Raw genomic sequence first — 57,671 nt, 5'->3', positions numbered from 1 at the left:
AATTTCTTATGTCTAAATGGTCATTACGTCCTTCTCAGCAGAGTCGGATGACATCCGATAAAGGAGGCCATTTTATATGGACGATTTATTCAAAGAAGATGTTCCACCTCCGGGTTCGCAATCCAATCCCGAGCAGGAGGTGGATAACGATGATGTTTTACGCGACGACGAACCAGACAGGATTCCGTCATCAGGATTGGATACGTTATTGGACTTCAACGAAGAAGATAACCGGCTGTTAGAACAGCTGAAAAGAGAGAAGAAAGCCCTTTCCTCATACGATGGTTTTCTGGAATCGGAATTGTCTCACAAACGCATCCCGTATCATATCGTCCGCATCGACGACACGCCGTGGGACGTCGGGCAGGCTCATTATCTGGCGCTTTTGGGGGCGCGCCTGTCGTGTGATGTCATCGACATCTTCCGTGGCCGCCGGAAGCCGGCGCACGTTGAACGCATCCTAACGGAGGACTGCATGCGTCGGTTGAAGACGGCGTCAGGTCTTTTGATCAATCACATGAAGGAGGACATCAGACTTCACGCCAGGTTCGGTCTGCTGCCCATCAACGTGTTCATGGTCAGCGGATGGCTGGTTTCGCCGACGAAGTTCGAATGCACCGTGCTGCTCAGCATCGGCGACCTGCGGATGAGCTGCAATACAACCTTCGTGTTCAAGGGATCCGTATGGAGATGCACCGTGGCTGATTTCGGCTGACGTTTTTTAAAGCGGAATATTAAGGCAAAACCCTTGAGATTGGCTATTTACAGCTGATTTCAAGGGTTTCCAGTGCGCCTTGGAAGAACGGCAACTACTATAGAAATCATGTTGAGAGAATTTGTACCGGAACCGGCTTACAGCACCACGGATGAGGACACGGTCTACGCATTGCTGGCACGTCGTGCGGGGAAGACCCCGGATGACCTTATTGCGCAATGGCAGGATGACGATACCAGGCAATGGCATGATGTGACGGCGGCCCAGATGCTCGCCCGCGTGCGCGCTGTGGCGAAAGGACTTATCGGTCTTGGCGTCAAGCCGGGAAACATGGTGGTCATCTATTCCCCGACCTGTTATGAATGGGGTGTAGTGGATTTTGCCTGCGCCGCGATCGGTGCGGTGAGCGTCCCGATATATGAGACGGATTCGGCCAAGCAGGCAGCCTCCATTGTCGAGGAGGTTGAGCCGATCATCGCCTTCGCCGGGGATTCCTCGCACACGCAGACCCTTGAACAGATTCGCGACGAATATGAGGGATTGCGTTATGTGTTCAACTTCAAAGCCGATGGACTCGATGCAGTCGTGGATTTCGGGGAGGGCATCGACGACGACGCGCTCGATCGGGCCATTTCCCGGGTCAAGGCGGACGACATGCTCACCATCGTCTACACGTCGGGCTCCACAGGACGCCCGAAAGGCGCGATGCTGTCCCATCGTAATTTCACCCATATAGTGCTCAACGGCTATATCATCCTCGACGACATGCTTTACCAACCGAATCGGTTGATGCTATTTCTGCCGTTGGCGCACTGCTTCGCCCGTTACATCCAGTACGTGGCCATCGGCGGTCAAGGCGTGGTCGGCTATCTTCCCGGCGCCAAGCACCTGCTCGCCGATCTGCGCAGCTTCAAACCGACATATCTGCTTGGCGTGCCCCGTGTGTTCGAGAAGGTGTACAACGCCGCATCGCAGAAGGCCGGTGCCGGCATCCGTGGCAGAATCTTCGCCAAGGCGTTCGAGCATTTCGTCCAGTGGTCCAAGGATGAGCAGAATGGGGCCGGACATTCCCTGATCGCCCGCACCGAGCATTCGTTCTTCATGTCCACTGTCGGCAAGTCCATCCGTTCCGCGCTTGGACCGAATCTGAAATATCTGGCATGTGGAGGGGCTCCGTTGAATGTTGACCTTGCCCACTTCTTCAATGGCATGGACGGTATCACGTTCATCCAAGGATATGGTATGACGGAGACGGCGGCTCCGATGATCGTCAATTGGCAGAACGCGAACCGTGTCGGTTCCGTCGGCAAACCCGGACCTGGTATGGGCGTGCGTACCGACGATGATGGAGAGCTGCAGGTCATGGGCCCCAACGTCTTCCTCGGCTATTACAAGAACCCCGAGAAGACCGCCGAGGTCAAAATGCCCGACGGTTGGCTCAGAACAGGGGATTTGGGCGCCATCGACGACGACGGATTCGTATATATAACCGGCCGTAAGAAGGACATCATCATCACGGCCGGGGGCAAGAACGTCAGCCCGGCGCCGATGGAGGATATCATCGACACCTGCCCGATAGTGTCCCATGCGGTGGTCATCGGAGATGGAAAGCCATTCATCAGCGCGCTGATCGAGCTGGACCCTGATATGGTCCGTTCGTGGCTTTCCCAGCAGGGACTGGACCGCGATATGTCCATGGAACAGATTGCAGAGAACGACGCGGTCCGTGCATTCGTGCAGCAATATGTCGAAAAAGCGAACGCGAACGTCTCCCGTGCGGAATCCGTGCGCAAATTCGAAATCCTCAGTGAGGAATTCAACCAGCAGGACGGTACTCTGACCGCGAGCCTGAAGGTCGTTCGTCCCAAGGTGCTGCAGCGTTACGAGGACATCATCGAGAACGTCATCTACGCTCCGAAACAATCCGGCAGGCCATTGCCGAAGACGGTCCAGATTCTCGATCGCACCACGGAAACGGTCAAGCAGGCATCGGAAAGCGTGCGACAGGCTTCCGAATCGGTCAGTCCGAAGGTTCGGCAGGCATTTGATACCATGCAGGAGAGAATCAAGAAACAGTCCGATGAATCGGATGACAAGGCGAAATCATCCGCCGAACCTTCCGAAACCGAGGATTCGGATAATAGCGAGGAGCGTTAATTTTGGCAATCCGTGAGATTCGAGTCGTACCTGATCCGGTGCTGCGCACCCCATGCGACCCCATTAGGGAGATCACGCCCGCCGTGCGTCATCTGGTGCAGGACCTGTTGGACACCGTCGACGATCCGGGACGTGCTGGTCTGTCCGCCAACCAAATCGGTGTGAGTCTGCGCGCGTTCTCCTACAACATCGACGGCAAAATCGGCTATGTGCTCAATCCCGTGCTGGAGGAGACCAGCGGAGAGCAGTATGGCGATGAAGGCTGTTTGTCCGTTCCGGGATTGTGGTACAAGACACGCCGTGCGGATTACGCACGGGTGCGTGGCATCGATTTGGATGGCAACACCGTCGTTCTGGAAGGCCATGGCATCATGGGACGCATGCTGCAGCATGAAACCGATCATCTGGACGGCCATGTCTATCTCGATCGTCTGGAAAAAGAGGAGCGACGCGAGGCGATGCGTTACATGCGTAATCATCGCAAGTAACTAGGAAACCGATGGTGTCACGGGGTCACGTCCATGAAAGACGTGGCCCCGTGATATTTTTATTTTTGTGTGCCATTCCGGCGGGAGACGTTGTCGCGAGCGTCCCCAGCCACCCAATATTGTCAACCGGCGCACAACCAATTCGCGTCATGCTCGTGACGGCCTGTGTCGGTCGGCTGATGTCCTCAGGACGTCGGCTGCACGCAGGAACGCATGGCCAGGCAAGAACCGACAAGAAAGAGGTAGCGATACCATGGCTCAGATCACTATGAGCGACATGCTGAAGGCAGGTCTGCACTTCGGCCACCAGACCCGTCGTTGGAACCCGAAGATGAAGCAGTTCATCCTCACCCAGCGCAACGGCATCCACATCATCAACCTGTTCAAGTCGCTCGACATGATCGACAAGGCCTATGACTTCATCAAGGCCACTGTTGCCCACAACGGCACCGTGCTGTTCGTCGGCACCAAGAAGCAGGCCCAGGAAGCCGTCTCCACCCAGGCCACCCGCGTGAACATGCCGTACGTTTCCGAGCGCTGGCTCGGCGGCATGCTGACCAACTTCCAGACCGTGTCCAAGCGCGTCTCCCGTCTCAAGGAACTTGAGGAGATGGACTTCACCGACGTGCATGGTTCCGGCCTGACCAAGAAGGAGCTGCTGCTCCTCGAGCGTGAGAAGGACAAGCTGGCCAAGCAGCTGGGCGGTATCCGCAACATGAACCGTACCCCGTCCGCCATGTTCGTGGTCGATGTGAACAAGGAGGCCCTGGCCGTCGAGGAAGCCCACAAGCTGGGCATCCCGGTCGTCGCCATCGTCGACACCAACGCCGATCCGGAATCCGTTGAGTATCCGATCGCCGCTAATGATGACGCCATCCGTGGCATCGAGTTGCTGACCAGCCTCATGGCCGACGCAGTGGCGGAAGGCCTGCTGGAGCGTTCCGGCAAGGCCGCCAAGGCTGAAGGCGAATCCGAGCAGCCGATGGCCGCTTGGGAGAAGGAGCTCCTCACCGAGGGCGCTCCGGCCGCCGAAGCTCCGGCTGCGGCTGAAGGCGAAGCCAAGGCCGAGTGAAACCATGCTCTATGATGGGAGGCGTTGTACCTCCCGTCATAGAGGCATCACCAAATTTTCAGAGGAGACAAATCAATGGCAGCAATCACTGCAGCTCTGATCAAGCAGGTGCGCGAGGAAACCGGCGCCGGCATGATGGACGTCAAGAAGGCACTGACCGAAGCCGAAGGCGACGTGGCCCGCGCCAAGGAGATCATCCGTGCCAAGGGCATTCAGGCCGCTGGCAAGCGCGAAGGCCGCAAGGCCCAGGAAGGCACCATCGCTTCCACCGTCGTTGAGTCCGCCAACGGCCAGACCGGCTACGCGGTCGAGCTGAACTCCGAAACCGACTTCGTGGCCAAGACCCCGAAGTTCGTGGAATTCGCCGACAGCGTGCTCGATGACGCCGTCAAGGCCGGGGCATCCTCCGTGGATGACGTTCTGGCAGCGGCCTCCGGCGACTCCACCGTGAAGGAAGCCGTCGAGGAAGCCGCGGCTCTGTTCGGCGAACACGTCAAGGTCGGCCAGTTCGCCAAGGTCGAAGGCCCGCATGTCGAGGTCTACGCCCACAAGAAGTCCGCTGAGATGCCGCCGAGCATCGTGGCTATGATCGCCACTGATGAGGCCGGCGCCGCCGTGGCCCATGAGGCAGCTCTCCAGATTTCCGCGATGGGTGCCCAGTGGCTGACCCGCGAGGATGTCCCGGCCGATGTGCTGGAGTCCGAGCGTCGCGTGGCCACCGAGAAGACCACCGAGGAGCTTAAGAGCAAGGGCAAGCCGGAAGCCGTGATCGAGAAGATCGCCCCGAAGATCGTGGAAGGCCGTCTTGGAGCTTTCTACAAGGAGACCGTGCTGCTCGAGCAGGCCTACGTCAAGGATCCGTCCAAGACCGTCGGCGACCTGTTCAAGGAAGTCGGTGGCTCCGCGTTGGCCTTCGCTCGCGTGGAGGTCGGCAAGGGCGACGCCGAGTGAATCTGATATGAGACGGGCCCGCATTCCCCATGCGGGCCGGCATATCCTCAACGGCCGCAATCCAATCGGGTTGTGGCCGTTTTTCTTTTCCCTCCGGGCCATCGTGTTTTCGGTGTCTGCGTTTGCCGATAGTCTTAAGAGCGGTAATTTCATGGGTTTTCGGGTAAGAAAGGCATTTCATGACTGGCGAAAACACTGGTGACAATCCCCGCAGGGTGTTGCTCAAGCTTTCCGGCGAAGCGTTTGGAGGCGGAAAAGTCGGTATCGACACCGCCGTCATCCGCCGTATCGCGGGGGAGATCGTCCCCGCTGTCAAACAGGGCGTACAGGTCGCCATCGTCGTGGGCGGCGGCAACTTCTTCCGTGGCGCCGAATTGCAGCAGGCCGGCATTGACCGTTCCCGCGGCGATTACATGGGCATGCTCGGCACTGTGATGAACTGCCTCGCGTTGCAGGATTTCCTTGAGCAGGAGGGGCAAGCGACCCGCGTGCAGACCGCCATCACCATGGGTCAAGTGGCCGAGCCTTACATTCCGCTCAAGGCCATTCGCCATTTGGAAAAGGGCCGTGTCGTGATTTTCGGCGCCGGTGCCGGCATGCCGTACTTCTCCACCGACACGGTATCCATCCAGCGTTCCCTGGAGATCCACTGCGACGAGGTGCTGATGGGCAAGAACGGCGTGGACGGCGTATACACCGCTGATCCGCGCAAGGACGAAAGCGCCAAGCGTTTCGCCACGTTGAGCTACAACCGCGCGCTGGTGGACAATCTTGCCGTCATGGATGCCTCGGCGCTCTCCATGGCGAGGGACAATCGCCAGCGCATCCGCGTCTTCGGTCTGGAAGGCGCCGGAAACGTGACCCGCGCGCTGCTTGGTGACGAAATCGGCACCATGGTTTCCACCGCTGAATCCAAGCTTGCCGAGTGACGACATTCAACGTCGAATATCGATTGAAAAAACAAAATAAGGAGCAAAACAATGGCAACTATCGTTGATCAGGCCAAGGCCCAGATGGCAAAGTCCGTGGAATCCACCAAGGAGAACTTCTCAGGCATCCGCACCGGCCGTGCGAATCCGGCGTTGCTTAACGGCATCACCGTCGATTATTACGGTGCTCCGACTCCGTTGAAGGCCGTCGCCACCATCGGCGTCCCGGAACCGCGCACGCTGGCAGTCACCCCGTTCGACGCATCCCAGGCCAATGCCGTGGAGAAGGCGTTGCGAGACTCCGATCTTGGCGCCAGCCCGCGTCGTGACGGCAACGTCATCCGTCTGACCATGCCGGAGCTGACCGAGGAGCGCCGCAAGGAATACGTCAAGATCGCCAAGGGCAAGGCGGAGGACGGAAAGGTCGCGGTGCGCAACATCCGTCGCAAGGCCAAGGAATCGCTTGACAAGGCGATCAAGGACGGCGACATGGGCGAGGACGAGGGCGATCGTCTGCTCAAGGAGCTGGACAAGGTCACCAAGCAGACCACCGACGAACTTGACGCTCTGCTGGAAACCAAGCAGAAGGAGATCATGGAGGTTTGAGTCTCCATACCTCCATATCAACAATCGACGCACGGTAACCACAGGGGAGAACATGACGGGGCATCAGGAGCAACACGAAAAGGAAGCCGAGGCCATCGACGCCATCAACAAGAAGACAGGGCGAAACATGCCACAGGCCATTGGCACGGCTGTCGTCCTCATCGCCATCATTCTGGCGTGTCTGCTGATCAGCGTCGACCTGTTCGTCTATCTGGTCGTGTTGTTCATGATGCTCGCCCTGTGGGAGCTGCGCGTCGATTTCGCCACTGTGGGATTGCATATTCCCGTGGTGACGCTGTGGGTGTGTTCGGCCGCGACACTGCTGGCCACGTATTACAGCACCCATCATATTGTGGCGATGACGGTCTGCGTATTGGTATCGCTGCTGCTGGTCGCCATCGCGGCCAGCGCCAAGGTGACATTCGGCAGCCGTCTCTCCCTTGCGGTGGCGGACAAGCTGTCGCATACCGATGCCGGTGCTCGTCTTGAATCGTCATTCAACCACGAGCAGGGGGAGATCAGCCACAGCCGCCTGAGCCATGTGGCCGTCTCCATGTTCACGGTGCTGTACATCCCATTGCTGGCCTCCTGCCTGATCATGCCGTTGACCTTCAACGACCATCCTGTGGCGCATGCCATCATGCTGGTGTTCATGCCGGCTTTGAGCGATACCGGTGGACTGTTCGCCGGAGCCTGGCTCGGCAAGCACAAGCTCAGCCCGCGTATCTCCCCGAAGAAGTCCTGGGAGGGCCTCGCCGGTTCCATCCTGTTCGCCATGGCCGGTTTCTTCGTCTCGATGTTCTGCACGTATGAGCCTTCCGTATGCGCGTCCCGCTGGTGGGTGCCCGTCATCGCGGGCGTCATGATCGGCGTGGCGGGAACGTTCGGCGATCTGTGCGCATCCATGCTGAAGCGTGACATCGGCATCAAGGACATGGGGCACCTGCTCAAAGGCCATGGTGGCGTGATGGACCGCGTCGATTCCATCCTGCTGTGCGCGCCCTTCGTGTGCGTGCTGCTGTGGGCCACCGGAATGTGAGAAAGAGATGGCTGCAAACGTGAATAATTCCACGAACGAACAACCGGAAACCGGTATCACGCCCGGAGGAACATCGGGCGCATTCAGGGATGTGCTATCGAAGGATCACGCCCGGCGTGGCAAGCCGCCGCTGCATTTCGCCGACATGTCCGACGATGAGCGAATCGCCAAGGCCAAGGAAATCGGGTTGCCGAAATTCAGGGTCAAGCAATTGGCCAACCATTATTATGGCCATTTCGACATCGACGCGGAGGAGTTCTCCGACTTCCCCGCGGCCAGACGTGCCGACGCGGCCGAAACCTTCTTCCCGGAACTCATCCACGAAGTGACCCGTCAGGTGGCCGACGAGGGTGCGACCATCAAAACATTGTGGCGGCTGTTCGACGGATCATTGATTGAATCCGTGCTGATGCGTTATCCGACAAGAACCACGCTGTGCATATCCAGCCAAGTCGGCTGCGGCATGGGCTGCCCGTTCTGCGCCACCGGCCAGTTGGGACTGACCAGGAACATGTCCGCGGGTGAGATCGTGGAACAGGTACGGGTGGCCGCCAAAGCCATGCGCGACGGCGACGTGGCCGGTGGTCCGGGCCGCTTGAGCAATATCGTGTTCATGGGCATGGGCGAGCCGATGGGCAACTATAGGTCGGTATTGAGCGCCGTCCGGCAGATCAGCGCCATGCCTCCTGAAGGTTTCGGCATTTCCGCCCGCAATGTCACTGTCTCCACGGTTGGCGTGGTGCCGGGCATCAGGAAGCTTGCCGCGGAGGGCATTCCTGTGAGGCTCGCGGTATCGCTGCATGCTCCGAGCGACGAGCTGCGCGATGAATTGGTGCCGATGAACAAGCGCTTCAACACCACGCAGGTGCTGGACGCCGCGCACGATTACTATCTGGCCACCAAACGACGGGTCAGCATCGAATACGCTTTGATGCGCGGAATCAACGACCAGGCCGAGCATGCCAGACTGCTGGCCAAGCGCCTGAACCATTACGGGGATGACTGGGCGCATGTCAATCCGATTCCGCTCAATCCCATCGAGGGATCGAAATGGACCGCGTCCAAACCCGAGGACGAACGCAGATTCCTGCAGATCCTTCGCAACGCGGGCATCACTGCCACATTGCGGGACACCCGCGGGCAGGACATAGATGGGGCCTGCGGACAGCTGGCCGCCAAGGAACGCGACTGATTCCAATGTTTCTGTCCGATACTCGGACTCCATGCGCGTCGACGTGACATTTTGCGGTTACTCTTGCAATCGTTGCAAACTTTATGCGCGAAGGAGTAGAGCACCATGTCACTGGCGGTCCGAGTCATTCCATGTCTTGATGTAGATGCGGGACGAGTGGTCAAAGGCGTGCATTTCGAGAATCTTCGCGACGCTGGCGATCCTGTGGAACTTGCTGCGGAATACTACCGGCAGGGCGCTGACGAGCTGACGTTTCTTGATGTGACGGCCTCGAGCTCCCATAGGCATACCATGGTGGATGTGGTGAGCCGGACCGCTGAGCAGATTTTCATCCCGCTGACCGTCGGTGGCGGCGTGCGCACTCCCGAGGACGTCGATTCGCTACTTCGCTGCGGTGCGGACAAAGTCGGTGTCAACACCGCGGCTATCAACGATCCCACGCTGATTAGCCGAGTTTCCGAACGGTTTGGCAACCAAGTGCTTGTCCTTTCCGTCGATGCGCGACGTGAGCGTGGAGAGCGCCATACGCAGTCCGGTTTTGAAGTGACCACCATGGGAGGACGCAAATCCACTGGCATTGACGCCATCTGGTGGGTCAAACGCGCCCAGGAGCTCGGCGCAGGAGAGATCCTCCTCAATTCGATGGACGCCGACGGCACCCAGCAGGGATTCGATTTGGAAATGATCAAGGCCGTGCGCAAGGAAGTCAAGATTCCTATCATCGCTTCGGGTGGCGCCGGAAAGGCGGCGGATTTTCCACCGGCGATTGCGGCCGGCGCGGACGCGGTGCTTGCCGCATCGATTTTCCATTATGGAAAGGTCACCATCGGTGAGGTCAAGGAGGCCATCAAGGCCGCTGGCTACACCGTGCGCTGAACGGAATGACGCATCCACGGTCTGATATTGACCGGAACCGCCGCACGTAGAACATTTCCACTGAACGAATCGTAAGAAGCATCATCATGACCAACGAAAAAGCATACGACAACTCCATCACTCTCGATCCCCGCATCGCGCAACGGCTCAAGCGTGACGACAAGGGTCTGGTCGCCGCCGTCATCCAGCAGTTCGACACCAAGGAAGTGCTGATGGTCGGCTATATGAACGACGAAGCCGTCAGACGGACCCTCACCACCGGTCGTGTCACGTTCTGGTCGAGATCTAGGCAGGAGTACTGGCGCAAGGGCGATACGTCGGGTCATGCCCAATATGTGAAGTCCTTCGCACTGGATTGCGATGGGGATGCCATTCTGGTGGAAGTCGACCAAGTGGGAGCGGCGTGTCATACGGGCAAGCGCTCCTGCTTCGAGGAAGGCGGACAGCTGCCCGTGGTCGTAGGCTATCGGACCAAGGAACAGGAGGGCCAACGGTGAGCGAATGCAGCGTGCGTACACTGAAGTGGGGCTCGACCTGGCCAAGCCGTGAGCAGTTCCATGAATTGGCGGACCAAGGGTACCGCGTCATCCCTATCGTGCGGCGGCTGCTCGCCGATTCACTGACGCCCGTGGGCTTCTATGAGCGTCTGGCAGGAGGACGTTCCGGCACATTTATTCTCGAATCCGCTGAATTCGGCGGGGCTTGGAGCCGCTATAGCTTCATCGGTGTGAATTCCATGGCGCAGTTGCGTTCAAACGCAGGCAAGGCCGATTGGCTTGGACGGGTGCCCGTTGGCGTTCCTGCTGAGGGTGATGTCGTCGAAGTGGCCCATGCGGCGTTGAAGACATTGAAGGCCCCACATGTCGATGGACTGCCGAATCTGACCAGCGGTCTTGTCGGCACGGTGGGTTGGGATTCGATTCGTCATTGGGAACCGACGCTACACGCCGAGGCGCCGAACGAGACCGGGCAGCCGGAAACCGTGCTGGCCCTTGCCACGGATATCGCCGTGGTGGACCATGTATCCGGTTCCGTATGGCTGATCGCCAATGCCGTGAATGTCGACGACCGACCGACACGCGCCGATGCCGCCTATGACGAGGCTCTGGAACGTTTGGATGACATGCAGCGCAAGGCCGCCACACCGGTTGAGAACGAGGCAAGGGTCAATGTGCTCGACGAATCGGTCGAACAGCCCCAGTTGCGGTTCCGTACCGAAAAAGAGGACTACGAGCGTGCCGTCGAAACGGCCAAGCGGCACATCGTCGACGGCGATGTGTTCCAAGTGGTCATCTCGCAGCGACTTGACATCGATTCACCTGCGGATCCGTTCGACGTGTACCGTGTGCTGCGCACGCTCAATCCAAGCCCGTACATGTACTTCATGGCGCTCACTGATGCCCAGGGACGCGATTTCAACGTCATCGGCTCCAGTCCGGAAACCCTGATCAAGGTGGACAATGGCCATGCCATGTCCTTCCCGATCGCCGGATCCCGGCCGCGCGGCGCCACTCCCGAAGAGGACGAGAGACTGGCCAAGGAGCTGCTGGCGGATCCGAAGGAACGCAGCGAACATATCATGTTGGTCGATCTGGCGCGCAACGATCTGAGCCGAGTGTGCAAACCGGAAAGCGTCGAAGTCGTTTCCCTGATGGATATCAAGCGATTCAGCCATATCATGCACATCTGCTCGACCGTTACAGGACAGGTCGCCGATGGTATGACTCCGTTCGATGTATTCACATCCGCCTTCCCCGCGGGAACGTTGTCCGGAGCGCCGAAACCGCGCGCCATCGACATCATCGATGAGCTTGAGCCGGCCGATCGCGGCATCTACGGCGGTACCGTCGGCTACTTTGATTTTTCAGGCAACCTCGATATGGCCATCGCCATTCGAACTGCATTCATCCGCGACCATGAAGCGAGCGTGCAGGCCGGAGCCGGAATCGTACTTGATTCCGTGCCGGCCAGTGAGTGGCAAGAGACTCGCAACAAGGCCGAAGCCAGCGTCGAGGCGGTGCAGATCGCCGCGCAGCTTCGCCAGTTGTGAGTCATGCGTGACCATTCGATTGTGTTGTGAAAGGAATATCAATGTCCGTGCTCGATGAATTGGTGGCGGGAGCCGTCGAAGATCAGAAATCGAGGGAGAAGGATGTGCCGCTTGACGAGGTCAAGCGTATGGCGTTCGACGCGCCGTCGCCGATTGACGCGCGTCAATGGCTGAAGAAGTCGGATGGCGTCCCGGTCATCGCCGAAATCAAAAGGGCTTCCCCCTCCAAAGGTCATTTGAGCGATATCCCCGATCCGGCCGCTTTGGCCCGTGAATACGAACGGGGAGGGGCAAGCGCGATTTCCGTGCTTACCGAGGGACGCCGGTTTCTCGGCTCGCTTGACGATTTCGACAAGGTGCGCGCCGCGGTGAGGATTCCCGTGCTGCGCAAGGATTTCATCGTCACCGAATACCAGATTTGGGAGGCGCGTGCGCATGGGGCGGATTTGGTGCTGCTCATCGTCGCCGCGTTGGATGATGACAGGCTCAAGTCCCTGCTCGATCTTGCTCACAGTCTTAACATGACGGTTCTTGTGGAGACCCACACGCGTGAGGAGATTCAGCGTGCCATCAAGGCGGGGGCCAAGGTCATCGGCATCAATGCCCGTAATCTCAAAGATCTCAAGGTGGACGTGAACAAATACAACGAATTGGCGGCCGATTTGCCGAATGATGTGATTCGTGTGGCGGAATCGGGTGTGTTCGGCGCGGTCGAGCTTGAGGACTATGCCCGTGCCGGCGCCGATGCGGTGCTGGTTGGCGAAGGCGTCGCCACCGCAGCCGACCACGAACAGGCGGTGAACCGACTAGTAAAGGCAGGTGCAAGAGTGAAAGCATCCGAACAGACCCCATTGGCAAGCCATGAAGGACCGTATTTCGGGCAATTCGGCGGACGATATGTGCCGGAAGCGTTGATCACGGCGTTGGACGAGCTTGAGCGCGTGTATACGGAAGCCAAGGCCGATCCGGAATTCCATAAGGAATTGGCTCGATTGAACAAGCAGTATGTCGGCCGTCCGTCCCCGTTGACCGAGGCTCCCCGTTTCGCCGAGCGTCTCAAAGAGAAGACCGGGCTTGACGCTCGTGTGTTCCTCAAGCGTGAGGACCTGAACCACACCGGTGCCCACAAGATCAACAACGCGCTCGGGCAGGCCCTTCTGGTCAAGCGCATGGGCAAGACCCGCGTGATCGCCGAAACCGGCGCCGGACAGCATGGTGTGGCCACCGCGACGGTCTGCGCCATGCTGGGTCTCAAGTGCCGCATCTACATGGGTCAGATCGATGCTCGTCGCCAGGCGTTGAACGTGGCGCGCATGCGCATGCTGGGAGCTGAAGTCGTGGAGGTCACCTTGGGTGACCGCATTCTCAAGGACGCCATCAATGAGGCGTTGCGTGATTGGGTCACCAACGTCAAGGACACCCATTACCTGCTCGGTACGGTCGCGGGTCCTCATCCGTTCCCATCCATGGTGCGCGACTTCCAGAAGATCATCGGCGAGGAGGCCAAGCAGCAGTTGCAGGATTGGTACGGCATCGACCATCCGGATGCGATTTGCGCATGCGTCGGCGGCGGTTCCAACGCCATCGGCATCATGAACGCCTTCCTTGATGACGAACGTGTGAACCTGTACGGCTACGAGGCTGGCGGGAATGGCCCCGAATCCGGGCGGCATGCCATCAGATTCGCGCCGGGTACCGGCGAACTCGGCATGTTCCAGGGAGCCAAGAGCTATCTGCTGGAGAACTCCGAAGGGCAGACCCTCGACACTTATTCCATCTCCGCCGGATTGGACTACGCTTCCGTAGGCCCCGAACACGCATGGCTCAAGGACATCGGTCGCGTCAACTATTCCTGGGCGACCGATCAGGAGGCCATGAGCGCCTTCAAGGACCTGTGCGAGACCGAGGGCATCATTCCGGCCATCGAAAGCTCCCATGCCGTCGCCGGTGCCTATAAGGCAGCCGCGGACCTCAAGGCCAAGGGCTATGAGCATCCGGTCATGATCATCAACATTTCCGGTCGTGGAGACAAGGATATGAACACCGCCGGCAAGTGGTTCGGATATCTGACCGATGAACAGGCCAAGGCACTGGAAGCCAATGGCGCCCAGGGCAACAACGTGGACGGCGAGTGAGAGAAGGAGCAATCATCATGATGAACGCAACAGCATCCACGCCGTCCGGACAGCCGCTCGGCATCAGTCACAAGCCCAGCCCGACGGAATCCATGTTCGAGGGATTCAAAGCTGCCAACAGGCCGGCTTTCATCGGATACCTGCCATATGGATTCCCTGATCCGGAATACTCGCTCAAAGCGTTCCGCACCATGGTCGAACATGGTGTGAACGCGGTCGAGATCGGATTGCCGTATTCCGATCCCGTTATGGACGGCCCCGTCATCCAAGCGGCCTCCCAGATTGCCATCGACAACGGCGAGAAAATAGCCAATGTGTTCAAAGCCGTGGAGACCGTGGCGAATGCCGGGGGAGTGCCGCTGGTCATGAGCTACTGGAACCTCATCTTCCATTACGGCGTCGAGCGTTTCGCACGTGACTTCGAGAACGCGGGCGGCGCCGGTCTGATTACTCCGGACCTTATTCCGGACGAGGCCGGCGAATGGATCGAGGCGTCCGACCGCCATGGGCTTGACCGTATCTTCCTGGTATCCCCGGATTCCACCGAGGACCGTCTGAAGATCGTCGCCGACAATGCGCGTGGCTTCGTTTACGCGGCGGCACGCATGGGCGTCACCGGCGAACGTTCCACCATCGACGCCTCACCGGAGGGGCTGGTATCCCGCACCCGTAAGGCCGGGGCGAAAAACGTGTGCGTCGGCATCGGCGTGTCCACCGCGGAGCAGGGCGCCCGTGTGGGAGCATATGCGGATGGTGTCATCGTGGGCTCGGCCTTGGTGCATACCATGCTCGACGAATCCGGCAAACACGCCGTCGACGAGGCCGCCGGTCTCAGGGCTTTGGCCGCGAAGACCGAGGAGCTCGCCGACGGCATCCATAACGCCCGTAACTGAAACAGCCGGAAACGGCTCATTGGTGGTCCACGCATCATATCGGATACGTGGACTACCATCGGGGAACCATGACACTTGCTTATATTCCGTCGCCGACGATCTCACAGTTTTCCATCGGTCCGGTGACCATACATTTCTACGCGTTGTGCATTCTGCTTGGCATCGTGCTGGCCGTATGGATGACAACCGTTCGCTGGAAGCGATACGGCGGCACCTTCGACCAGATTCTCGACATCACATTGGTCGCGGTGCCAAGCGGTATCATCGGCGCGCGCATCTACCACATCATCACCACTCCGGAACGTTTCTTCGGACCGAATGGCGATTGGACCGAGATGTTCCGAATCTGGAATGGTGGATTGGGCATCTGGGGCGGTGTGTTGCTTGGAGCGCTTGCCGCATGGGCATGGTGCCGGCACAAGCATTATCCGATGGCGCTGCTCGGTGACGCCGTCGCCCCGGGACTGCTTGTTGCGCAGGCTGTGGGACGCTTGGGGAACTGGTTCAACCAGGAGCTCTACGGCGCGCCGACCACGCTGCCGTGGGGTTTGAAGCTCAACATGGAGGGAAGCGCCATAGGCCACAGCGAACAATGCTATGACGGTGCCACCTGTCCGACGGGCACACTGTTCCACCCCACTTTCCTATATGAGATGATCTGGAATCTCGTCGGTGCGGCGCTCATCGTGTTCCTCGGGGCCAGGATCATGAAAAGGCTCAAGGCGGGGTCGCTGTTCACCCTGTACATCATGTGGTATACGGCTGGACGCACTTGGATCGAGGCTTTGCGCATCGATTTCGCCCATGAGTTCCTGGGCGTGCGTATCAATGTGTGGGTTTCCTTGGCGGTGTTCGTACTTGGCGTGGTGGCCTTCATCGTCGTCCAGCAGATGGGCAAACCCACGGCGTTGCTTGCGGAGAAGCTGCGTACCGTCACCGAAATCGAGACCCGTCTCGCCGATGGCCTTGGCTCTGATTCGACGGCCGAAACCAATTCCGTGAAAACCGTGGGTGAAATCATGCCGAACGACGACTCTTCCGTCTCACATGTCGATGAGCATTCCGACAACCAGTGATATCAAGTCGATTACCTTCCATAGAATGAGAGACATGACTATTCAAATCGCACCTAGCATCCTGTCCGCCGATTTCTGCAATCTGGAACGCGACCTCAAGGCCATTTCCAACGCTGATCTCGTCCATGTGGACGTGATGGACCATCATTTCGTTCCGAATCTGACGCTGGGCGAGCCGATTGTGGCCCGCATCTGCCAGGTCACCGACCTACCTGTCGATGTGCATCTGATGATTGAGGATCCGGATCGTTGGGCTCCGGAATACGCCAAGCTTGGTGCGGCTTCCGTCAGCTTCCATATGGGGGCCACCCATGCTCCGGTGCGTCTCGCCCGTCAGTTGCGCGACATGGGCTGCAAGGCTTGCTTCGCCGTGCGCCCGGCTGAACCGGTAGAGCCGATCTTCGACATTCTTGACGAATTCGATATGGTGCTGATCATGACCGTCGAACCTGGCTTCGGAGGCCAGAAGTTCCTGGACAACCAGATGGCCAAGGTACGTCGTCTGCGTGACGAGATCACTCGCCGAGGCTTGGACACCAAGATTCAGGTCGATGGCGGAGTGAGCCCCAAGACCGCGCATATCGTGGCGGAAGCCGGCGCGGATGTGCTGGTCGCAGGCTCCGCAGTGTACGGCGCCGAGAATCCGGCCGAAGCCATCGATTCCATCCGCGAGAAGGCCGAAGCGGCCTTCAAGGCGTGAACGATCACCACACAAGGAAGCATACGACTATGAAGACTTTTGAATCGCTGTTCGCAGAACTGAGCGAGAAGGCCGCTACCAAGCAAGCGGGTTCCCTGACCGTCGATGAGCTGGCCAAGGGCACGCATTTCATCGGCAAGAAGATCGTCGAGGAGGCGGGGGAGACCTGGATTGCCGCCGAATACGAGGGAGCTGACCGCACGGCAGAGGAGATGAGCCAGCTCATCTACCATCTGCAGGTCATGATGATCGACCGCGGCATCACGCTCGAGGATATTTACAAGAACCTGTGAGGAAACCCGAGGCCATGCCACTTGACGGTGTGGCCTTTTCTAAAGGAGAACCATGCTGAGAATCGCTGTGCCCAATAAGGGCATGCTGTCCGAACCCGCTTGGAACATGCTGTCCGAAGCCGGCTACCGTTTGAGAAGCAACCCTCGCCAGCTGGTCGTGGAAGATCCCGACAATGATGTGGAGTTGTTCTATCTGCGTCCGCTGGATATCGCCGTGTATGTCGGTCGTGGCACCATTGACGTAGGCATCACCGGTCATGATTTGCTGGTGAATTCCGGAACCGATGCCAAGGAGCATATGCAACTGGGATTCGGCGCCTCCACATTCCGTTTCGCGGCTCCGAACGATTCGCCGATCACCAAGCTTGAGGATATCGAAGGCAAGCGTGTCGCCACTACATTCGACAAACTCGTGCATGACTATCTGGTCGAGCATGGCATCAATGCGGAAACCGTGCATCTGGATGGCGCCGTCGAATCGTCCGTCCAACTAGGAGTGGCCGATCTGATCGCCGATGTGGTATCCACCGGAACAACGTTGCGCAACGCCGGTCTGCGTGTCTTCGCCGAGCCGTTGATGCATTCCGAGGCAGTGCTGATCCGTTCCCCCCGACTTGCCGAGGACGACGATCGGCTGACGATTCTGAGCCGCCGTCTGCAGGGCGTGCTCACAGCTCAACGATATGTGCTTATGGACTATGACATCCCGGTTGAGAAGGTGTCGGCAGCTGTGAATATCACCCCGGGCTTCGAAAGCCCCACGATCTCGCCACTGCATGACAAGCAGTGGGCAGCCGTGCGCGTGGTGGTGCCGAAGGCAAAGGTGAATCTGCTCATGGACCAGCTGTATGAGGTCGGTGCCCGCGGCATAATCGTCACCGCATTGCAGGCTTCGAGAATGTAGTGTCTCTCACAGCATGGGCAAACTGATTATCAAGAAGCAGTACAGTCCGGAACCGCGGGACATCTATTTCACGGTTCCGAATTTCATCAGCCTGTTGCGGATCATTTCGATTCCCTTCATTTCAGTGCTGGTCTCCCACCACAAGATGGTTCCCGCCTTGGTCGTGCTGGCTTTGTCCGCGGTATCCGACGGATTGGACGGGCTGATCGCCAGATCGTTCAACCAGGTGAGCAAAATCGGTCAGATTCTCGATCCCATCGCCGATCGTCTGCTGATTTTCTGCAGCATTCTCGCCTTGGGTGTGGCGAACATCATTCCATGGTGGATGCTGATCGTCGTCGGCCTTCGGGATCTGATCATGGCTATCCTCATATTGGTTCTCGCGCAACATGATTATGGCCCGTTGCCCGTCCATTTCGTAGGCAAAGCCGGTACCGCGATGCTGCTGATAGCCATCGTCGTGTTGATTTTCGCCGACATCTGGTCGAATTCCGCCACCGACTCGTTGCATCTATGCGGCCTTGCCATTGGCATCTGGGGCGTTGGATTGTACTGGCTCGCGGGATACATCTACATGCGTCAGGGCTTTCAGTTGCTGAAGAACGACGGAAACCATAAGGATTGAATCACATGAATGCCGATGCTCCGCGTTACATGTCGTTCCCCGTCTCGATGGAGAACATGCCGACGAAGCATCGTGCTGTTTTTTCGGCGTCTTTCGCGGGACTCGCGTCGCATCATGTGCAGCAGGTCTCCATGCCTGCGGTTTCCCAACGACGCAGACACACCGAGGAGGATTCGCTTCGTCTCATAGACGATTTGACCAACCGTCCGATGGATGTGCTGTATTCCGATTCCAGATTGGCGACCAAGAAGCGTTCTACCGTATCGATTTGGGCCACCAGAATCCTGGTGTTTCTCATCTGCATCGCAGTCGGAGCGGCAGGGAGCGTCTTCGTGCGCCAGCTCAGCACCGATCCGCGCAAGGAGGTGCGTAAACAGCTGGCAAGCCAATTGACAGATCAGACGAAGCAGGCCGGTGATCTCACCAAGGAGGTCAACGACCTGCGATCCCAAGTTGAGACCGAATCGAAATCCGTGGCGAACTGGTCGTTGAACCAGACGTTGCGGGATGACGAGATGGTCAACGGCACTCTTCCGGTGCAAGGTGAAGGCATCACCCTGACGGTGGCTAACCCGCTTGCGGTCAGCGGCGACAATGCGGATTCCTCATTGCCCAGGGAGAACGGCAACCAAATCCGCGTCGTCACCGATTCCGACCTGCAGCTGCTGGTCTCCCTGCTATGGCAGTCGGGCGCGGAGGCGATCGCCATCAACGGCAACAGACTCGGCGTGCAGACCTCGATTCGAACGGCCGGCACAACGATTCTCATCGGTGTGAATTCGGTGCAAAGCCCTTACAGGATTGAGGCGATCGGCAATCCGGTCGCCTTGTCGAAGGCGGTGGACAAAACGACGCAGAAAAAGCTGTATGACGATTTCAAGAAGGCCGGCATCTATCCGCAGGTGAGCAGAAGCAAATCCATTACACTGGAAGCTGCGGTCGCAGGCGATACGACTCATGTGAGGAAGGACGAGTAATGGCAGCGGTCTTGGGACTCATCATCGGCGTGGTGATCGGCGTGTTCGTCCGTCCGGACATCCCCATCGAGCTGCAGCCATACCTGCCGATCATGGTGCTGGCCGCGTTGGACGCGCTGCTGGGCGCGGCACGTGCGTATTTCCAACGCAGTTTTTCCGACAAGGTATTCGTCATCTCCTTCTTCTCGAACGTCATCACCGCCACGCTGCTGGTGTTCCTTGGCAACCAGCTGGGTGTCGGATCCCAGTTGCAGACTGCCGTGATTGTGGTGCTCGGCATACGAATCTTCACCAACGTGTCCTCCATCCGTCGCTTCATCTTCAAGGGCTGATGTGGTATGTCCGCGCATAACGAGAACAACAAGGATGTGCTGTCCAAGATCCATGAGCAGATCGTCAAGGACCAGAACAACGACAGCACACAGACCGGCGCGTTTCCCATGGTCAAGTCCAGGACGAAACGAATCTCTCTTGACGCGAAGACCACCCGTGCCAGACTATATTCCAGCATTCTCGTCACGGTGCTGTGCGCATTGCTGGGCTTCAGCTACGCCATCCAAGTGAACAACACCACATCCACATACGAGACGATGAGTGAGGACGAGCTGACCAAACTCATCAGCGAGACAAGCACCCAGGTCCAGAAGCTCGAGCAGCGCAAGAACGAGCTTTCCAGTCAGCTGAACGCGTTGAAGGATACTGCCGACAAGAACGAGAAAGCCGCGGAAATCGCACGCCAGAACGCGCAGACGAACGGTATTCTCTCCGGGCGTCTCGCGGCCACCGGCGAAGGTGTGGTCATCCGTATCTCGCAAGGCGACAAACAGAAGATCGATGCCGCTGTCCTGTTCACTCTGCTTGAGGAATTGCGCAACAGCGGCGCCGAAGTCATCGAGATCAACAACGTGCGTGTGGTCACCAGCACCTACATCAGCGATGCCTCGAACGGACTCGTCTGCGACGGCACCAAGCTCAAGGCGCCATACACCATTCGCGCGATTGGCGATGTCGACAATCTGCAGAACGCGGTCAATCTTGCCGGCGGCGTAGGTTCGAGGCTCAAAGTGAAATATGGCGCCACAGTGTCCGTCGACCCTTCGGACAGGGTGACGATCAAGTCGACACGTCAGGCTCCGCAATATACATACGCGCATGTCGTCGGTCAGTGAAAGCCGATGCCGACTGATCTTCCGACAACGGTTTGACCGGCCTCGAGACTTCATCCACAGGGGGAACGCGCCATTGTCTGTACTCGCCTTTATCTTGTTCATCGTTGATATTTAGTCCAGGCCTGCACATTGGTAACGCGGACCCCGATAGCAAAGGACAACTTATGGCTGAACAGACCATCTCCATCACACTCAACGGCGAAACGAAGGAGGTGGCGGCAGACCAGACCGGCGTCCAGCTCTTCTCAGATGACAAGAACATCATCGCGGTTCGTCTGAACGGCGAACCCCGCGACCTCTACACCGAACTGCACGACGGCGATGTCGTGGAGCCCATCGCCCTCGATAGCGAGGATGGCGTGGCCATCATGCGCCACTCCGCGACCCACGTCATGGCCCAGGCCGTACAGGAAATCCGTCCTGACGCCAAGCTCGGCGTCGGACCGGTCATCAAGGACGGCTTCTACTACGATTTCGATGTGGACACCCCGTTCACCCCGGAGGACCTCAAGGAAATCGAAAAGCGCATGCAGCGCATCATCAAATCCTCCCAGTCCTTCCGCCGTCGCGTCGTGACCGAGGAGGAAGCCCTCGCCGAAGAGGCCGATCAGCCTTACAAGCTCGAACTCATCAAGGATAAGGAAGCCCACCTCGATCCGGAAGCCGCCACTGAAATCGGCGGCAAGGAACTGAGCTTCTACGACAATGTCGACCGCGACGGCAATGTGGTCTGGAAGGACCTGTGCCGCGGACCGCATCTGCCGAATACCCGCTACATCAAGGCCTTTAAGATCGAGCGTTCCGCCGCCGCATACTGGCGTGGCAGCGAAGCGAACCCCATGCTACAGCGCATCTACGGCGCCGCCTTCGCAACCAAGGAGGACCTCAAGGCCTATCAGACCCGTCTGGAGGAGGCCGCCAAGCGCGACCACCGCAAGCTCGGCGCCGAAATGGATCTGTTCTCCTTCCCGGACGAGATCGGTCCGGGCCTTGCCGTGTTCCATCCGAAGGGCGCCGCCGTCATCAACGCCATGGAGGATTACTCGCGCGAGATGCACCGCAAGCACCACTACAGCTTCGTGCAGACCCCGCACATCACCAAGGGCGGCCTGTATGAGACCTCCGGCCATCTGCAGTGGTACAAGGACAGCATGTATCCGCCGATGCGTCTGGATGAGGAGAAGGACGAGAACGGCAATGTGATCAAGCAGGGCTTCGACTATTACCTGAAGCCGATGAACTGCCCGATGCACAACCTGATCTTCAAGTCGCGTCAGCGTTCCTATCGTGAACTGCCGTTGCGACTGTTCGAATTCGGTACCGTGTACCGTTACGAGAAGTCCGGTGAAGTGCACGGTCTGACCCGCGTGCGCGGCTTGACTCAGGATGACTCCCACATCTACTGCACCCGCGAGCAGATGAAGGATGAGCTCAAGAGCCTGCTCAACTTCGTGCTCGGCCTGTTGAAGGACTTCGGTCTGGACGACTTCTATCTGGAGCTGTCCACCAAGGATCCGCACAAGTACGTCGGTTCCGATGAGATCTGGGAGGAGGCCACCAACACGCTGGCCGAGGTCGCCAAGGAATCCGGTCTGGAACTGGTCGACGACCCGTGCGGCGCCGCGTTCTACGGTCCGAAGATCTCCGTGCAGGCTCGTGACGCGATTGGCCGTACTTGGCAGGTTTCCACCATCCAGCTCGACTTCAATCTGCCTGAACGCTTCAAGCTTGAGTACATCGCCGCCGATGGCACCCACCAGCGCCCGGTGATGATTCATCGCGCGCTGTTCGGCTCCATCGAACGTTTCTTCGCCGTGCTGCTTGAACACTACGCAGGCGCTTTCCCGGCATGGCTCGCCCCCGTCCAGGTGCTTGGCGTGCCGGTCGCGGACGAATTCGCCCCGCATCTGCAGAAGTTCATCGCCAGCCTGGAAGAGGAGACTGTCCGCTGCGAGATTGACCTGTCCGACGATCGTTTCGGCAAGAAGATCCGCAACGCCTCCAAGTCCAAGGCTCCGTTCATCCTCATCGTTGGTGAGGAGGACACGAACAACAATGCGGTGAGCTTCCGCTTCCGTGACGGCAGCCAGCTCAACGGCGTGCCTGTCGACGAGGCGAAGACGAATATCCTGACCGTCATCAAGAAGCGTGTCCAGGTCAACAACGTCGACGATTTCAAGGCCGCCCTCGCCGACTGAGCGTGGATTGACGACCAACCGGTCCGCTGTGATGCGACCATGATCTGATGGAACGGCGTGCAAACCTCGATTGCGGGGTTTGCACGCCGTTCCGCGTTTTCATCGAAAGAAGTATACGTAATGCTTGAACATCTCCGCGCCCCATTCAAAAGACTCATCGAACCAATCGCGAAGGCTCTGATAGCCATAGGGCTGAGCGCCAACGCAGTGACAGTGATTGGATCTACCGGGACCATCGTCGTGGCCATAGCGACCGGCGTCACCGGCTGGCTTTTCGGGGGAGCAGTGGTACTGACCCTGCTTGTGCTCGCCGACTCCTTGGATGGCTCGATCGCGATGCTCACCACCGGTGGCACCGAATTCGGTGCGTTCCTCGACTCCACGCTCGACCGTATCGCCGATTGGGCGATGCTCGTCGGGGTGATTGTTTTCTTCGTGCTGCACGACGATTGGTGGTATGCGGGAACCGATGGCATTCCGGATTATGTGGCCACGATCGGCATCGTGGCGGCGACGGTGGCAGTGATGACGTCGTTCGTCACTTCCTACGCCCGTGCCAGAGCCGAATCCGTCGGCTATGAGGTGAAGAACGGTGTGGCCACGCGCGCGGATCGTTTGGTGATCATTCTGGTGGGCATGGCCATCACCGGCTTGACCCGGCAGGGGTTATGGTTGACCGTCGCCATGGTATTGCTGGCCGTGCTTGGATTGGTCACTGTGTTTCAGCGGATCCTTGAAGCCCGGCGACAGATGTCCATCGGTGAGAAAACATACCGGCGTTGAATGCCGTGACCCGGGAAACGCCGGCAATGGTTCCATCAAGTGAAATGCCGAAGGTCCGAATCCGAACTTTGTCTGTGAACCGCTTTAGAATCATTTCGTTTGAAATATCCGCAACCTGCCTAGGAGCATTATGTCAGGTCATTCCAAGTGGGCGACCACCAAGCACAAGAAGGCCGCCATCGACGCGAAGCGCGGCAAGCTGTTCGCCAAGCTGATCAAGAACATCGAGATCGCAGCACGTATGGGTGGTGGCGATCCTGACGGCAATCCGTCCCTGTACGACGCCATCTACAAGGCTAAGAAGGCCTCCATGCCGGCCGACAACATCAAGCGTGCCGTCAAGCGTGGTTCCGGCGAGGAAGCGGGCGGCGCCAACTATGAGGATATCGTGTACGAGGGCTACGCCCCGGCAGGCGTCGGCCTGATCATCGAATGCCTTACCGACAACCGCAACCGCGCGGCCGCCGATGTGCGTTCCACGCTGACTAAGGGCAACGGCTCCTTGGCGACCACCGGCTCCGTGAGCTTCAACTTCGAGCGTAAGGGCCAGATCGTCGTCCCGGCTGAAGGCGTTGATTTCGACAGTCTGTTCGAGAAGGCTGCCGAGGCTGGCGCCGAGGATGTGACCGATGATGGTGAGGTGTTCACCGTCATCACCGATCCCTCCGACATGATTGACGTGCGCAAGGCCTTGCAGGATGCCGGATTCGATTATGATTCCGCAGATCTGGTCATGATGCCGAAGACCGAGGTGGAGCTGAGCCTCGAGGACGCTCAGAAGGTCTCGAAGCTCATCGACAATCTTGACGATCTGGACGATGTCCAGAACATTTACTCCAATTGGACCGCCTCCGACGAGGTCATGGCCCAGTTGGACGAGGAGTAATCCATCGTGATTATCCTTGGCGTCGATCCCGGGCTGACACGCTGCGGGGTCGGCGTGATCGAAGCCGGCGCATACCGCCGGCTTTCTTTTATTCATGTGGATGTGGTGCGATCCGATCCCAAGACGTCGCAGGATCTTCGACTTCTGGCCATCTACAACGGACTGGTGGAGAAAATAGAACGATTCGTGCCGGACGTGGTATCCATCGAGCGTGTTTTCGCTCAGGAGAACCGCAATACTGTGCTGGGCACCGCGCAGGCGGCAGGATTGGCCATGCTGGCCGCGGCGCAGCGCGGCATTCCCGTGGCATTGCACACGCCTACTGAATCGAAGCTCGCGATTACCGGCAACGGCAAGGCCGAGAAAATCCAGATGGAGCGCATGGTGGCGCGCATACTTGGGTTGAACGCGTTGCCGAAGCCCGCGGACGCGGCGGATGCGCTTGCGATTGCGATATGCCATGCGCTGCGTCCGGCCGGCGCGTTGCAGGGCGGTGAACGAGAGCAGCATCTCACGGCGGCGCAGCGACAGTGGGCCCAGGCTTCGCAGAGGGCCGCGCGCAGACAGGGCGTCCGTGGAGGCATGTAGGCTATCGAACAGATGTTCTAGATTTGTTCGAAGGAGTATCCGCGATGATTGGCATGCTTCACGGCCGTGTGGATTCGGTCGACGCCGTTTCGGCCCTCATCGAGGTCGGAGGAGTTGGATATGAGGTCAGGATGCCGTCGGCGGATCTGGCCTCCATCCATGCCGGACAGGACGTCAAGGTCTATACTTCGTTGAACGTGTCCCAGGATGCCATCACGTTGTTCGGTTTTGACACTATGGCTTCGAAGCGGATGTTCCTGCAGCTGCAGAAGGTCAGTGGCATCGGTCCCAAGGTTGCGTTGTCGTTGCTGTCCACACTGCCGCCCGACAGGTTGGCGCGTGCGGTGGCCGACGGCGACGCCGCGGCGTTGGCCAAGGCTCCGGGATTGGGCAAGAAGGGCGCACAGAAGATCATCCTCGAGTTGAAGGGGTCGATTGACCTCAGCCAGATTGAGGGATCCTCCAATGCCGGGGTCGCTTCCGAGGATACTGGGACGGAACAGGTGGTCGAGGGGCTGATGTCGCTGGGATGGCATCAGCAGGATGCCACTGGAGCGGTGCGGATGGCATGCGCCGACAATCAGATCGAGACGCCATTGGATGCGGAGGACGTGCCCCGCGTGCTGAAACTGGCGTTGGCATCTCTGGACAGGGGTAGGTGAGGAAAGCCGATATGGAGAACACTGACGCATTCGAACAGCCGAATACCGGTGCGAACGAGGAATCGCTCCGCATGGTTTCCGCCTCGCCGGTTGGCAACGAACCGGTCAGCGACGAGGAATTGCGTCCGCATGTCCTTGACGGATTCATCGGCCAGCCCAGGCTCAAGGCGCAGCTGCAATTGTTCCTAGACGCGGCCCGCAAACGCGATGTGCCCCCGGACCACATACTGCTCGCCGGCCCTCCTGGGCTTGGTAAAACCACGTTGGCCATGATTGTGGCCAACGAATTGGGCGTTCCGATTCGTATCACCTCGGGACCCGCCATCCAGCATGCCGGAGACCTCGCCTCGATTCTGAGCTCGCTGGATGCGGGCGAGGTGCTTTTCATCGATGAGATCCATCGTCTGCCGCGTGCCGCCGAGGAGCTGCTGTATATCGCCATGGAGGATTTCCGTGTCGATGTGATGGTCGGCAAGGGGCCTGGAGCGTCCTCCATTCCACTGACCTTGCCAAGATTCACCGTTGTCGGCGCCACCACCAGGGAAGGCATGTTGCCATCCCCGTTACGCGCGCGTTTCGGTTTCACCGCGCATCTCGACTTCTACCCTCATGAGGAGCTCGAGAAACTGATTGAGCGTTCCGCCGCGGTGCTGGGAATTCAATTGGAGGATGGCGCCGCCCGACAGCTGGCCATGCGTTCACGGGGCACGCCTCGAATAGCCAATCGTCTGCTACGGCGTGTCAGGGATTGGGCCATCGTGCATGATCTCGAATCGGTGCGTCCTGATGACGTCAAGGAAGCGCTGGCCCTCTACCAGATTGATACCGAAGGCCTGGACCGTTTGGACATCGCAGTACTCAAAGCCATTGTCACCAATTTCAACGGCGGCCCAGTCGGCCTGAACAATCTGGCGGCGATGGTGGGTGAGGAGTCGGAGACCGTGGAAACGGTATGCGAGCCGTATCTGGTGCGTGAAGGTTTCCTGATGCGTACCCCCAAAGGGCGTGTGGCCACGCGCAAGGCATGGAAGCATCTTGGCCTCACGCCTGACGATTCGCGGTTTGATGTCAACAAGACGGCATAGACTCGTTGACCGGTCGGATTTTACGTCCCCCTCGTGATAACCCTTCGATATAAGGAGTGTGCTGTGGATCCCAACTCCCTGTTTTTTGTCGTCATTCTAGTCGTGATGATCGGCCTGATGTTCTGGCAGTCCAAGAAGGCCAAGCAGCAGCAGGCTGAGCGTAAAGATTTCCGTTCCAATCTGCAGCCGGGTACGGAGATCATCACCATCGGCGGCATCATCGGCAAAGTCGTTTCCGTGGACACCGAGTACGAGGAGATCGTCATCGACTCCGAAGGCTCCCAGTTGCGTTTCGGCTTCAACGCCATCAGCCGCGAGTATGTCCGTCCGGCCTACGTCCATGATGACGAGGTTGATGAGAATGGCAATCCTCTCCCCAAGGATGACCAGCCGGCGCAGGAACCGGTTGACGGCGAGCCCGTGCGTGATGAATCCGCGCAGCAGGCACCTGTCAATGGAGAAAACAACTGATTGCTGGATATCTGGACGGCGAAAATCTCATTTTCGGGATTTTCGCCGTTCTTTTTCGAGGAGGAAACCTATAATTCGAAGTGCCGTAAACCAAGGTAGAAGGAAACCACTGTCATGGCATCATCGGATATCACTGTCTCGGGTTTGAGTAAGGTCGGAGCCGAAGACGCAGCATATCTTATATCGAAAATACGCACTATTCCGGGTTTTCCGAAGGGAGGCATACTGTTCCGCGATTTTATGCCGGCGTTGGCTGATGCGCGGGCGTTCGGCATTCTGATGGATGCGCTCGAGGCCGCACTGCCCGTCTCTGCCGGTGATTTCGATGTGGTGGCGGGCTTGGAGGCACGAGGATTCCTGTTCGGTCCTGCGCTGGCCGCGCGTCTTGGCAAAGGATTCATCGCGGTCCGCAAAGCGGGCAAGTTGCCGCCGGAAACCGTGTCCCAGAGCTACGACCTTGAATACGGACAGGCGTCTGTGGAAATCGAGACCAACGCGATTCATGAGGGCGTGCGGGTACTGATCGTCGATGATCTGATCGCCACCGGTGGAACCGCCAATGCCGCTCGCAGCCTGATTGAGAAATGCGGGGGCACGGTTGCGGGCTTCAGCTTCGTCATGGAGCTTGTCGGCATCAACGGTATGGAATCACTGGGCTCCTATCCGTCGAGCTCACTGGTTCGCATGCCGGCCTGACCGATGGCTTCCTCAATAACAAACACACAAACAAAGGGAATAATGATCCATGGATCTCTATGAATACCAAGCCAGGGAGCTGCTCGAGGAGCAGGGCATTCCGACGCCGAAGGCAATATTCGCCCAGAACTCCCACGAGGTGGCCGAGGCGGCCGACCAGATTGGCTACCCCAATGTGATCAAGGCGCAGGTGAAGATCGGACATCGTGGTCAGGCCGGTGGCGTCAAACTCGCCAAGAACCGTGACGAATCCATCCTCGCGTCCGAGGACATTCTGCCGATGACCATCCACAAGCACAAAGTCAGTGGTGTGCTGGTGGCCGAAGCCAAGAACATTTTCCACGAATACTATGTCTCCATTTCCGTGGATCGGTCTTCTCGGGATTTCGATGTGCTAGCCACCGCGAATGGCGGCACGGAGGTCGAGGAGATCGCCAGAGAGCATCCGGAATCCGTCAAGCGTCTCCATATCAGCGCGCTTGAGGATTTCGATCTCGAAGCCGCCACCAAGATGGCCGCAAGCATCGGCTTCTACCATGCCGACGTCGATCAGGCCGCGCAGATTCTGTTGAAGATGTGGCGATGCTTCAAGGAGAACGACGCCACCTTGGTGGAGATCAACCCGCTTGCCAAGATCGGCGACCCGGATGACGAATCCTCCAAGTCGCTGTGCGCGCTGGACGCCAAGATCTCCCTCGACGACAATGCGGCGTTCCGCCATGACGGTTGGAAACGCTTCGCGGATCCGGTCCACACCGATCCGTTTGAGCAGAAGGCACGCGAACACGGTCTGCATTACGTGCATCTCAACGGCTCCGTAGGCGTGATCGGCAATGGGGCAGGTCTCGTCATGAGCTCGCTTGACGCTGTCTCGGGTGCAGGTGAGGACCAAGGCACGAATGTCAAGCCGGCCAACTTCCTTGACATCGGAGGCGGCGCCTCCGCGGAGGTCATGTCGAACAGCCTTGAGATCGTGCTGTCCGATCCGCAGGTCGAATCCGTGTTCATCAACGTGTATGGAGGCATCACCTCCTGCGAGCAGGTGGCGAAGGGTATCCTCGAGGCGCTTGACGCGCTCGGCAGCAGCAAGCCGATCGTCGTGCGGTTCGACGGCAACGCGGCGGCGGAGGGCCTGCGCATTCTGGCCCAGGCCGACCGTGGCAATCTGCATGTCGCGCAAACCATGGAAGAAGCTGCGCAACAGGCCGCACGTTTCGCGGCCAACGGCAAGGAGGTCCGCTGAACATGGCACTTTTCATTGAAGACGGCGCTCCCGTCATCGTCCAGGGCATGACCGGGCATCAGGGTATGACCCATACCGCGCGCATGCTCAAGGCAGGAACGAATATCGTTGGCGGTGTCAACGCCCGCAAGGCGGGATTGGACGTCACATTCCCCAAGGCCAAGGATGGCGAGGATGCTACCATCCATGTGTTCGCCGACTGCTCGGAAGCCATCGCCGCCACCGGCGCCAAGGCAAGCGTCGTGTTCGTGCCGCCGCGTTTCGCCAAAGACGCCGTCGTCGAGGCCATCGAGGCGGGCATCGAACTGATTGTGGTCATCACCGAAGGCATTCCGGTCGCGGACAGCGCGTATTTCGTCGAACTCGCGCTGCGCAGGGGAGTGCGCATCGTCGGGCCGAACTGCCCGGGTCTGCTGACCTTACCGTCCTCCCCGGAAACACGCGGATGCAACCTCGGCATCATTCCGGACGGCATTGTTTCCCGTGGTCCGCTGGGGCTGGTGTCCAAGTCCGGCACGTTGACCTATCAGCTGATGGGGGAATTGTCAGACATCGGATTCACCGCATGCCTGGGCGCCGGTGGCGATCCCATCGTCGGAACGACGTTGCAGGAGGCTCTGGAAGCCTTTGAAAACGACGAAGCGACCAAGGCCGTCGTCATGATTGGCGAAATCGGAGGAAATGCGGAGCAGGATGCCGCAAAATGGGCCTCCGAACATATGACTAAGCCGATCGTGGCGTACATCGCGGGCTTCACCGCGCCGGAAGGCAAGCAGATGGGCCATGCGGGTGCCATCGTCTCCGGAGGCAAGGGCACCGCGCAGGACAAGAAGGAGGCTCTTGAGGCCGTCGGCATCCGTGTCGGACGCACGCCAGGCCAGACCGCCGAGATCATGCGAGAGGTGCTCGCTTCCCATTCGCTATGATAACGAACCTGAAGTATTGGCTGAAGGGGCTTGCCGTAGCGGCAACGTCCATGATCATCTATGCCGTTGCCCTCGGTTGCTATATGGCACTGATGCTTCTGGTCATTTCCATGGAAGAGGGTGGAGATAACCTTTCCGCCCTCTCCATTTCCCTGACTGAGGCGTTGATACTGCTCAGTCAGGGAACCGGTTTCAAGTCCGGCGCCGTCACACTGACGATCATTCCATTGCTGCTCACGTTGCTGCTCATCGCACTCATCAGGCAAGTGGCAGGGCGTTTCGGTACGAGCTGGCGAGGCTTCGTCGCCGGATTGACGCTTTGGGAGCTGATGAACGTCTTTTTCATGAGAAGCGTCGAGGTCGGACTCGTCGATTCGATGATGACGATCATCGTCAAAACCGCCATCATTTTCGCCATTGGCTATGCCATCGCGGCGATTCCGCAAGCTGAACGAACTAAGGACTGCATGGCATGGCTCACCCGGCACGTCTCATCGCCTGTTCGCAGGACGGTGATCATAGGTTCCGCATTGGGCTTGCTGCTTGTCGCCGTGTATCTGGTTGTTGGATTGATCGCGGTCATCTTTTGGGCGGTCAGCAATCAGTCGGCCGTGGCGAGGCTCTATGAGCTGTCCGGCATGCAGAACGGATCGCGTATCCTTACCACCATCAGCATGCTTGCGTGGCTCCCCAATCTGATGATCTGGGCTGTGTCCTGGGCTTTCGGCGCGGGTTTCTCCATCGGTGACCTGGCGGAGTTCACATTATGGAGCGGCCAGGGGGCAGGTCTTCCCGCGTTGCCGATATTCGGTTTGTTCCCGCAGGCGGTTGAGACGAATTGGGTGAGGATCGCGCTGATGTGCACACCCGTGGCGGCCGCGTTCGTGATGGGCATGGTCGTCATGCTGTTCAATAAGGGTTTCCGTATCAGGGTGGGTGCTCCCGAACAGGACATCGATGTCAGACACGTCGTGATGAGTTTCGCGTATCCCATCGCGGCCTTCTCAATAGCAAGCGCCGTGGTGTCTGTGGTTTCCAGCCTGTTGTTCTCCCTGAGCGACGGAGGACTGGGAACGAAGCATCTCGCGCACGTGGGCGTCGATGTGATCGCATCGACACGCAAAGTGGGGCAACCGACCGCTATTGGTCTGTTTTCCGCATGGCTCCTGACTTTGGTGGCCGTATCCATATTTTTCGCCGTACGCTGGATGATAAGGCGTATCCGCGAGCGTGGAAAGGGAAGCGTAGTTTCCGATTCCACGAAAACCAGCCGTGAGGAAACACGTGCGTCACGTACGGTTGCCTCGAAAAACAACAACAAGGAGGATCAGGGTGACAACAACGAATCGACCGATACGACGGGCTCTGGTGTCAGTCTTCCATAAGGAAGGCATTGAGGTTCTCGCCAAGGCGTTCATCAAGGCGGGCACTGAGGTGGTTTCCACCGGCTCCACCGCGAAGCGTCTGGCTGAGTTGGGGGTCAAGGTGACCGAGGTCTCCGAGGTCACCGGTTTCCCGGAATGCCTTGATGGCCGCGTCAAGACTCTCGACCCGCATATCCACGCGGGCATCCTTGCCGACATGACCAATCCCGATCATGCCGCGCAGCTCGAGAAGTTCGGCATCAAGCCGTTCGACCTGGTGGTCGTCAACCTGTATCCGTTCGCGGACACGGTTCGATCCGGCGCCGACGAGGCCGCCACCATCGAAAAGATCGATATCGGCGGTCCGTCCATGGTGCGTGGCGCAGCCAAGAACAGCGCCACCGTCGCCATCATCACCGATCCGAACGATTATGCACTCGTCGCCTCCCGCATCGAGAACGGCGAGGGCTTCTCCCTTGAGGAGCGTCGCTGGCTTGCCGGAAAGGCATTCGCCCACACCGCGGCGTACGACGCCACCATTAACGAATGGACCTCGAAGCACTGGACGAAGCCGGCCTCCATCCAGGAAACGGACGCTGAAGATGAGACCGAGGTGAACGAATCCAAATTCCCAGCCACGTTCACCCGCACTTGGGATCGCGCGCATGTGCTGCGCTACGGCGAGAATCCCCATCAGCAGGCTTCGCTGTATCTGGATCCGCTCGACCAGAACGGTTTCGCTCATGCCGAGCAGCTCGGCGGCAAGCCGATGAGCTACAACAACTATGTTGATGCTGACGCCGCATGGCGTGCGGTATGGGATTTCGCTCCGCAGATCGCGGTCGCCGTGGTCAAGCACAACAATCCTTGCGGTCTGGCCATCGGAGCGACCGTCGCCGAGGCGCATAAAAAAGCGCATGCCTGCGATCCGATGAGCGCATACGGCGGCGTGATCGCCGCCAACAGCAAGGTCACCATGGAGATGGCCGAAAGCGTCCGTCCGATCTTCACCGAAGTCATCGTCGCTCCCGACTACGATGCGGACGCGCTTGAGCTGCTGAAGACCAAGAAGAAGAACCTGCGTATCCTGAAGGTGTCCGAGCCGCCGAAGACCAAGACCCAGTTCCGTCAAATCGACGGCGGCCTGCTGGTACAGTCCACGGACCTGATCGACGCTCCGGGCGACGATCCGAACGCGTGGAAGTTGGTGTCCGGCGAACCTGCCGACGCCGAAACCGTCAGGGATCTGGTATTCGCATGGCGAGCCATCCGTTGCGTCAAATCCAATGCCATTCTCATTGCACATGACCAGGCGACAGTCGGCATCGGCATGGGACAGGTCAACCGGGTGGATTCCGCGAACCTGTCCGTCGAACGTGCCAACACGCTGGCTGACGGCGCCAACCGCACCAAGGGCGCGGTGGCGGCGTCTGATGCCTTCTTCCCATTCGCCGATGGCGCCGAGATCCTGATCAACGCCGGCGTCAAGGCCATCGTGCAGCCTGGCGGATCCATCCGCGACGAGGAAGTGTTCGAAGCGGCCCGTAAGGCCGGCGTCACCATGTACGTGACCGGCACCCGCCATTTCTTCCACTGAGTCCCATGTCTGTCGCCTGATGTCCGTGGACATGCGGCGACATTGCAAATGACGTGGCGTCCGAAACCATGTGTTGGCTTTTGGACGCCACGTCTTAATATTATGATTACCTTTGTTTTTGCGTCTGGGCACACGTCCACACGCCGATATACAGCGAAAGGCCTGCGATATGAGTCATCCCTACGTTTCCGAAGACCATGAGGGCAAGCCTTGGTTCGAATGGATCGTCGCGTCGATGGTGGTCGTGGCCGCGGTACTGGCGGTCATCGGATATACGAAGGCCGCCACCGTGGTGATCGCGGTGACGGCCATCGTTACGGGACTGGTTCGGCTCGTGTTGCGCGAGCGGAGTCCCTGGAAAGTGCGCTCAGTCGGCTTCGACGCTTTCATCGGCATCGGTCTGGGCGTTGGACTGTTCATCCTGCTCGCCCTCGTGCCTGTCGGCATCGACTGATGCGTCGCCGTCCAAGACGTTTTCAAGCGCTTCGGAATCCTGCTCGGATTTCGAAGCGCTTTTCTTTGCACCGATGATGGATACGACGATGGCGGCCAGAGCGACGATGGCGGCTGCGAGAATCGGGCAGATCCAGAAAACCCACAGCTGCTGGAGCGGCTCCTGGGAAAGACCCTGATTCTGGGCGAAGATGGCGATGCCGGTGGCACGCGCCGGATTCAACGCGGCTCCGGTGACCGGATAGGTGATTGCGGCGCCGACGCCATAGGCGAATCCCATGGCGATGGCGCGCTGGGTGTTCGACTTCCCGTTGGCGCCGGCAGTGTTCAGCGCGGTCGCGACGATGATGATGCCGGCGATGAGCTCGACGACAATGGCGAGGGTAATGCTGAAGGACACACCATAGCTACCGAGTGTGGCGTAGGAGACGGAGTTCTTGTCGACGCCGTTGATCACCGGCGTCTTCCAGATTTTCAACGTCACCTGTTCGGAGGTCGGCAACAGAAAACGGGTCACGGCGCCAGCGCCGATGCCACCTAGAACCTGCGCGATGATGTAGAGAATCCCATCGAGCACGTGGGTCTTGCCGACAAGCATCGACGCGATGGAGATCGCGGGGTTGAACTGGGCTCCGGAGACCGCGCCGAGCATCATGGTGACGGCGGCATACGCCAATCCGGTCAGTGGCGCGATGAACGCCATGTTCACGCCGTAGATCGCGGAACCGAACGTGCAGATCGAGTAGATGGCGAAGCAGACGATGAAGCTACCGACCAGTTCCGCGCCGACGCGCAGGGCCAGTGGCTTGCTTTGTTCTTCCTCTGTTACGGACGTTGCTTCAACAGCAGTCATAGTCTTTCCTCTGTCATATAGTAGATAAGTTGCGGTTTCTGAAAATCGCCGAACGACTGCCATACTACCAGCAGTCCCTATAAGTATTATCCGGCCACGTTGGGAGAACGATGCCAAACGCATATTCCCGCGCCGCCAAGGCGCACAATCATGATAATGAAGGCATTCGCCTGCAGAAGCTTCTTGCCCAGGCGGGTTTTGGTTCCCGCCGTAAATGCGAGGAGATCATAACCGATGGTCGTGTCGAGATCGATGGCGAGTTGGTCACCGAGCTTGGCACCCGCGTCGATCCAAAGCATCAGGAGGTGCGTGTCGACGGTTCCCGCGTCCGCGTGAATCCGAACCATGTCACGCTTGCATTGAACAAGCCGAAGCGCGTGTTGAGCGCCATGGAGGATCCGAAGGGACGTTACACCCTACGCGACATCGTGGGCGACAAGTACGAGCGTATCTTCCATATGGGCCGTCTGGACTATGATTCGGAAGGCCTGATTCTCATGACGAACGATGGCGAGTTGAGCCAGCACGTCATGCACCCCAAGTACGAGGTGGAGAAAACCTACATCGCCACACTGGAAGGCCGTATCAGCGGCCAGGTGTGCCGTCGTCTCGTCACGACCGGCGTGAAGCTCGACGATGGCTGGATCAAGCTCGACCGTTGCGCGATTCTCGATGCCAATCGAGAGAGCACCCTTGTCAAGGTCGTGCTGCATTCCGGAAAAAATCGTATTGTACGTCGTATCTTCGGCTCGATCGGCTTCCCGGTGAGACGTTTGGTGCGCACCCAGATCGGTCCGATCAAGCTCGGTGATCTGAAGAGCGGCACGTACCGTGTGCTGTCGCAGACCGAGGTCCGCTCCCTGTCCAAGGCGGTGGGCCTGTGATCCGTGTAGCCATCGATGGGCCCGCCGGCGTCGGCAAATCCTCCACGTCCAAGGCGTTGGCCAAGTATTACGGTTTCGCATACCTCGACACGGGTGCCATGTACCGCGCATGTGCCTGGTGGTGCATGCACAAGGGCATCGATTTGGATGCCGAGACGGTTGACGAACAGCTCATCACCGAGACGGTAGGGGAGTTCTTCACCGACGGCCATTTCGATATCAGCGTCGATCCGGACGATCCGAAAGTGTATGCCGACGACGAGGACATCAGCGAAGCCATACGTTCTTCCGAGGTCTCCTCGCATGTGTCCAAGGTATCGAACATCATTCCGGTACGCCACGTCCTGATCGCCGCGCAGCGTGCCTACATCGCACGCGAGGCATCCTCCGACTCCTTCTCCGAAGGCTCCGGCGTGGTCGCGGAAGGCCGCGACATCACCACGGTCGTCGCCCCTGATGCCGAGGTTCGCATCCTGCTCACCGCCCGTGAGGAAGTGCGTCAGGCCCGCCGCAGCGGACAGGCCGCCTCCGGCGTGGGTGCGGAGAACGTCGCGGCCCGCGACAAGGCCGATTCGAAGGTCACGAATTTCACTTCCGCCGCGGAAGGCGTGCTGACCGTCGATAATTCCGACCTTGATTTCGGCGAGACGCTCGACGTGCTGATCCGCATCGTCGACGACGCCATCGAGGAGCAGGAATACCGTCAGTATGTTTCCAATCTCGAGGGATACGACCTTGATGAAGGCGATGAGGCTCTGATCGATGGATCCGCGTTCTCCGGCGGCGAACGTCAGAATGGGCCGAAGCCGGTCGGAGTGCTCGCCGTGGTGGGGCGTCCGAATGTAGGCAAATCCACGCTGGTGAACCGTATTCTTGGCCGTCGCGCCGCCGTCGTGGAGGACACGCCGGGAGTGACCCGTGACCGTGTGAGTTACGACGCGGAATGGTGCGGAACCGATTTCAAACTGGTTGATACGGGCGGTTGGGAAGCCGACGTGGAAGGCATCGAATCCGCCATCGCATCCCAAGCGCAGATCGCGGTCCAGCTGGCTGACGCCGTTATTCTCGTGGTGGACGGTCTTGTCGGTCTCACCGACACCGACGAACGCATCGTCAGAATGCTGCGTGCCGCCGGCAAACCGGTGACGCTTGCCGTGAACAAGGTCGATGATCGCGAGAGCGAATATCTGACCGCAGAATTCTGGAAGATGGGTCTGGGCGAGCCGTACGGCATCTCCGCCATGCATGGCAGGGGCATCGGTGAATTGCTGGATGCCGCGCTCGATTCGTTGAAAAAGGCCGAAAAGACCTCCGGTTTCCTCACGCCGTCTCATCTGCGTCGAGTGGCGTTGGTCGGTCGTCCGAACGTCGGCAAATCGTCCCTGCTGAACCAACTTGCCCATGAGGAGCGTAGCGTCGTCAATGATCTGGCCGGCACCACGCGCGATCCGGTCGATGAGGTCGTCACCGTCGATGGCGAGGACTGGCTGTTCATCGATACCGCCGGCATCAAACGTCGCCTGCACAAGCTGTCCGGTGCGGAGTATTTCTCCTCGCTGCGTACACAGGCCGCCATCGAGCGTTCCGAGCTCGCTTTGGTGCTGTTCGATGCGTCCCAGCCGATTTCCGATCAGGACCTGAAGGTCATGAGCCAGGCCGTGGACGCGGGCCGATGCATCGTGCTCGTGTTCAACAAGTGGGATCTGATGGACGATTTCGACCGCCAGCGTATGGAACGTCTGTGGAAGACCGAGTTCAACCGTGTGACCTGGGCGCAGCGTGTGAACCTGTCGGCGAAGACCGGGTGGCATACCAACCGTCTGGCCAACGCCATGCGCGGAGCTCTGGAATCGTGGGACAAGCGTATTCCGACCGGCAAGCTCAACGCGTTCCTCGGCAAGATTCAGGCGGCTCATCCGCATCCGTTGCGTGGTGGCAAGCAGCCTCGAATCCTGTTCGCCACGCAGGCTTCCACGCGTCCGCCGCGTTTTGTGATCTTTGCCACGGGCTTCCTTGAGCATGGCTACCGTCGTTATATCGAGCGTTGTCTGCGTGAGGAATTCGGTTTTGAAGGCTCGCCGATTCAGATTTCGGTGAACGTGCGTGAGAAGAAGAAGCGCAAGTAGCATCAGCGATTTCGATAATGGGGTGCGTACCACGGTTTCCTACCGGGCATGCACCCCATCTTTTTTGTCAGAACAGCGGCCGTTCCTCCGAGTCACGTGCCTCAAGAAATCCGGTGACCGCCCTACGGGCGAGCGAGCTCAGAGAAATCCCGTCTTTTTTGGCTTGTCTGCGGGCTTTTCGCCCCACTTCGTAGGGCAGTCTGATTTTCCATTCGTCGCCGAGCTGTTCGCGTCCGTTGCCTTGCTTGGGCATGCGTCCAAGGCCTACCGCGTCGAAGCTTCCGTCGGAATCGTCACGTTCGAGCGCCCTGCGGGTCAGCTCGGTGAGTGTGATGCCATCATGCTTGGCCCGTTCCCGTGCCCGCAGTCCGAGCTCTCGAGGTAGACGAATCTTCCACTCATCTTCGGGAAGCGTCGAATCGAAGACGTGCGCGAATCCGTCGACGTCGTCGAATTGAGGTTGGACTTCGCTTTGATCCAAATCGAATCACCTCTCCAAGCGTATACGGATTCCGTATGTTCCGGCCGAGCCGGTGAAAACCGGTCCCATGGCCTTTCTTTGCGGCTTCTTGGGGTGGCACTTGCCCCACCCTCCGATGCTCGGAACATATTATAGACCATCCACGGTTTCCGATCGGGGAAGATGGGACACACGTTGTTTTTCAGATGGATGTCGGAGTTCTTCAGTGGTTTGCGGCGATTCTCAGGTTTCCCACGTATCCGAATATTGAATGAATGTTTTCGAGCGCTACCCTGAATGTCATGACTGGACGGCATGCAAATCCGCGCCGCACGGTCACATTGTGTCGGGTGGTCCCGCAATGCGCGGATGACGCTCCTATACTCGGCCGTATGTTGTTCCAAGCCGGATCATTGCTACTCGTCATCATCAGCGTTTATCTGCTCAAGCGCATCCATATTTTTTCGGACAAATCATACAAAGTGGTGCAGGGCCTGGTGTTCAACCTCACTCTGCCTTGTGCCATCGTAATGAGCTTCGCCACGAACAAGCATCCGATGAATCTGCTGTGGCTGGTGGTTTTCGGATTGTTCGCCTGCATGATTCCGCTGTTCGTCGTGTACTTCGGATCACGAGGTGACGAGCCGCGGTATCGCGCCTACCAGATGCTTAACGCGTCCGGACTGAACATCGGCGCGTTCTGCTTGCCGGTGGTGCAGACCTTCATGGGACCAAGCGCCGGTCTGCCGGTCATCATGCTTGATATCGGCAACGCCATCATCGCCACCGCCGCATCCCTGACCATTACCCGCTCGTTGCTGCATCTGGGAAGCCCGACCAAAAATCTGCCATTGAGTCTGAAAATCAAGAACATCGCCCATGACTTCTATTCGTCGATCTCATTCGACTGCTACGTGCTCATGCTGGTGTTCATGTTTGCCGGATGGAGCGTGCCGCAATGGATAGTCACGCTCATCACGCCATTCGCCAACGCCAACGCGTTCGCCGCGATGGCCATGATCGGCCTCATGATGGAGATTCCCGACAACCATAAGGACCGTTCGGAACTCGGCAAGGTCATAGCATGGCGGTTCCTGTTCAGCATCATCATCGCATTGGCCGCTTGGTTTCTGCTGCCGCTCGACGAGCGTGTCCGCGAAATCGTGGTGTTGGCCGCATTCGCTCCGGTGACGATCTTCTCCACGAAATTCACAGATTCGTTGACCGGCAACGCCAAGCTTGCCGGCTTCTCACTGACCGTCACCGCGGTCATCGGATTGGCGATCATGACGGTTCTGCACGCGGTGTTGCCGGTGGCATGATTCCAACCATTCGAATCCCGGAACGGACAAGCATGTGGAGGTGCCGCAGGGGTGGCCTATGGGCGGGAACCGGCGATGATTCGTTCGATTTCCGCTAGGTTGGACGCGAAATAGATGCCTCGTTGCCGGTCCGCGGTGGAGAAACCCTCATCGACCATCCGCTGCAGGAAAGCCTTCATATCGTCGTAGAAACCGTTGAGATTATAGAAAATGCACGGTTGGGACAGCTGGCTGAGGCAGATTTTCGACACGACCTCGCTGATTTCCTCCAAAGTGCCCGTGCCGCCGGGGAAGGCGATGAACACATCGCCAAGCTCGATCATGCGCGTACGACGTTCGGTGATGTCCGGCACGATGACCAATTCGGTCAATCCTGTATGCGCGACACCTCGGTCCGCGAACATCTGTGCCTCGATGCCGGTCACTTCGCCGCCGTGGGATAGTACGGAATCGGCGATATCCGCCATCAATCCCTCATCGGATCCGCCGTACACCAGACGATTGCCGCTGTCAGCGATCCATGCGCCCAATTCCTCAACGGCTTCCTTATAGGACGGATCGTTGCCTTTATGCGCGCCGAGATACACGGTGATGTTCATGTTTCCTCCTTACCGGTGGACGTGCCGTGACTGTGAAGTCCTGTGCCGTGTGATGCCGGCGTCCGGGCCAACGCACCACTATACCCGCATGCTCCCGTGCTTCTGCGGCCCTCCGTTCGGTCAGCGCATCACAAGGCCGCCATCGACATGCAGGGTCTGACCGGTGATGAACGCCGCGTCATCGCCGGCGAGCATGGCCACGGCTCCGGCGATGTCATCGGCGGTGGCGAGTCTGCCCATCGGAGTGGATCTGATGATGCGTTCCCGTACATCCTCGGTGGTGGCTCGGCTCGAATCGGTGCCCACGGTGAGACCTGCTGCGATGGCGTTCACGGTCACGCCCCACGCGCCCGCCTCCTGCGCCAGAGAGCGGGTGAATCCGACAAGCGCGCCTTTTGCCGCGGTATAGTCGTGGTATGGGACGATGGGGGAGTCCACGAGGTTGCTGGAGATGTTGATGATGCGTCCGCCCGCTTGACGTCTCATCTGCGGTAGCACCGCCTCGCATGTGTTGTACGCGCCTTTGAGACAGCCCTCCAGCTGTGCCGCGTAATCGTTCCATCCGATCACGTCGAAGGTCCTGCGGTTGCGTGGATCGAACGAGTAATGCGCGAACGCGTTGTTGACGAGAATGTCCAATCCGCCGAACGTGGTGATTGCGGTGGAGACCATGTTCCGTACCTGTCCGGCGTCGGTGATGTCGGCTTTGCAGGTGATCACGCGTCCGGCCGCATCGCAGTCGTCCATGATATGCCGCGCGCACTGTTGGGCTCGCTCGTCATCGCTGACATAGTCGATGACCACACATGCCCCGGCCCGGACCAGACGCCGCGCGATGGCAGCGCCGATGCCGCGGCTCGCGCCCGTCACCACAGCCACACGTCCGTTCAATGGCAGAAGATCAGACTGCATGAAAGTTCCTTTCGATTCGGAGAAAAAGTTTTTACGGGATGACGTGGATGGAATCATTCGACATCCATGTCGAAGCCGTCGCAATACACGTCGGTGTTGCGTTCGATGTCGACCGCATGCACCAAATCAAGCAGATTGAAGCCGCCATCATGATGCCATCCGGATTTCGCGCGATTCATCTCGCCAAGGGGACATATGCGGTCAATGCCCATGGCGCCGACGCGCTGCGCCACCGCAAACAGCCTATCCGGCCCCAATGCCACACCACAAGTCTGCAGCCACTGCGCGTAGGGACGCAAAACCGGCAGCGCGTCCTCCACATGGTCCACCGCCACGACGTTGATGGTGCGGTTCAACGGCGTGGAGAGGGAGTCGGCCATGCCGACCGACGGATAATACAGTACCGTCCAATCGGTGCCCGAACGTGATTGGACGACGAACGGGTCGTCCGTTGCCGTGGAATCGTCATCGGATTCGCAGACGCCGGCCAGTGGACCGGCGCCCAGCATCAGGGCTTTCATCTGCGCTGTGGAACGAAGCCGCTGGATGGCCAGGGATTCTTCCTCGGAAGGTGTGGAACGGGGATATTTGCACTGTTGGGATTCCAGTTCGCAGGCGAGCAGCTCCGCGACATGGGCGGGAGGCACGGCGCCGTCGCGTTCCACGAACATGGTTTGCGGCGCCAGACAGCTTTGCTGGTCGTATGTGGCGACATCGATGGCCATGCGGTGAACGGTATCGGCATACAGGTCCGCGCGGAGAGCCTCATGACCGATCAAGGAGAAGCCGATTTTCGCGCCGTAACTCAGGAACGGCTTGCCGGAACGCACGCGGGGACGAATCGCCTCGGTGGCATGCGAGGAACCGTATGCGATCACCGCGTCCGCCTCGTCAATCGCCGCATCCTCCAAATCCACCGTGCCTCCACGCCATGGCACGATCGCCATCGCATCCGCCATATCGGGATCGACACTTGCCAGTGAACGGGCGAACAGCACCGGCATCAGCGGCTCGTCGAACGACGATTTGCCGAGAATCGAGCTTTTCGTCAGCAAGGACATCGTCATGCTCCACACCGGAATGCCCGGCACATTGCTGGAGAATACATGGAACGACAGTTCTGGACCATACAAGCGCGTGTATCCGCCCGATCGGTTCGGACGGTACTCGTCGAGCATCTGCGGGCAATCCAATTCGTCATCCACGAAACGCAGCAGCTCGCGTCTGCGAAACATGCGCATGTACCGTTTCAATTCGATACGCACCATGGAGGCGTCATAGCCGGTGATCGCGGGAATGAGACGTTCCGCAAGCCTACGTTCCGAGTACGATGGATTGGTCCACAATTCAACCGCCTGTGCGATGATGTCCACGATTCCATCCGTGGAATATCGTGCCAGCGTTCTCTCGCGATGCCGACGGACCGAATCAGCCAACGCGTGCACCGCGGAAGCGTCAAGCCGGGGAAAACGCAACGTCACCGTATCGCCGTCAGGCAACGAAACGTCGCGCGTGTCGAAATCGGAGAACGTGAAATCGCGAGGCGCGTGGAAAACATCGACGACGCTCATGCGTTGGCCGCCATCACCTCGTCGACGGTGATCGAGCAGCCGCGCGCCTCGGCACCCTTCGCACGGCCATTCAGTTCGTAGCCGTGTTCCGTACGCACGCCCAGATCCTCCGTCAGAATCGCCAGACAGGAATTCCAATTCGCCAGATCGTAATGCGCGATCACGCCCTGTTCCCCGTCGGCGACCGGCGTGAGCGTGGCCGGATCAAGGAATACCGAGCGCACCCAAGACGGCGTCTCCTTCAAATAATTCGACGAACCGTCCGTGTAATAGGATAGAATATTCTGGTCATAGATCTGGGAACTCAGCTCCGTCATGCCGTACATGTTCACACAATGCGTGCGCCGCACCCCGAACACGCGTCCGAACGCCGCATACAGGTCGTCGACGGTCATATCGGTACGGGTGCTTTTGAAACCGCCCGTGTCGAATATGCGCGAATCGGCTGCAAGACGATAGGTCTTGCCCTGCTTGTCCAGATAATCCAGCAGATACAAGTAGGCCGAAGACGCGCCCATCAGCATCACCGGCTCATTACCGGCCGAAGCCTTGTCGAGGAAATGCTCGACGCCGGTGAAATCAAGACCATCCTCATGGAAGAAGAAGCCACTGCCGTCGGCGCCACATTCCTGAATGGCACGGGTCAAATACCGTGACAGCGACGAATGCTCGTTCATATCCCATGCGGGGGAGAGCACCGCGATGCGGATGCGCTCGCGGTCGGGCATGATGAAATGCCTGAACGGCACGATCATCGATTCGTCCCATACCTCAAGATCGGGATGGAAATTGCGGCCACGTTGTCCGGGATGCGTGGTGCCGCTGGTGGTGAACACCGCCTCGCAATCATTTTCCGGCACGGAGGTGAGCGTCAGCATCTTGAAGCCATCGACCGGCATCGGTGGAATCTGCATCCAATTGGTGAGCGTCTGCGGAGTGACGCGTTTGGACATGCAGTAGGCGCGATAGGGGAGATTATGCTCGAACTGGAAAGAGAAGATGCGTCTGGCCAGCCTGTCGAACGCATCATCCGGCGCTTTGGCGCAACCGTATCGTGATATGAAGTCGAGCACCTCCCGCTTGATGTCCGCCTTCTGCTCGTCAAGTGTCGCCGATTCCTGCGATTGACGCGTGTTCATGCCATGTTCCTTTCCGTATGTCCGTATATGCGATGTCCGATGCCGTGACGGTGTCGATTATTCCGCTTGCTTCGTACGTTCCGTTTTCCCTGCGCGCCGCGCAATCATATCCGGCAGATCGATGACGAGCGCCTTGAGAATCACCACGCTGAACGCTCCTACCAGAATCGAGTTCGAGAAGAACACATGTGCTCCGCCTTCGAGGCCGCTGAGCGCGTTCGGCAAGGCGATGCCGAGCAGCAGGGAAAGACCGATCACCACTTGGTTGCGGTCGTTGCCTTCCACTTTGCGCAGCGTGTTGAAGCCGGTGCTGATGAGACTGGCCGCGGCCGGCAGGAAGATGCCGCCGATCACCGGGGATGGGATAAGGGAAAGCACCGCGCCGGCCTTCGGAATGAATCCAAGGACCACGAATACCACGCCTGCGATGATCACCGGCACACGGGTGCGTGTCTTGCCTTCATCGGTGACTTTGAGCAACGCGACGTTCTGCGGATATGCGGTGGTGGTGAAGCCGCCGATCAGCGAGGAGATCGCCGAGCCCGCGGCCTCGCCGGCAAGCCCATAGCGCACCTGGCGATTCTCAAGCTCTGTTCCCTGAATCTCCGTGGCGGCCTGATATACGCCGAGCGCCTCCATGATGGCCACCAGGTATGCGATGAGGAAAGGCACAAAAATCGCCGCATTGAAATCGAAGCCGCCATATGGCATGAATTTCGGTAGACCAAGCCACGGCTTGGACGAAACTTCGGAGAAATCCGCCATGCCGAACGCCAGCGACATCGCCGTTCCCACAACCAGCGCGATCAGATACGACAACGCTTTCGCCATGCCCTTGCCAAATTGGGAGAGCGCCACCACCAGAACACAGGTGACTATGGAAACAGCCAAGGTCTTCGGGTCGGCGAAACCCTTGTCGCCAGGCGCCCCGCCGAGGAATTCGCTTAACGTGAAGCTCGACAGCGACACACCGACGAGGAAGATGACCACGCCCGATACGATCGGAGCGAACAGAAACCGTAGCTTCTCTATCACGCGTGTCAGGCATAGCACGAGGAAAATCAGCGAGCTGATGAAGATCGACGTGCCCGCCGCGGCAAGAGAGCCGGCTGTGCCCGCCGCGATCATCAGCGCGTCGAACGCTGCCGAAGGACCCTGCACGATGGGAAGGCGCACCAGTTTGGTGGTCTGGATGAGCGTGACCAAACCGGACACGATGAAAATGGCGTTCACCATATTCGACGACAACGCCAGAGGAAGACCGATGGCTCCGGCCACGAACACCGGGTCGAGCCATACGTTGGACACAAGCACGTGCTGCAGGCCAAGCAAGGCGTTTTTAGGTGTGAGCTTGCCGGAAGCGCCTCCATCTCCGGCTGTCACGGATGCGGTCCCGTCCTGTGACCGCTTCGTGGATTGTGATTGCTCCGCCGTCGGCGATGACATTGTACTGGCCATGGGCATCCTCCGATTTCCGTTTGCCGCTTTTCCGTATGCTGCGATGATTCATCGAGACACAGAAGGCGCGCTTGCACGGAGCATGGCCATGCATGTGACCGGTACCATCCCTACGCAGGCATTATCCTGATCAGGTTGAAGGGTTCGGGCCTTGCCCGTCTCAGCCGCATTCGGCGCCCCTGTACTCGAAAATCCAATGATAGCGGCACCGTCCAACAAGACAAGACGACGGGAGGCTTTCCACGTGATGCCGATGATGGGAATGCCGTCCGTCGCCTTGCCGTCCAGTCGCTTTTCCGTCTGCCTGGAGCGTATCCTAGTTTCCTTGCCGTCCGCGCCTTCTGATCGGCGCCAGCTCGAACACCTCATCCGACGCCTTGGCCACTTCCGGACTGTGCGTCACAATGATGACGCAGCGATTCCCATCATGCGCAAGCGCCTGGAAGATGCCCATGATGTCGTCCTGGGTGGCGAGGTCGAGATTGCCGGTTGGCTCGTCCGCCACGATGATGGCCGGATCGTAGCTGAGCGCCCGGGCTATCGCAACGCGCTGCTGCTCGCCACCGGACAGGTGCAGGATGCGTTCGTTGGCGTATTCCTTGGGCAGATGCACTTGTTCGAGCAGCCCGTAGACGATGTCTTTCTTAAGCCTGTCGAAGGATTTGCCGGATGCGTCCATCGACAGGATGATGTTCTCCGCAACGGTGAGGTTGGGCAGCAGGTTGAAACTTTGGAATATCACGCCGATGTCGTGGCTGCGAAAACGATAACGGTCCCGCTTGGCCAGATCCTCCCCGTCTATTAGTACCTTGCCCTCCGTGGGAACGGCGAGTCCCGAGATAAGTGAGAGCAGCGTGGTCTTGCCCGCTCCCGATGGTCCGGTGATGGCATGCACTTTGCCGGCATGAAAATCATGACTGATGTTCCTCAGCACGCGTTTGCCGCCTTTGGTGTAAGCATAGCTGACATCGTCGAGACGAAGCGTCGGCGCATCCGTTTGGCGTGCTTGCCGTTCCGTGCCCTTTCCCGTTCCGCCGTCGATTGCGGCATTCATGTTTTTCGTGATCATGGGAAATCCTTTCAAAAGTGATGTGTGGTCGTGCGATCAGGAACGGTCGGCGAGGATCTGCAGCGGCTCGTAACGCAGCACGAACACCACCGCGACCAGCGCCGCGACCAGCGTCAGGCCCAGTCCGACGAGCAGCAGTTGCCCGACCACCTTGAGATTGACGGTCGCGTTGACGGAGGAGACATAGTCCACGGCGCGGCCCATCATGCCCGGTCCGCCCTGCGTCCGCCGCTGGGACTTTCCGCCATCGCCATTGCTTTCGTCAGCCGTTGCGGAACCGGCACTGGAATCGGAACCGTCCTTGGAATCGGTGGAATCGCCGGACTTCGTCATATCCCTACCGAATTGTTCGCGCTGGCCGATCTGCTGCGACTGCTGTTGCTCGATCTGGCTGGCAAGCAGCTGGTTGGACACCGGCACGGACACGGCCGCGCCCGCTCCCGCTCCTATGGCAAGACCGATCATGGTGACGATGAGCAGTTCCAATGTGAACTGCGCCGCCACCTTCACCTTGTTCACGCCGATGGCGGTGAGCACGCCGATTTCGTATTTGCGCTCGCGTACGTTAAGCAGGGTTATGACCACCAGCACGACCGCGCCGACGGCCAGCACCACGATCAGCAGCGTCAGGGCGAACTTCGAGAGGTTGTTCAATGGCACCAGGCTGGATTCGTAGTTTTCCACATCCGCGGAGGAAACGGTGTAGTCACTGCTCAGGCCCGCCTTTTTGGCGTCTTTGGCGAATGTCTCGTAATCGGATTTGCTGGAGCATACGTAGGTGTAGCTGAGCTGGGCGGCGGAATCGGAATCGGCGTCGGCATCAAGTCCCAGTGATTTCAGCGTGGACACGGACGTGTAGATGGCGTTGGCCGGGTCGGAGGCTGTGGAGCGCATCGGCCCTCCCATCTGCTGGGACGAGTCGGTGGAGTTTTTGTAGATGCCGACGATGGTGAGCTTGTAGGTGGTGTCCGAATCGTTGGTATCGGAGACGGTGATGGTGTCGCCGACGGAGAGGTTGTTGAAATCGGCGAGTGATTTGGAGATGATGACATCGCCGTCGCTGCTTGCGCCGTATCCGAACACTTTGCCATCCACCATGGTGAAGCTGCCGTTGGACGCGTTGGACACGGCCTCATCGGACGAGAAGCCGACCAATGAGAAATCGCCGGATACTATGGTTTCTCCGTCTTGACCGGACATGCCGCCACTGTCGCTCATCTTGCCGTCGGGTGGAGTGGATTGGCCATTCTGCTTGCCGGAAGCATCCGTGTCGTCGGAGCCGTCGCCGGACTTCTTGGCATTGTCGGAGCCGCTTGATTCGGACGAATTGTCCGAATCGCTGACCGGCTGGAAATCGTCGGTGGCGGAAAGCCCTGTGGTCTCCGTGTAATACGTGGATTTAACGGCTGAGGACGCCTTCGCGTATTTCTGGTAGTCGGCGAGTGAAAGCTGTTTGTCGGCCAAGGCGGACCGCATCGCATCGAAGTCGGGCTTGCCGTCGGTTTCGGATGAATCGGACGAGTCGGAATCCGTTGTGGTCTGCTGTCTCGATTCGTTGATGAGCTTGCTTCTGTCGAGGCTGATCTGAGCGGTGACGGTGGTGTCTGCCAGACCGTTCGTTCTGGCGGTGGTTGCGGCTTGACGGATGGAGAGACCGATTGTGACGGCGGCCGCGATGATGGTAACGATGACGATGATGAGAATGTTGCGGCCCTTGTTGCGGGTGACGCTTTTCCACGCGTTCCTGAGGACGAACATGGTGGTTTTCCTTATGTCTTATTGGTTGATGGTTCGCGCCGCTCGCGATCGGCGTTTAAGCCGATGGTAAAAACCGTATCTTGGCGTACGGCAGAAAGATGCTTTGCCGACGCTGGAACGTGACTGGGTGTTTGCTGAATGCCTCAAAACATGACATGTCTGCGCCTCAAACCGCTTCGAAGGTGTTAGGCTAATGCGCATGCCAATTAAATCCGAAGTCATTGCAAACCCGAAGGCGGAACGTATCCGCAGGGTCGCTGAACTCGCCGACCGCAAAGGACGCAAACGTTCCGGACGGTTCATGGTGGAAGGACCGCAGTCGGTGCGCGAATTGCTTGCCTGGCATCCCGACCTAGTCGAGGACCTGTATGTGGAGGTCGTCTCCGCAGAGCCGGATGCGACCTTCATCACCCCGATCGCGGCGCAGATGGCAGGGAAGGCCATGCAGGCCGGCGCCTATGTACATAAGGTGACGCACGATGTCATGCGACGTATGAGTTCCGATGCGCAAGGCGTGCTCGCCGTCGCCGACATGCGTGCTTTCCTTGATTCCGCCGTCATCGATGGAAACTCGGACGAGCATACGATGGTCGCGGCGTTTTGGCAGGTGCGAGACCCGGGCAATGCCGGCACCGTCATCCGGTCCGCCGATGCGGCCGGTTGCGCAGGCGTGGTGCTGGTCGACGATTGCGTGGACATCTTCAATCCGAAGGTGATTCGTTCTACGGCCGGTTCGCTGTTCCATCTGCCGGTCGTCACCATGGGCACGGACGAATATTTCGATTGGTGCGCCGAGCATGGACTTGCCGTCTATGCGGCCGACGTATATGGCACCGACGCGCGTCCGCCGGAACCGCTTACGGATGTGCTCGCCGTGCCGCAATCGCTTTCACAGGCCAAAACGGTGCTTTTCGGCAATGAGGCTCGCGGATTGGACAAGGATGTGTTGGAACGTGCGGACAGGATCGTGTCGATTCCGATTTACGGCAAGGCGGAATCGCTCAATCTCGGCACCAGCGCGGCGGTGATGCTGCTGAGCTTGGCTATGTCGAGTCGTATTGAAAGAATGTGAAGTCGTAAAAACGTTGGAATTGCGCGTTTTGTGCGCAAAGCAAACGGGTAAATAAGAAAGGTATCTCGTGGCAGAGGGTGCGGTATTCGACGCTCAAGCGGTAACCGATGCGGTTGCCGAGGGCATCGCGAAAATCGAAAACGCCTCCACTATGGAGGAATTGAAAGCCATCAAGACGCAGTACGCCGGCGCGGAATCCGCGATGACGCAGGCCAGCAAGGCCATCGGCGCGTTGCCCAAAGATCAGAAGAAGGACGCCGGCAAGCTCATGGGCAAGCTGCGCGCCGATTTCGGTCGTGCGTTCGGCACCAAGGAGAAGAAGGTCAAGGCCGAGGAGGAGGCTAGGGAGCTCGCCGCCGAAACCGTCGACATGACCCTGCCGGTCAACCGCAAGCCGCTGGGAGCACGCCATCCGCTGCCGAAGCTGATGGAGGACGTGGAGGACTTCTTCATCTCCATGGGCTGGCAGATCTCCGATGGTCCTGAGGTTGAAACCGAATGGTACGACTTCGACGCGCTGAACTTCGGCCCCGACCATCCGGCCCGCCAAATGCAGGACACTTTCTACGTCAAGGGAAACCAGGCCAAGGACGCCGCCGGCTTTGTCGGCTCCAACATGGTGCTGCGCACCCAGACCTCGTCCGATCAGGTGCGTGGCCTCATCACCCGTGGCGTGCCGCTGTACATCGCATGCCCCGGCCGCGTGTTCCGTACCGACGAGCTTGACGCCACCCACACTCCGGTGTTCCACCAGGTGGAGGCCCTCGCCGTCGACAAGCATCTGACCATGGCCGACCTGAAGGGCGTGCTTGACAAGCTCGCCGTGGCCATGTTCGGTCCGGAAGCCAAGACCCGTCTGCGTCCAAGCTACTTCCCGTTCACCGAGCCGAGCGCCGAGCTTGACCTGTGGTTCCCCGACAAGAAGGGCGGTGCCGGCTGGCTCGAATGGGGCGGCTGCGGCATGGTCAATCCGAATGTGCTGAAGTCCGCTGGGCTTGACCCGGAGGTCTACACGGGCTTCGCCTTCGGCGTCGGCGTGGAACGTACGCTGCTGCTGCGCCACGACATCAACGACATGCACGACCTGGTGGAGGGCGACGTGCGATTCAGCGAACAGTTTGTGATGGGGGAGTGATTGCCCATGCCAATGGTTGACATTGATTGGCTCAAGGACCATGTCGAGGTTCCGGAAGGCCTTACATACGAACAGCTTGCCAAGGATTTGGTGAAGGTCGGCCTTGAAGAGGAGGAGATTCACGCCTCTCAGGTCACCGGTCCGATCGTCGTCGGCTATGTGGTCGATGCGACTCCGGAGCCGCAGAAGAACGGCAAGATTATCAACTGGTGCCACGTGGATGTCGGAGACCAGTACAACGAGGTCGATGAGAACGGCAACAAGGTGCCGCGCGGCATCATCTGCGGCGCGCCGAACATGGCCGCCGGCGAGAAGGTCGTCGTGACGCTTCCGGGCGCCGTGCTTCCGGGCGATTTCAAGATCGAGCCCCGCAAGACCTATGGTCATATCTCCAACGGCATGTGCGCCTCCGAGCGTGAGCTCGGCCTGGGAGACAATCATGACGGCATCATCCTGCTGCGCAACTACGGTTTCACGCCGGAGGAATATGAGAAGCTCCAGCCGGGTGATGACGCCATGCATCTGCTGCACTTGGACCAGCCGTTGCTGGAGATCAACATCACCCCGGATCGCGGCTACGCGTTCTCCTATCGTGGCGTGGCGCGTGAATACCACCATTCCACCGGTGCCGTCTACACCGATCCCGCGATTGGTCTCGACAAGAAGGCGCCCGTCACCCAAGGACTGCCGGAGGGCACCAAGACCGACATCGAAGTGATTGTCGACGACAACAATCCGATTCATGGCGTCGCAGGCTGTGACCGTTACTATGCACGTGCCGTGCGAGGCTTCGATCCGGCCAGCCGTACGCCGAATTGGATGCGCCGCAGACTGACCCGCGCTGGTATGCGTTCCATCTCGCTGGCCGTGGACGTCACCAATTACGTGATGCTTGACCTGGGTCAGCCGATGCACGCCTATGATCTCGACAAGATCGAAGGGCCAATCGTCGTGCGTCGCGCCAACGAGGGGGAGAAGCTCACCACGCTTGACGGCAAGGACCATGACCTAAGCGTCGAGGACCTGCTGATCACCGATTCGCCGAACGGGGAACGCGGCTCGCGCATCCTTGGCATTGCCGGCGTCATGGGTGGTCTGTATGGAGAAGTCACCGCCGAGACCAAGAACATCCTGCTGGAATCCGCGCATTTCGATCAGGTATCGATCGCACGTTCCGCGCGCCGCCACAAGATTCCGTCCGAGGCGTCCCGCCGTTTCGAACGCGGTGTGGACAACCAGCTCCAGCCGGCAGCGGCTCAGATGGCGGCCGAGCTCATGGTCAAGTACGGCAACGGTGAGCCGAGCGAGCATCCGACCGACTACAACACCGTCGGCAACCGTCGTCCGATTCTGTTCAAGGCGTCCGAAGTGGCCCGCGTGGCGGGACTCGATACCGATGTGAACACCATCAGCGACATTCTCACCGACATTGGATGCACCGTGGCCGGTGGCGGCAACGGCGAGTTCTCCGTGACCCCGCCGAGCTGGCGTCCTGATCTCAATGAACCATGCGACCTGGTCGAGGAAGTGGCCCGTCTGGTCGGCTACGACGAGATTCCCGTCACCGTGCCGCCGGCGCCGGTCGAGGGCAAGGTGGGATTGACTCCCGAGCAATTGCGCAAGCGTCAGGTCGCCGACGAACTCGCCGAATACGGCATGGTGGAAACCCTGAGCTATCCGTTCGTGGGAGACGAGGATTACAAGAATTTCGCGCTTGATGCCGATGCGACCAAGAAGGTCAGCGTCGGAATCGCGAATCCTCTGGCCGGTGATCGTCCGTTCCTGCGCCGCGATATCATCCCGACACTCGCCCAGACCGTGCAACGCAACCTGCGCCGCGGCGCTGAGAACGTGTCGCTGTACGAAATCGGACATGTCTACCTGTGGGATCCGAACGCTCCGGCGATTCCCGCATTGCCGGGTGCCGTCAAACCAACCGACGAGCAGCTTGCGGCGCTTGATGCGGGACTTCCCGATCAGCCATTGCATGTCGCCGGCATCTTCACCGGCAATGCCGTCGATTCCGGTTGGCTGGGCGAACGTCGTGCCGTGGACTGGTCCGATGCCGTTGAGGCCGTGAGACGTATTTCCGATCGTATCGGCGCCGGCGTCGCGCTGGACCAGCCGAAGGGCGAGGACGTGCCGGCGCAATGGCATCCGGGTCGTGCGGCCCGTGTGATGGTGGGGAATACATTCGTCGGCATGGTTGGCGAGCTGCATCCCCATGTCAACGAGGCGCTGGGATTCCCGGCTCATTCCTCAGCATTTGAGCTGGATTTGACCGCGCTGTTCGCCACATTGAGCGGTAAGCCGGTTCAGGCCAAGCCGATTTCCACCTTCCCGCCGGTCAAGCAGGATCTGGCCTTCACCGTGTCCACGGACGTCACCGCCGCCGAGCTCGAGAAGACCATCGTCGACGCAGCCGGCGACAGCCTGGAAAGCATCGACCTGTTCGACGTGTATACCGGCGACCAGCTGGGAGAAGGTCTGAAATCCCTCGCATACGCGGTCACATTCCGTGCGGGAGACAAGACGCTGACCTCCGAGGACAGCGAAGCAATCCGCAAGCGCATCGTCGATGCGGCGGCAAAACTGGGTGCGCAGTTGCGTGCCTGAACCAATAAGCCGGGACCAGTGGTCCCGGCGACGGTCCGGATGACAGACAAGAGGACGATATGAGCGAACCGGAGCAGAACCAGCCGATTAATCCCGACGGAAAACAAGGGGAGGCCGGTACCGCTCCGGTTCCGTCGTCTCCGTCTGCGAATGAACCACAGACTGCGAAGTCATCCGACCTGCCGGAGTTCGGGCAATACTCGCAACCTGAATATGGCGCGATGTCCAACCAGTACCCTTCGAACTACAATCCATATGTATATGGAGCGCCGGAACCGGACAAGCCGGAAATCCAGGCGCAGCAGGGAGTGCCACTGCCAGCCGATGGCCAACGCGCGCAAAACGGCGGGCAACCGGCAAATCCGTATGCCGCACCGCCCCGGCAGCAGGCGGGACAACGCAACGGACAGTATCCGTATGCGCCGAATCCGTATGGGCAGAACCCTTACCAGCGGCCCGGCATGTATCCCATCGATCTTGATGATCCGCAGCAGAATCCTATGTACGGACATTGGGACAGTTATGCGATCATCTCCCTCATATTCGCGATTCTGCTGCCGGTGCCGGTCATCCCCGCGGTGATGGGAGCGGTCGCCATGTGGCGCACCAAGAAGCTCCACATGAAAGGCTACGCGCTCGGCGTCGCCGCATTGATCATCAATGTGCTGTACACTCTCGCCGTGCTTTGGATGACGGTCCACGGTATATCGACGTCGGATCTTTACAGTCAGATGATGCAGTACATGTTCGACGGCGGTTCCGGATCAGGAGACGGTTCGAGCTCAATCAGCGCCTGAAAACCTGCGATTTGGACAGTCTCCGTGGTCACCTACCGAGGCGTTGACCACTATCCGACACGATTGAAATGCATAATTATGCAATGTAGTGCATAAAGTGTATGCTGAATGTGTTTCAACGAGTCAAGGAAAAGAGACGTGACATGGCCAAATACACGGTAGCCGTGGCCGGCGCGACTGGGTATGCTGGTGGTGAGGCGCTGCGAATACTCGCGGCGCATCCGAATTTCGAGGTGACCTGCGTTGCCGGACATTCTTCGGTAGGGGACAGACTCGGCAAGCATATGCCGCATATCCCTCAGCTGGCGGACCTCGTAGTGGAGGACACCACTCCTGAAGTGCTCAACGGTCACGATGTGATCATCCTCGCATTGCCGCATGGCGCTTCCGGAGCGTTGGCATCGCATCTCGATCCGAATGCCGTGGTGGTCGACTTAGGGGCCGACCACCGTCTTGAGGAAAAAAACGCGTGGGACGCGTTCTACGGCGGAGATTTTTACGAGCATTGGACCTATGGCATGCCGGAACTCATCACCGGCATCGCGGATGACGAATCCTACATCCGCCAGCGCGAAGCTCTTTCCGGCGTCAAGCGCATCGCGGGACCGGGATGCAATGTCACCGCCACCACATTGGCGCTGCAGCCCGGCATCGCGCAAGGCCTCGTCGAGCCGAAAGACATCGTCGCCGATCTGGTGGTCGGCTATTCCGGAGCCGGCAAGAATCTGAAACGTACGAATCTGCTCGCGGCAGAGGCGTTTGGTTCCGCACTGCCCTATTCGGTGGGCGGCACGCACCGCCATATTCCGGAAATCCTGCAGAATTTCGCGCATGCGGCCGGGAAAAGCGCCGCTCACGCGGATGACTACACCCTTACCTTTACTCCGATTCTGGCTCCGATGGCTCGCGGCATCCTCGCCTCCGTTTCCGCCAGACTCACCGATAAAGCGTTGGGCATGACGGACGAGGAAATCCGTCAGGTCTGGCTCGACGCCTATAGGGGACAGGAATTCATGGTGGTGCTGCCGGAAGGTGTGATGCCGGCAACCGCCAACATCATCGGCTCGAACGCGGCGCATATCCAAGTGGTCGTCGACCACAACGCCGGACGTCTTCTGGCGTTCGCCGCCATCGACAACCTCAACCGAGGTACCGCCGGACAGGCCGTGCAGTCGTTGAATGTGGCATTGAGACTTCCTGAGGATGCAGGATTGACGAAGATTGGAGTGGCACCGTGAGCGTAACGTTCGCACAAGGTTTTTCCGCGGCTGGAGTTTCGGCCGGCATTTCCGCGGTCGAAGGCAAAAAGGACCTGGCCCTTGTGGTCAACAATGGCCCGTTTGACGCCGCCGCTGGTGTGTTCACGTCGAACCGCTTCTGTGCGGCTCCGGTGCAGTGGTCTCGTTCCGTTGTGGCCGATGGCCATGTGAAGGCTGTGATTTTGAATTCCGGCGGTGCCAACGCATGCACCGGCAAGCCAGGATACGAACAGTCCAAGGCCACGGCCGAAAAGGTCGCCGGACTCGTCGGCACCAAGGCCGAAGACGTGGCGGTATGCTCCACCGGGCTGATTGGCGAGCTGCTGCCGCTCGACAATGTGCTGTCGGGGGCGGACAAGGCGTTCGAGGCTCTTGCCGACACCGCGCAGGCCGGATCCGATGCGTCACACGCCATCATGACCACCGATACCAAGCCGAAGACCGTCGAACTGGAAGGTTCCAATGGTTTCCGCATCGGCGGTATGGTCAAGGGTTCGGGCATGATCGCCCCGCAGTTGGCCACCATGCTGTGCGTCATCACCACCGACGCGGTCGTGAGCGCCGGGCAGCTCCAGGCCGCGTTGAACGCCGGGGTGGAGCTGTCGTTCAACCGCATCGACGTGGATGGCTGCATGTCCACCAACGACACCGTCCTGCTGCTGGCATCAGGCGCCTCCGGCGTCGAACCGGATCCGGATGAGTTCAATGAGCTCGTGGCCAAGGCCACAGCCTCGTTGGCACGTCAAATCATCGGCGACGGCGAAGGCGCGAGCCATGACATCCGTGTCAAGGTGTCCGGCGCCACCACTGAGGAAGCCGCCTTGGCCTGCGGTCGTGCGGTCGCAGCGTCAAATCTTCTCAAGTGCGCCATTTCCGGCAACGATCCGAACTGGGGGCGCATCGTCAGCTCCCTCGGCACGGTCCCTCCGGAAATCGCCCCATACGATTCGGAGAAGGTCACGGTAGATGTCAACGGTGTGCGCATCTGCGAGAACGGAGGCGCCGGACGTGACCGTTCCGAAGTGGATATGACTCCACGAGAGGTGCATATCGATATCGATCTGAATGCCGGAGACGCCGAAGCGACCGTCTGGACTGATGATCTGACCCACGAATACGTACACATCAACGCCGACTATGAAAGCTGATTGAGACAGGAATGGTCAAAGAACTCAAAGGACCTGGATTCCATTTCGACGTGCACACCGATCTGCGCGCCGACCAGAAGGCGGAAGTGCTGATCGAGGCATTGCCATGGCTTGAGGAATTCGCCGGACAGCGCATCGTCATCAAATACGGCGGCAATGCGATGATCGACGACCACCTGAAGGCCTGCTTCGCCGAGGATATGGTGTTCTTGCGACAGGTGGGCTTGCATCCGGTCGTGGTGCATGGCGGAGGGCCGCAGATTTCCCGCATGCTCAAAGCTTTGGGCATCAAATCCGAGTTCAAAGGTGGACTGCGCGTCACTACTCCGGAGGCCATGGACGTGGTGCGCATGGTGCTGACAGGAAAGGTGTCTCGCGAACTCGTTGGTCTGATCAATGCGCATGGGCCGTTCGCTGTCGGCCTGTCCGGCGAGGATGGCGCCCTGTTTTCAGCCATGCAGCGCAAGCCGATCATTGATGGCAAGCCCACCGACATCGGTTTGGTCGGCGATGTGGTGAGCGTCGATGCCTCTGCCGTTGAGGATTTGATCAACGCCGGGCGAATCCCCGTGGTTTCCTCGGTGGCGCCGAACGAGGATGACGCCACCGAAGTGCTCAATGTGAACGCGGATTCCGCGGCTGCGGCCCTTGCCGCCGCGCTTGGCGCCAGCAAGCTGGTCGTATTGACTGATGTCGATGGACTGTACGCCGATTGGCCTGATCGTGATTCTTTGATCGGACGCATCGGCGTGGAGAACCTGCGTGACATGCTTCCTGATTTGGAAAGCGGCATGCGGCCGAAGATGGAAGCCTGCGTGCGTGCCATCGACGGCGGCGTGCCACGCGCCCACATCATCGACGGGCGTAAGCCGCATTCCATCCTGAACGAGATCTTCACCACCGACGGCATCGGCACCATGGTCGTGCCCGAGGACGGTATCGAAATGAGGAGTTCCTATGGCAACTGAACAACTGGAAACGCTTGGTTCCGAAGATTCCAAGTGGCTGGGGGAGTACTCCCAGGTGCACATGAACGTGTTCGGCACGCCCCTGCGTGTGATGGACCACGGTAAGGGCGCCCATATCTGGGACGTTGACGGCAACGAGTACCTCGACTTTCTTGCCGGCATCGCCGTCAACGCGCTCGGCTACGCCCATCCGAAGTGGGTGAAGGCCGTCAGCGAGCAGGCTGCCAAAGCGGCCCATGTGAGCAATTACTTCGCGACCGAGCCGCAGATTAAACTCGCCGCCAGACTTATCAAGCTGGCCGGAGCTCCGGAAGGATCCCACGTCTACTTCGGCAATTCCGGAGCGGAGGGCAATGAGGCCGCGTTGAAACTCGCCAAACTCTACGGATCCACTCTTCCAGGAGCGTTGCCCGAAATCGGCGGCAAACCGGCGCGTATCATCTCCATGACCCATGGTTTCCACGGGCGTACCATGGGAGCGTTGTCCGCAACATGGAAGCCGGCCATCCGTGAGCGCTTCGAACCACTGGTGCCGAATTTCGAGTTCGTTGAAGCCGGAGACATCCAGGCTCTGCACGACGCCTTTGCCGAAACCGGCCAGGGCAAATACGGCAAGGGTCCGGTCGCCGCCGTCATCATGGAGCTCATCCAAGGTGAGGCCGGTGTGATGCCGCTTGGCGCGGACTATGTGAAGGCAGCCCGCAAGCTGTGCGATGAGAACAAGGC

55 protein-coding genes and 1 riboswitch are annotated in these 57,671 nt (G+C 59.1%); of the genes, 46 read left to right on the top strand and 9 right to left on the bottom strand.

The features are described 5' to 3' along the window. Window positions 1–76 precede the first annotated feature (76 nt). The 35 genes from ACR0P8_RS00275 (at window position 77) to ACR0P8_RS00105 (ending at window position 33,800) form a co-directional block, all read left to right on the top strand. Window positions 77–715: a hypothetical protein gene (locus ACR0P8_RS00275; RefSeq protein WP_432622559.1), complete on the top strand. Its 639-nt coding sequence runs from the start codon at window positions 77–79 to the stop codon at window positions 713–715. Window positions 716–823: 108 nt separating this feature from the next. Then, window positions 824–2,872 (top strand): AMP-dependent synthetase/ligase, encoded by a 2,049-nt coding sequence (locus ACR0P8_RS00270; protein WP_432622557.1) that lies wholly within the window; start codon window positions 824–826, stop codon window positions 2,870–2,872. A gap of 2 nt (window positions 2,873–2,874) precedes the next feature. Continuing rightward, window positions 2,875–3,360, top strand: coding sequence for a peptide deformylase (locus ACR0P8_RS00265; RefSeq protein ID WP_026645923.1), 486 nt, complete (start codon window positions 2,875–2,877; stop codon window positions 3,358–3,360). Window positions 3,361–3,613: 253 nt separating this feature from the next. Further along, window positions 3,614–4,432 (top strand): 30S ribosomal protein S2, encoded by an 819-nt coding sequence (gene rpsB / locus ACR0P8_RS00260; RefSeq protein ID WP_432622555.1) that lies wholly within the window; start codon window positions 3,614–3,616, stop codon window positions 4,430–4,432. Between the two features lie 75 nt (window positions 4,433–4,507). Then, window positions 4,508–5,383, top strand: coding sequence for a translation elongation factor Ts (gene tsf, locus ACR0P8_RS00255; protein WP_432622553.1), 876 nt, complete (start codon window positions 4,508–4,510; stop codon window positions 5,381–5,383). Window positions 5,384–5,562: 179 nt separating this feature from the next. Then, entirely contained in the window at window positions 5,563–6,312 is a 750-nt protein-coding gene (gene pyrH, locus ACR0P8_RS00250) for a UMP kinase (RefSeq protein ID WP_432622551.1), read from the top strand. A gap of 51 nt (window positions 6,313–6,363) precedes the next feature. Continuing rightward, window positions 6,364–6,918 (top strand): ribosome recycling factor, encoded by a 555-nt coding sequence (frr, locus tag ACR0P8_RS00245; protein WP_003809323.1) that lies wholly within the window; start codon window positions 6,364–6,366, stop codon window positions 6,916–6,918. Window positions 6,919–6,970: 52 nt separating this feature from the next. Beyond that, window positions 6,971–7,957, top strand: a complete 987-nt coding sequence (locus ACR0P8_RS00240) for a phosphatidate cytidylyltransferase (protein WP_432622548.1) — start codon at window positions 6,971–6,973, stop codon at window positions 7,955–7,957. 7 nt (window positions 7,958–7,964) lie between these two features. After that, window positions 7,965–9,149, top strand: coding sequence for a 23S rRNA (adenine(2503)-C(2))-methyltransferase RlmN (gene rlmN, locus ACR0P8_RS00235; protein WP_432622546.1), 1,185 nt, complete (start codon window positions 7,965–7,967; stop codon window positions 9,147–9,149). Between the two features lie 105 nt (window positions 9,150–9,254). Next, on the top strand, window positions 9,255–10,025 hold the full coding sequence (gene hisF, locus ACR0P8_RS00230; protein WP_432622544.1) for an imidazole glycerol phosphate synthase subunit HisF: 771 nt from the start codon (window positions 9,255–9,257) through the stop codon (window positions 10,023–10,025). Window positions 10,026–10,111: 86 nt separating this feature from the next. Further along, entirely contained in the window at window positions 10,112–10,522 is a 411-nt protein-coding gene (gene hisI, locus ACR0P8_RS00225; RefSeq protein ID WP_432622542.1) for a phosphoribosyl-AMP cyclohydrolase, read from the top strand. After that, entirely contained in the window at window positions 10,519–12,075 is a 1,557-nt protein-coding gene (gene trpE, locus ACR0P8_RS00220; protein ID WP_432622540.1) for an anthranilate synthase component I, read from the top strand. Before hisI ends, trpE begins: the two co-directional genes overlap by 4 nt. Before the next feature lie 41 nt (window positions 12,076–12,116). Further along, complete coding sequence (locus ACR0P8_RS00215) at window positions 12,117–14,210, top strand: bifunctional indole-3-glycerol phosphate synthase/tryptophan synthase subunit beta (protein ID WP_432622538.1); 2,094 nt, start codon at window positions 12,117–12,119, stop codon at window positions 14,208–14,210. A gap of 20 nt (window positions 14,211–14,230) precedes the next feature. Beyond that, the gene (trpA, locus tag ACR0P8_RS00210) at window positions 14,231–15,103 is read left to right on the top strand and encodes a tryptophan synthase subunit alpha (protein ID WP_432622595.1); all 873 of its coding nucleotides are present in this window, start codon (window positions 14,231–14,233) and stop codon (window positions 15,101–15,103) included. Between the two features lie 68 nt (window positions 15,104–15,171). Next, window positions 15,172–16,179: a prolipoprotein diacylglyceryl transferase gene (gene lgt / locus ACR0P8_RS00205; protein ID WP_432622536.1), complete on the top strand. Its 1,008-nt coding sequence runs from the start codon at window positions 15,172–15,174 to the stop codon at window positions 16,177–16,179. A 25-nt stretch (window positions 16,180–16,204) separates the two neighbouring features. Next, a complete protein-coding gene (gene rpe, locus ACR0P8_RS00200) occupies window positions 16,205–16,879 on the top strand; it encodes a ribulose-phosphate 3-epimerase (RefSeq protein WP_432622534.1) in 675 nt (224 codons plus the stop codon). Between the two features lie 29 nt (window positions 16,880–16,908). Next, the gene (locus tag ACR0P8_RS00195; RefSeq protein WP_003809305.1) at window positions 16,909–17,172 is read left to right on the top strand and encodes a phosphoribosyl-ATP diphosphatase; all 264 of its coding nucleotides are present in this window, start codon (window positions 16,909–16,911) and stop codon (window positions 17,170–17,172) included. Window positions 17,173–17,224: 52 nt separating this feature from the next. Beyond that, a complete protein-coding gene (gene hisG / locus ACR0P8_RS00190) occupies window positions 17,225–18,076 on the top strand; it encodes an ATP phosphoribosyltransferase (RefSeq protein ID WP_432622531.1) in 852 nt (283 codons plus the stop codon). A gap of 13 nt (window positions 18,077–18,089) precedes the next feature. Next, window positions 18,090–18,701, top strand: coding sequence for a CDP-alcohol phosphatidyltransferase family protein (locus ACR0P8_RS00185; RefSeq protein ID WP_432622529.1), 612 nt, complete (start codon window positions 18,090–18,092; stop codon window positions 18,699–18,701). A 5-nt stretch (window positions 18,702–18,706) separates the two neighbouring features. After that, the gene (locus ACR0P8_RS00180; RefSeq protein ID WP_432622527.1) at window positions 18,707–19,678 is read left to right on the top strand and encodes a DUF881 domain-containing protein; all 972 of its coding nucleotides are present in this window, start codon (window positions 18,707–18,709) and stop codon (window positions 19,676–19,678) included. Beyond that, entirely contained in the window at window positions 19,678–20,010 is a 333-nt protein-coding gene (locus tag ACR0P8_RS00175; RefSeq protein ID WP_003809295.1) for a small basic family protein, read from the top strand. Before ACR0P8_RS00180 ends, ACR0P8_RS00175 begins: the two co-directional genes overlap by 1 nt. A 6-nt stretch (window positions 20,011–20,016) precedes the next feature. After that, window positions 20,017–20,847 carry a DUF881 domain-containing protein gene (locus ACR0P8_RS00170; protein ID WP_432622522.1) on the top strand — a complete coding sequence of 277 codons (831 nt, stop codon included), beginning with the start codon at window positions 20,017–20,019 and terminating at the stop codon, window positions 20,845–20,847. 164 nt (window positions 20,848–21,011) lie between these two features. Further along, complete coding sequence (thrS, locus tag ACR0P8_RS00165) at window positions 21,012–23,045, top strand: threonine--tRNA ligase (protein ID WP_432622520.1); 2,034 nt, start codon at window positions 21,012–21,014, stop codon at window positions 23,043–23,045. A 120-nt stretch (window positions 23,046–23,165) separates the two neighbouring features. Next, window positions 23,166–23,828, top strand: coding sequence for a phosphatidylinositol phosphate synthase (gene pgsA, locus ACR0P8_RS00160; RefSeq protein ID WP_432622518.1), 663 nt, complete (start codon window positions 23,166–23,168; stop codon window positions 23,826–23,828). Window positions 23,829–23,958: 130 nt separating this feature from the next. Further along, complete coding sequence (locus ACR0P8_RS00155) at window positions 23,959–24,714, top strand: YebC/PmpR family DNA-binding transcriptional regulator (RefSeq protein WP_432622516.1); 756 nt, start codon at window positions 23,959–23,961, stop codon at window positions 24,712–24,714. 6 nt (window positions 24,715–24,720) lie between these two features. Continuing rightward, window positions 24,721–25,302 (top strand): crossover junction endodeoxyribonuclease RuvC, encoded by a 582-nt coding sequence (gene ruvC / locus ACR0P8_RS00150; RefSeq protein ID WP_432622514.1) that lies wholly within the window; start codon window positions 24,721–24,723, stop codon window positions 25,300–25,302. A 44-nt stretch (window positions 25,303–25,346) separates the two neighbouring features. After that, the gene (gene ruvA, locus ACR0P8_RS00145; protein ID WP_432622512.1) at window positions 25,347–25,964 is read left to right on the top strand and encodes a Holliday junction branch migration protein RuvA; all 618 of its coding nucleotides are present in this window, start codon (window positions 25,347–25,349) and stop codon (window positions 25,962–25,964) included. Between the two features lie 11 nt (window positions 25,965–25,975). After that, a complete protein-coding gene (ruvB, locus tag ACR0P8_RS00140; protein ID WP_432622510.1) occupies window positions 25,976–27,049 on the top strand; it encodes a Holliday junction branch migration DNA helicase RuvB in 1,074 nt (357 codons plus the stop codon). Between the two features lie 63 nt (window positions 27,050–27,112). Beyond that, on the top strand, window positions 27,113–27,520 hold the full coding sequence (gene yajC / locus ACR0P8_RS00135; RefSeq protein ID WP_432622508.1) for a preprotein translocase subunit YajC: 408 nt from the start codon (window positions 27,113–27,115) through the stop codon (window positions 27,518–27,520). Between the two features lie 114 nt (window positions 27,521–27,634). After that, window positions 27,635–28,216 (top strand): adenine phosphoribosyltransferase, encoded by a 582-nt coding sequence (locus tag ACR0P8_RS00130; protein WP_432622506.1) that lies wholly within the window; start codon window positions 27,635–27,637, stop codon window positions 28,214–28,216. Window positions 28,217–28,265: 49 nt separating this feature from the next. Next, the gene (gene sucC / locus ACR0P8_RS00125; RefSeq protein WP_432622504.1) at window positions 28,266–29,459 is read left to right on the top strand and encodes an ADP-forming succinate--CoA ligase subunit beta; all 1,194 of its coding nucleotides are present in this window, start codon (window positions 28,266–28,268) and stop codon (window positions 29,457–29,459) included. A 2-nt stretch (window positions 29,460–29,461) separates the two neighbouring features. Continuing rightward, window positions 29,462–30,385 (top strand): succinate--CoA ligase subunit alpha, encoded by a 924-nt coding sequence (gene sucD, locus ACR0P8_RS00120; RefSeq protein WP_432622502.1) that lies wholly within the window; start codon window positions 29,462–29,464, stop codon window positions 30,383–30,385. Between the two features lie 92 nt (window positions 30,386–30,477). Continuing rightward, entirely contained in the window at window positions 30,478–31,770 is a 1,293-nt protein-coding gene (locus ACR0P8_RS00115) for a cell division protein PerM (RefSeq protein ID WP_432622500.1), read from the top strand. Then, a complete protein-coding gene (gene purH, locus ACR0P8_RS00110) occupies window positions 31,718–33,346 on the top strand; it encodes a bifunctional phosphoribosylaminoimidazolecarboxamide formyltransferase/IMP cyclohydrolase (protein WP_432622498.1) in 1,629 nt (542 codons plus the stop codon). Before ACR0P8_RS00115 ends, purH begins: the two co-directional genes overlap by 53 nt. A 169-nt stretch (window positions 33,347–33,515) precedes the next feature. Continuing rightward, window positions 33,516–33,800: a DUF3017 domain-containing protein gene (locus ACR0P8_RS00105; protein ID WP_432622496.1), complete on the top strand. Its 285-nt coding sequence runs from the start codon at window positions 33,516–33,518 to the stop codon at window positions 33,798–33,800. Here ACR0P8_RS00105 and ACR0P8_RS00100 read toward each other — a convergent pair. Further along, complete coding sequence (locus ACR0P8_RS00100; RefSeq protein WP_432622494.1) at window positions 33,714–34,652, bottom strand: MIP/aquaporin family protein; 939 nt, start codon at window positions 34,650–34,652, stop codon at window positions 33,714–33,716. The two genes, ACR0P8_RS00105 and ACR0P8_RS00100, sit on opposite strands and share 87 nt — an antisense overlap. 110 nt (window positions 34,653–34,762) lie before the next feature. On the opposite strand from ACR0P8_RS00100, the gene ACR0P8_RS00095 reads away from it, so the two are divergent. Next, on the top strand, window positions 34,763–35,536 hold the full coding sequence (locus tag ACR0P8_RS00095; protein ID WP_026645955.1) for a pseudouridine synthase: 774 nt from the start codon (window positions 34,763–34,765) through the stop codon (window positions 35,534–35,536). Beyond that, window positions 35,533–37,662 (top strand): bifunctional cytidylate kinase/GTPase Der, encoded by a 2,130-nt coding sequence (der, locus tag ACR0P8_RS00090; RefSeq protein WP_432622492.1) that lies wholly within the window; start codon window positions 35,533–35,535, stop codon window positions 37,660–37,662. The genes ACR0P8_RS00095 and der overlap by 4 nt, the downstream gene beginning before the upstream one ends. A 67-nt stretch (window positions 37,663–37,729) precedes the next feature. On the opposite strand, the gene ACR0P8_RS00085 is transcribed toward der, so the two are convergent. Beyond that, window positions 37,730–38,143 carry a hypothetical protein gene (locus tag ACR0P8_RS00085; RefSeq protein WP_432622490.1) on the bottom strand — a complete coding sequence of 138 codons (414 nt, stop codon included), beginning with the start codon at window positions 38,141–38,143 and terminating at the stop codon, window positions 37,730–37,732. 371 nt (window positions 38,144–38,514) lie between these two features. Between ACR0P8_RS00085 and ACR0P8_RS00080 the strand changes: the two genes are divergently transcribed. Further along, complete coding sequence (locus ACR0P8_RS00080; RefSeq protein WP_432622488.1) at window positions 38,515–39,444, top strand: AEC family transporter; 930 nt, start codon at window positions 38,515–38,517, stop codon at window positions 39,442–39,444. 56 nt (window positions 39,445–39,500) lie between these two features. On the opposite strand, the gene ACR0P8_RS00075 is transcribed toward ACR0P8_RS00080, so the two are convergent. The 7 genes from ACR0P8_RS00075 to ACR0P8_RS00045 form a co-directional block, all read right to left on the bottom strand. Then, window positions 39,501–40,043, bottom strand: a complete 543-nt coding sequence (locus ACR0P8_RS00075; RefSeq protein ID WP_432622486.1) for a TIGR00730 family Rossman fold protein — start codon at window positions 40,041–40,043, stop codon at window positions 39,501–39,503. A 120-nt stretch (window positions 40,044–40,163) separates the two neighbouring features. Next, window positions 40,164–40,955: an SDR family oxidoreductase gene (locus ACR0P8_RS00070; protein WP_432622484.1), complete on the bottom strand. Its 792-nt coding sequence runs from the start codon at window positions 40,953–40,955 to the stop codon at window positions 40,164–40,166. A gap of 53 nt (window positions 40,956–41,008) precedes the next feature. Continuing rightward, a complete protein-coding gene (locus tag ACR0P8_RS00065) occupies window positions 41,009–42,526 on the bottom strand; it encodes an acyl-CoA reductase (RefSeq protein ID WP_432622482.1) in 1,518 nt (505 codons plus the stop codon). After that, window positions 42,523–43,665 (bottom strand): CoF synthetase, encoded by a 1,143-nt coding sequence (locus ACR0P8_RS00060; protein WP_432622480.1) that lies wholly within the window; start codon window positions 43,663–43,665, stop codon window positions 42,523–42,525. The genes ACR0P8_RS00065 and ACR0P8_RS00060 overlap by 4 nt, the downstream gene beginning before the upstream one ends. Window positions 43,666–43,722: 57 nt before the next feature. After that, window positions 43,723–45,123, bottom strand: coding sequence for a solute carrier family 23 protein (locus tag ACR0P8_RS00055; RefSeq protein ID WP_432622478.1), 1,401 nt, complete (start codon window positions 45,121–45,123; stop codon window positions 43,723–43,725). 88 nt (window positions 45,124–45,211) lie between these two features. Continuing rightward, window positions 45,212–45,314, bottom strand: a riboswitch (TPP riboswitch). Between the two features lie 125 nt (window positions 45,315–45,439). Then, a complete protein-coding gene (locus tag ACR0P8_RS00050) occupies window positions 45,440–46,177 on the bottom strand; it encodes an ABC transporter ATP-binding protein (RefSeq protein ID WP_432622593.1) in 738 nt (245 codons plus the stop codon). A 51-nt stretch (window positions 46,178–46,228) separates the two neighbouring features. Beyond that, window positions 46,229–47,950: an ABC transporter permease gene (locus tag ACR0P8_RS00045; protein WP_432622476.1), complete on the bottom strand. Its 1,722-nt coding sequence runs from the start codon at window positions 47,948–47,950 to the stop codon at window positions 46,229–46,231. A gap of 199 nt (window positions 47,951–48,149) precedes the next feature. Here ACR0P8_RS00045 and ACR0P8_RS00040 point away from each other — a divergent pair, with 199 nt between their 5' ends. The 8 genes from ACR0P8_RS00040 to ACR0P8_RS00005 form a co-directional block, all read left to right on the top strand. Then, the gene (locus ACR0P8_RS00040) at window positions 48,150–49,022 is read left to right on the top strand and encodes a TrmH family RNA methyltransferase (protein WP_432622591.1); all 873 of its coding nucleotides are present in this window, start codon (window positions 48,150–48,152) and stop codon (window positions 49,020–49,022) included. A gap of 67 nt (window positions 49,023–49,089) precedes the next feature. Next, window positions 49,090–50,157, top strand: a complete 1,068-nt coding sequence (gene pheS / locus ACR0P8_RS00035; RefSeq protein ID WP_026645965.1) for a phenylalanine--tRNA ligase subunit alpha — start codon at window positions 49,090–49,092, stop codon at window positions 50,155–50,157. 6 nt (window positions 50,158–50,163) lie between these two features. Further along, window positions 50,164–52,773 (top strand): phenylalanine--tRNA ligase subunit beta, encoded by a 2,610-nt coding sequence (gene pheT, locus ACR0P8_RS00030; RefSeq protein WP_432622473.1) that lies wholly within the window; start codon window positions 50,164–50,166, stop codon window positions 52,771–52,773. A 59-nt stretch (window positions 52,774–52,832) separates the two neighbouring features. Further along, a complete protein-coding gene (locus tag ACR0P8_RS00025) occupies window positions 52,833–53,570 on the top strand; it encodes a hypothetical protein (RefSeq protein WP_432622471.1) in 738 nt (245 codons plus the stop codon). Window positions 53,571–53,713: 143 nt separating this feature from the next. Further along, on the top strand, window positions 53,714–54,808 hold the full coding sequence (argC, locus tag ACR0P8_RS00020; protein WP_432622469.1) for an N-acetyl-gamma-glutamyl-phosphate reductase: 1,095 nt from the start codon (window positions 53,714–53,716) through the stop codon (window positions 54,806–54,808). After that, window positions 54,805–55,977: a bifunctional glutamate N-acetyltransferase/amino-acid acetyltransferase ArgJ gene (argJ, locus tag ACR0P8_RS00015; RefSeq protein WP_432622467.1), complete on the top strand. Its 1,173-nt coding sequence runs from the start codon at window positions 54,805–54,807 to the stop codon at window positions 55,975–55,977. Before argC ends, argJ begins: the two co-directional genes overlap by 4 nt. Before the next feature lie 11 nt (window positions 55,978–55,988). Continuing rightward, window positions 55,989–56,945, top strand: coding sequence for an acetylglutamate kinase (argB, locus tag ACR0P8_RS00010; protein ID WP_432622465.1), 957 nt, complete (start codon window positions 55,989–55,991; stop codon window positions 56,943–56,945). After that, a partial coding sequence (locus ACR0P8_RS00005; protein ID WP_432622463.1) for an aminotransferase class III-fold pyridoxal phosphate-dependent enzyme occupies window positions 56,935–57,671 on the top strand: 737 nt, incomplete at its 3' end. The genes argB and ACR0P8_RS00005, both read left to right, overlap by 11 nt.

This window comes from Bifidobacterium sp. (assembly GCF_050874245.1).
Taxonomy (GTDB): Bacteria; Actinomycetota; Actinomycetes; order Actinomycetales; family Bifidobacteriaceae; genus Bifidobacterium.
The sequence above is the reverse complement of the archived record's forward strand: the minus strand, read 5'-3'. Positions and strand labels throughout refer to the sequence as shown.

What these genes read in the sequence shown, in the direction of transcription:
- ACR0P8_RS00095 (WP_026645955.1), top strand. Translation starts at nt 34,763, where the DNA reads ATGCCAAACGCATATTCCCGCGCCGCCAAGGCGCACAATCATGATAAT.
- ACR0P8_RS00240 (WP_432622548.1), top strand. Translation starts at nt 6,971, where the DNA reads ATGACGGGGCATCAGGAGCAACACGAAAAGGAAGCCGAGGCCATCGAC.
- trpA (WP_432622595.1), top strand. Translation starts at nt 14,231, where the DNA reads ATGAACGCAACAGCATCCACGCCGTCCGGACAGCCGCTCGGCATCAGT.
- ACR0P8_RS00185 (WP_432622529.1), top strand. Translation starts at nt 18,090, where the DNA reads ATGGGCAAACTGATTATCAAGAAGCAGTACAGTCCGGAACCGCGGGAC.
- ACR0P8_RS00100 (WP_432622494.1), bottom strand. Translation starts at nt 34,652, where the DNA reads ATGACTGCTGTTGAAGCAACGTCCGTAACAGAGGAAGAACAAAGCAAG.
- sucC (WP_432622504.1), top strand. Translation starts at nt 28,266, where the DNA reads ATGGATCTCTATGAATACCAAGCCAGGGAGCTGCTCGAGGAGCAGGGC.
- ACR0P8_RS00215 (WP_432622538.1), top strand. Translation starts at nt 12,117, where the DNA reads ATGTCCGTGCTCGATGAATTGGTGGCGGGAGCCGTCGAAGATCAGAAA.
- ACR0P8_RS00175 (WP_003809295.1), top strand. Translation starts at nt 19,678, where the DNA reads ATGGCAGCGGTCTTGGGACTCATCATCGGCGTGGTGATCGGCGTGTTC.
- argC (WP_432622469.1), top strand. Translation starts at nt 53,714, where the DNA reads ATGGCCAAATACACGGTAGCCGTGGCCGGCGCGACTGGGTATGCTGGT.
- frr (WP_003809323.1), top strand. Translation starts at nt 6,364, where the DNA reads ATGGCAACTATCGTTGATCAGGCCAAGGCCCAGATGGCAAAGTCCGTG.
- ACR0P8_RS00040 (WP_432622591.1), top strand. Translation starts at nt 48,150, where the DNA reads ATGCCAATTAAATCCGAAGTCATTGCAAACCCGAAGGCGGAACGTATC.
- ACR0P8_RS00270 (WP_432622557.1), top strand. Translation starts at nt 824, where the DNA reads ATGTTGAGAGAATTTGTACCGGAACCGGCTTACAGCACCACGGATGAG.
- ACR0P8_RS00180 (WP_432622527.1), top strand. Translation starts at nt 18,707, where the DNA reads ATGAATGCCGATGCTCCGCGTTACATGTCGTTCCCCGTCTCGATGGAG.
- ACR0P8_RS00055 (WP_432622478.1), bottom strand. Translation starts at nt 45,123, where the DNA reads ATGGCCAGTACAATGTCATCGCCGACGGCGGAGCAATCACAATCCACG.
- ACR0P8_RS00045 (WP_432622476.1), bottom strand. Translation starts at nt 47,950, where the DNA reads ATGTTCGTCCTCAGGAACGCGTGGAAAAGCGTCACCCGCAACAAGGGC.
- ACR0P8_RS00070 (WP_432622484.1), bottom strand. Translation starts at nt 40,955, where the DNA reads ATGCAGTCTGATCTTCTGCCATTGAACGGACGTGTGGCTGTGGTGACG.
- rpe (WP_432622534.1), top strand. Translation starts at nt 16,205, where the DNA reads ATGAGAGACATGACTATTCAAATCGCACCTAGCATCCTGTCCGCCGAT.
- thrS (WP_432622520.1), top strand. Translation starts at nt 21,012, where the DNA reads ATGGCTGAACAGACCATCTCCATCACACTCAACGGCGAAACGAAGGAG.
- ruvA (WP_432622512.1), top strand. Translation starts at nt 25,347, where the DNA reads ATGATTGGCATGCTTCACGGCCGTGTGGATTCGGTCGACGCCGTTTCG.
- ACR0P8_RS00130 (WP_432622506.1), top strand. Translation starts at nt 27,635, where the DNA reads ATGGCATCATCGGATATCACTGTCTCGGGTTTGAGTAAGGTCGGAGCC.
- ACR0P8_RS00105 (WP_432622496.1), top strand. Translation starts at nt 33,516, where the DNA reads ATGAGTCATCCCTACGTTTCCGAAGACCATGAGGGCAAGCCTTGGTTC.
- pyrH (WP_432622551.1), top strand. Translation starts at nt 5,563, where the DNA reads ATGACTGGCGAAAACACTGGTGACAATCCCCGCAGGGTGTTGCTCAAG.
- ACR0P8_RS00060 (WP_432622480.1), bottom strand. Translation starts at nt 43,665, where the DNA reads ATGAACACGCGTCAATCGCAGGAATCGGCGACACTTGACGAGCAGAAG.
- ACR0P8_RS00195 (WP_003809305.1), top strand. Translation starts at nt 16,909, where the DNA reads ATGAAGACTTTTGAATCGCTGTTCGCAGAACTGAGCGAGAAGGCCGCT.
- ACR0P8_RS00025 (WP_432622471.1), top strand. Translation starts at nt 52,833, where the DNA reads ATGAGCGAACCGGAGCAGAACCAGCCGATTAATCCCGACGGAAAACAA.
- ACR0P8_RS00155 (WP_432622516.1), top strand. Translation starts at nt 23,959, where the DNA reads ATGTCAGGTCATTCCAAGTGGGCGACCACCAAGCACAAGAAGGCCGCC.
- ACR0P8_RS00170 (WP_432622522.1), top strand. Translation starts at nt 20,017, where the DNA reads ATGTCCGCGCATAACGAGAACAACAAGGATGTGCTGTCCAAGATCCAT.
- rlmN (WP_432622546.1), top strand. Translation starts at nt 7,965, where the DNA reads ATGGCTGCAAACGTGAATAATTCCACGAACGAACAACCGGAAACCGGT.
- ACR0P8_RS00080 (WP_432622488.1), top strand. Translation starts at nt 38,515, where the DNA reads ATGTTGTTCCAAGCCGGATCATTGCTACTCGTCATCATCAGCGTTTAT.
- ACR0P8_RS00075 (WP_432622486.1), bottom strand. Translation starts at nt 40,043, where the DNA reads ATGAACATCACCGTGTATCTCGGCGCGCATAAAGGCAACGATCCGTCC.
- sucD (WP_432622502.1), top strand. Translation starts at nt 29,462, where the DNA reads ATGGCACTTTTCATTGAAGACGGCGCTCCCGTCATCGTCCAGGGCATG.
- pgsA (WP_432622518.1), top strand. Translation starts at nt 23,166, where the DNA reads ATGCTTGAACATCTCCGCGCCCCATTCAAAAGACTCATCGAACCAATC.
- pheT (WP_432622473.1), top strand. Translation starts at nt 50,164, where the DNA reads ATGCCAATGGTTGACATTGATTGGCTCAAGGACCATGTCGAGGTTCCG.
- ACR0P8_RS00115 (WP_432622500.1), top strand. Translation starts at nt 30,478, where the DNA reads ATGCTTCTGGTCATTTCCATGGAAGAGGGTGGAGATAACCTTTCCGCC.
- argB (WP_432622465.1), top strand. Translation starts at nt 55,989, where the DNA reads ATGGTCAAAGAACTCAAAGGACCTGGATTCCATTTCGACGTGCACACC.
- tsf (WP_432622553.1), top strand. Translation starts at nt 4,508, where the DNA reads ATGGCAGCAATCACTGCAGCTCTGATCAAGCAGGTGCGCGAGGAAACC.
- lgt (WP_432622536.1), top strand. Translation starts at nt 15,172, where the DNA reads ATGACACTTGCTTATATTCCGTCGCCGACGATCTCACAGTTTTCCATC.
- ACR0P8_RS00050 (WP_432622593.1), bottom strand. Translation starts at nt 46,177, where the DNA reads ATGAATGCCGCAATCGACGGCGGAACGGGAAAGGGCACGGAACGGCAA.
- hisF (WP_432622544.1), top strand. Translation starts at nt 9,255, where the DNA reads ATGTCACTGGCGGTCCGAGTCATTCCATGTCTTGATGTAGATGCGGGA.
- ACR0P8_RS00065 (WP_432622482.1), bottom strand. Translation starts at nt 42,526, where the DNA reads ATGAGCGTCGTCGATGTTTTCCACGCGCCTCGCGATTTCACGTTCTCC.
- ruvB (WP_432622510.1), top strand. Translation starts at nt 25,976, where the DNA reads ATGGAGAACACTGACGCATTCGAACAGCCGAATACCGGTGCGAACGAG.
- rpsB (WP_432622555.1), top strand. Translation starts at nt 3,614, where the DNA reads ATGGCTCAGATCACTATGAGCGACATGCTGAAGGCAGGTCTGCACTTC.
- hisG (WP_432622531.1), top strand. Translation starts at nt 17,225, where the DNA reads ATGCTGAGAATCGCTGTGCCCAATAAGGGCATGCTGTCCGAACCCGCT.
- hisI (WP_432622542.1), top strand. Translation starts at nt 10,112, where the DNA reads ATGACCAACGAAAAAGCATACGACAACTCCATCACTCTCGATCCCCGC.
- ACR0P8_RS00275 (WP_432622559.1), top strand. Translation starts at nt 77, where the DNA reads ATGGACGATTTATTCAAAGAAGATGTTCCACCTCCGGGTTCGCAATCC.